Origin of the sequence: Nocardia sp. NPDC051570, from assembly GCF_044454005.1 — a bacterium.
Classification (GTDB): domain Bacteria; phylum Actinomycetota; class Actinomycetes; order Mycobacteriales; family Mycobacteriaceae; genus Nocardia.
The window spans coordinates 229487-285953 of the sequence record NZ_JBITDI010000004.1 but is presented as its reverse complement, the minus strand read 5'-3'; the positions used below and the strand labels follow the sequence as shown (position 1 = coordinate 285953).

The following is a 56467-nucleotide window of genomic DNA, read 5'->3' as shown; positions in this document are numbered from 1 at the left end:
ATTCTGCAGCGCCAGGGTCAGCGGCTGCATCAGATTGCCCAGGCCCAGGCCGGTGATCGCCATGAAGATCATCACCAGCCACAGGTGGCTGTCGGCGGTCACGAAATGCAGCAGGAACAGGCCCAGCGTCAGCAGCGCCGCACCGATCAGCGGGAACACCCGGTAGCGGCCGGTGCGCGAGATGGTCTGGCCCGCGATGATCGAGCCGGTCATCAGGCCCATCACCATCGGGAGCATCTGCAGACCCGCGACGGTCGGGCTCGAGCCACGCACCACCTGCAGATACTGCGGGATCAGGCTGATGCCGCCGAACATGGCCGCGCCGACCACGAACGAGATGACCACGCCCAGTGCGAAGGTCGAGTTCTTGAACATCCGCAGCGGGATCAGCGCCACATCGCCGAGTTTGGCCTCGACCGCGATGAAGCCGAGCACGCCCGCCACGCCGATCACGTAGCAGAGGATGGAATTCGCACTGCCCCAACCCCATTCGCGGCCCTGTTCGGCCACGACCAGCAGCGGCACGATGCCGACGGCCAGCATGAGCACGCCCCACCAGTCGATGCGCACGCCCGGATGCGGCCGCTTCGGCAGGCGCAGCACCTTGGTCACCACGGCCAGCGCGAGCATGCCGACCGGCACGTTCACCAGGAACACCCAGCGCCAGCCGGTGACGCCCAGCAGGTGGTCCTGACCGGCGAGCAGGCCGCCCAGCACCGGGCCGACCACGCTGGAGGTGCCGAACACGGCCAGGAAGTAGCCCTGGTAGCGGGCGCGTTCGCGAGGGCTGACGATATCGCCCATGATGGTCAGCGCCAGCGACATCAGGCCGCCCGCGCCCAGGCCCTGCAGCGCGCGGAAGGCGGCCAGCTCGTACATCGACTGCGCGAACGAGCAGGCCAGCGACCCGACCACGAAGATCGTGATGGCCGCGAGATAGAACGGCTTGCGCCCGTACATATCCGACAACTTGCCGTAGAGCGGGGTGGCGAGGGTCGCGGTGATGAGATAGGCGGTGGTCACCCAGGCCTGCAGGGAGTAGCCCTGCAGATCGTCGGCGATGGTGCGGATGGCGGTCGACACGATGGTCTGGTCGAGCGCGGCCAGCAGCATGCCGAGCATCAGGCCGCTCATGATCACCAGGATCTGGCGGTGGGTGAAGCCGGATGCCTCCGATCTGGGTTCTTCGATAGCTGTCGTCACTGATCTTTCTCCGTTGCAGAGGTTTTCGAAGTCGGGGGAGTGAGGATGGCCGGGCGGGCGGCCTCGTAGTCGTCGACGAATCGGCGCAGCAGACTCCCGAGCAGCTCGCGTTCGTCGTGGGTCCAGTCCGCCATCACCCGATCGAGGGTCTCGTTGCGGCGCTTGCGGATCTCCGCGGCCACCTCCCGGCCGGCCTCGGTGACGACCAGGACGCTGGCGCGCCCGTCGCCGGGATCGGCCCGGCGTTCGATCAGCCCCCGTTTCACCAGGCTCGCGACCTGGCGGCTGATCGTGGAGGCGTCGGAGAACAGGGCCTCGGCCAGCGTTCCGGACCGCATCGGGCCGTCGCAGAGCAGCCGGAAGATGATGCCGTAGGCCGCGATCTCGATCTCACCGCTGGTGTTGGCGGCGATCTGCGCCTGGGTGCGCTCCCGGAGGCGAGTCAGCCGGATCAGCTGCTGGGCGATCCGATCGATCACCGCGTCGCTGTCCATGGGTCTTTCGCCTCCCTGTTCGGATCAACTGCTTGTACGAAGCAATTGTTTGCATATGCCAACTAGTTGTACTCAGCAAGTATGGGGGCACGGTCCCGCCCGTGCAAGTTCTTTTCGTGTGAGATGGATCCTGCCTGGTCAGCCCTGGATCACCGGGGCGGTGACGGCCCGGGTGAGCCGGATCAGATCCACGGGCGCGACCTCGATCTCGAGGCCGCGGCGGCCCGCGCTGCACAGCATCCGGTCCCAGCGCAGCGCCGAGGCGTCGATCACGGTGGGCAGCAGGCGTTTCTGGCCCAATGGCGAGATACCGCCCAGGACATAGCCGGTGGTGCGCTCGGCCTTGGCCCGCTCGGCCATCGCGGCCTTGGGTGCGCCGAATGCGGCCGCGGCGGCCTTGAGCGACAACGTATTCGGCACCGGCAGCACGGCGACCGCGAGGCTACCGGTCGACAGCTCGAGCACCAGGGTCTTGAAGATCTGCTCGGCCACCACGCCCAGCTGTTCGGCCAGCGCGGCGACGGCCTCGGCGCCGAAGGATTCACTGCGCGGATCGTGGGTGTAGGAATGCACGCGATGCTCGGCCTTCGCCTGGGTCAGCACTCGGATCGCGGGGGTCGACGCGCCTGCCATGCCGGTCAGATTAAGCGGCGTGGGAACACAGCGAAGTCCCGGCATGTTGCATGCCATACATATACAGCAGCCCATCCCGCCCCGTGAGACCCCGAAGGAGATTGCCGGTGAGCGTTCTGGTCGATGAACGCCCGGTGGCCACCGTCACCGGATTCCTGCTGCCCACCTCCCGCGCGGTAGATTCGAAAGCTACGGCGATCGAAGGGATGGGCGTGACGAGCGACGACGATTTGGCGGCCGGCATCGGCGAGCCCGATGATCCGGCCATCGACGAATTCGCGGACGACGAACCGGGGGCCCGCAGCAACTCGAGCGAGACCGAACTGGCGGCGCGGTTCGAGCGCGACGCGCTCCCGCTGCTGGATCAGCTCTACGGCGCGGCCCTGCGGATGACCCGCAATCCGGCCGACGCCGAGGATCTGGTGCAGGAGACCTTCGCCAAGGCGTTCCAGGGCTTCCGGTCCTTCCGCGAGGGCACCAATCTGCGCGCCTGGCTGTACCGGATCCTGACCAACACCTACATCAACTCCTATCGGAAGAAGCAGCGCCAGCCCGCGCAGTATCCGACCGACGAGATCAGCGACTGGCAGCTGGCCGCCACGGCCGAGCACACCTCGACGGGTCTGCGCTCGGCGGAGATGGAGGCGCTCGAGGCGCTGCCCGACGACGACATCAAGGCCGCCCTGCAATCGCTTCCGGAGGAATTCCGGATGGCGGTGTACTACGCCGATGTGGAGGGCTTCCCTTACAAGGAGATCGCCGACATCATGGGAACCCCGATCGGTACGGTCATGTCCCGCCTGCACCGCGGCCGCAAGCAGCTCAAGACCCTGCTGGCCGATGTGGCGCACGAACGTGGATTCGATCGGAACCGAGCGGGCGAGGGCACGCGTCAGGAGGTAACCCAGTGAGCAGCGGCGAGAAGGATATGGAACTGGACTGCACGGCGGTGCTCGCCGACGTCTGGCTCATACTCGACGGTGAATGCGACGCCGCGACCCGCGAGCGCCTGCAGCATCACATGGACCACTGCTCGCCGTGCATCGACGCCTACGGCCTGGAGGAGAAGCTCAAGCGTCTGCTGCACACCAAGTGCGGCGGCGATCGCGCCCCCGACGCCCTGCGCGAGCGCCTGACGCTGGAGATCCGCAAGGCGGTCACCATCGTCGAGACGACGGAGACCCGCGAGGGCTAGCCAGCGCCCGGCCCGGTAATACAGCAAGAGCGGCACGCCGATGAAAAGGCGTGCCGCTCAGTGCTTTTCGGAGGCGCTGTACTCAGCGCCTGCCACTCAAGCGTTGGGACGCTTGCCGTGGTTGGCACCGTTCTTACGACGGCTGCGCTTCTTACGACCACGCTTACCCATGGTTATCTCCCTTCTGATCGGGGGTCATTCTTCCATGTGCGCCTGTCCGCGGACCGAGGAGGGCGATCGCGACGGAAGGCCCGGGTTACGGGCCGGTATCCCCCTTCTGATCGAGTGCCGTCCGGCTGTGTGTGATTGGCTGTACCGTCACCAGTGCCGATTGATCGAGAGGGTGTCATGGCTGAAGAAGTGCACGCCGAGATGGTGTCGACTGTCTTCCAGATCGTCGCGCAGGAGGGCGCGCCGATCCAGGAGGGGGACACCCTGGTGCTGCTCGAGTCGATGAAGATGGAGATCCCGGTGCTCGCCGAGCTGAGCGGCACGGTCACCTCGATCAATGTCAAGCCCGGTGACGTGCTGCAGAAGGGCGATCTGATCGCCGTCATCTCGTAACCCCGGCTGGCGTAACCTCTGATTTCGTAAGGACATGGGTAACTCGTCGGGTACGCCCAGAACTGGAGTGGCCGGTGGACCGCCGGCCCGCATCGTGAATCTCGAGGCACTTGCTGGTGCGCAGAGGTCGCGGAGAGGCGGACGAGCTTGTCGACTTTGAGCGATCTGCTGGCGGAACATACCGACCTGCCGGGTGCCGCCGTGGATCATCTGCAGCGGATGGTGGGTGATTGGCAACTGCTGTCGGATCTGTCGTTCGCGGATCTGCTGCTGTGGGTGGGTGCGGGCCCGGTCTCCGAGGGGGCCGATGTGGTCTGTGTCGCCCAGAGCCGGCCCACCACCGCCGCGACCGTCCATCCCCGGGATCTGGTCGGCTCGGTGGCCGCCAAGGAGGAGCACGCCCAGATCTTCGAGGCGCTGCTGAGCGGTGAGATCGTGCGGATCGACTCGGATGTCGAATCGACGGGGGTCTATCACCCCACACCCATGCACGCGATCCGCGAGGCGATCCCGGTGCGGGTGGGCTCGGATGTGATCGCGGTGCTCGGCCGCGATACCGAGGTGCAGCGGACGAAGGTGCGCGGGGGTCTCGAACAGTCCTATATGGCCTGTGCCGACGATCTGTGCCAGATGATCTCCGAGGGCACCTTCCCGACGCTCGAGGATCGCACCGGCTCGCATTCCAGCCCGCGCGCCGGGGACGGCTTCATCCGCATCGATACCGAGGGCGCTGTCGTCTACGCCAGCCCGAACGCGCTGTCGGCCTATCACCGCATGGGCCTGCAGAGCGATCTGGCCGGTCAGGATCTGGCCCAGACGACCCGGTCGCTGATCACCGATCCGTTCGACGCGCAGGAGGTCGTCAGCGATATCCAGGCCGCGCTGGCGGGTAAGTCGGGGCGGCGCATGGAGGTCGAGGCGCGCGGCGCGACCGTGCTGCTGCGGACCATCGTGCTGCGCCCACACGGCGAATTGGCCGGCGCCGCAGTGCTCGTCCGCGACGTCACCGAGGTGAAGCGCCGCGACCGCGCGCTGCTGTCCAAGGATGCGACCATTCGCGAGATCCACCATCGGGTCAAGAACAACCTCCAGACCGTCGCCGCGCTGCTGCGCCTGCAGGCCCGCCGCACCGAGAACGAGGAGGCGCGCCTGGCCCTGACCGAATCGGTGCGCAGGGTCACCTCGATCGCCTCGGTGCACGAGATGCTGTCGATGTCGGTGGACGAGGAGGTCGATCTCGACGAGGTCGTCGATCGGCTGTTGCCGATCATGGCCGATGTCGCGACCGTGCATACCGCGCGTATCAAGGTGCGCCGATCGGGATCGCTGGGAGTGTTCTCCGCCGAGCGGGCAACGCCTTTGGTGATGGTGCTCACCGAATTGGTGCAGAACGCTATCGAGCATGCGTTCGATGCGGGCGAAAACGGCACCGTGACAATTCGTTCCGAACGTTCGGCACGCTGGCTGGATGTGATCATCAGTGACGACGGCCGGGGATTGCCCGATGGTTTCAGTTTGGAAGGCTCCGACCGTTTGGGACTGCAGATCGTAAGAACCCTTGTCACAGCCGAATTGGGCGGTTCGATCGGATTGCATCCGGGCGCAGATGTCGGAACCGACGCGGTGTTGCGAGTTCCACTGGGGCGTAGATCTTCTCGCTAGGTCTCGGCCAAAAGCATGCCGAGACCCGTTATGGGGATTAGACAATGAAGCCCGGCACCCTCGGGTGCCGGGCTGGAAATGCGTTACGTACCGGGCTGTGCGACTATCGCGTGGCCGTAACGCCCAGTGCCGTACTAGACGACACTGCGGGTGCGGGTGCGCGCGTTACGACGCTTCAGCGCCCGACGCTCGTCTTCGCTCATACCACCCCAAACGCCAGCGTCCTGTCCCGACTTCAAGGCCCAGGACAGGCACTCGGCGGTCACAGGGCAGCGGGCGCAGACCAGCTTGGCATCGGCAATCTGCGCGAGCGCGGGACCACTGTTACCGACCGGGAAGAACAGCTCGGGGTCCTCGTCGCGACAGATGGCCTTGTGGCGCCAGTCCATTCCTCTGCTCCTTTGCATGGGCGCGCTAGGGCGCCTCGGGTTTGTAGTCCGTTCACTTGTGCGACTCGAATGTTTCCGCACGGTTGCTTGTGAATGCTTTCACGAACACCGTAGATGTCAATAGGTTTGTGGCGCACCGTGGGGAAGCTCACGCTGTAAGGCCCCTACATGGGAACCTGCGGAGTCCTTTGTACTCGCTCGCGCGGGTTTTCGCAGCACAACTGCGAGGTTTCTTCAGTTGTGTCGGCCCGAATCCGGTCGCGGGGCGACCACGTCGAGCACCTCCGGCACCGCCGTGAATTCCACCACGCTGCGGCGGCCGATGAAGTCGCCGTCAATTTGCAACCCGATCGGCTCGGCGGCCGTGATCCGCACCGACGGTACATCATCGGTGCGAAACAATCTGCGTGCCTTGGGGTTTCCCTCCGCGGACAGCAACTGACGAGCGACCCACAGTGTCGGCAGTACCCGCATGGTCCGCATGGCAAACACTCCGAGTCCGGATTCGAATCGGGTCCCGGGGTTGGTGCGTACGGGCCGGGAGTCCAGATAGGTCCACGGACTGGTGTTGGTGACGAAGGCGTAATGCACATCCGTGACCGGTTCGTGATCCGGGATGTGCAGGGTGAGTGACGGTTCGCGGCGCTTGGACCGGAAGAACTGCCGCACGGTCGTGCGCAGATAGCGGGCCGGGGTGGCCGAGTGGCCGTTGGCGCGGCTGTTATCGATCGCCTCGCACACATCGGCGTCGAGCCCGACGCCGGCGCTGAAGGTGAACCAGCGATCATCGGCGATGGCCAGGCCGATGCGCCGGTCGGTGCCCGTCGAGATCCCGCCCGCGTCCAGCGACAGCAGATCGATCAGCTGGTTGGTGGCCGCGACGGGATCGGGTGTGATGCCCAGCGATCGGGCGAACACGTTGGCCGAACCGCCGGGAATGATGCCGAGCCGGGGGATCCACGCCTGCCCGTCGGCGACCTGCGGCAGCGGCAGGAATCCGTTGATCGTCTCGTTGACCGTGCCGTCGCCGCCGTGTACGACGATCAGATCCATCTCGTTGGTGGCGGCCCACTGCGCCAGCTCGGCCGCGTGCCCGCGGTGCTGGGTGTGCGCGACGATCAGCTGGGTGCGGCTTTCCAGGGCGTGGGCGAGCAGATCGCGGGTGGCCGGTGTGGTCGAGGTGGCGTTCGGGTTCACGATCAACAGGGTCCGCACGTGAGCAGCGTACTGGCCCGGGCCGGAGACGAATTCGGGTGACTTAGGCTGGCCGGGTGGCGAACCAGGACAAGACACCCGCGACGGTGCGCGGCGCCGGGGCGGTCGCGGCCCTCGAGGGACTGACGGGCGTGATCATCGCGATCGTGCTGGTGGCGCAGGGCACCAAGGGTAGTGAGAGCGCGGCCCAGGCGTACGGCACCGCGGGGTACTTCGCGATCCTGGCGGGCGCGGTACTCGCGGCCGGTATCGCCCTGTACTTCGGGCGGCGCTGGGGCCGGGCCATCGTGGTGCTCACGCAGATCCTGCTGCTGCCGGTCGCGTGGTACATGTTCAGTTCGCACCGGCCCGAATTGGCCGTCCCGGTCGGCCTGGCCGCCCTGATCACCCTCGTCCTGATCTTCTCCCCGCCCTCGACCCGCTGGATGGCCAGCCTCTACGACTCGGTGGAGTGAGCGCGGGCCCCGAAATCCGGTGCCTCGTATTGCCCCCTGATCGGCCCGTGGGCGAGCTTTTGGTCAACTGTCCACTTCGGAGTACGGGAGCGAAGCCTCAGGACGCGCCGAGGCGTTTCAGCGCGTCGCCGGTGAGTCGGTAGCCGGTCCACTCGCTCTGCGACTCGGCGCCCAGGGCCTTGTAGAAGTCGATCGACGGGGTGTTCCAGTCCAGCACCGACCAGTCGACGCGCTCGTACCCTCGGGCCACGGCCTCGCGGGCGAGTTCGGCGAGCAGGGCCTTGCCCAGGCCCAGGCCGCGCGCCTCGGGCTTGACGTAGAGATCCTCCAGGAAGATGCCGTGGGTGCCGGTCCAGGTCGAGTAGTTCAGGAACCAGATCGCGCAGCCGAGCACCTCGCCGTCCGAATCGCGCTGTGCCACATGGGCGAATACGGCGGGGGTGGGACCGAACAGCGCGGCGTGCAGCTGTTCGGCGGTCAGCCGGCATTCCTGCAGCTCCCGCTCGTATTCGGCGAGGTCGTAGACCAGACCCACCAGTGCGGGTACGTCGGCGGGGGTGGCGCGGCGAATCATGAAGCGGCTCCGTCGAGTTCGGGGACGAGATTGTGAGCGAGCACCGTGCGGGCCTGATGCTCGTAGCCGAGCACGCTGATCGCGCCGGTGGACAGGAAGAAGCGGCGGCCCTCGCGCACCGGGAATTCGGCCCAGCGGGCGATCAGCGCGCGGGAGAAGTGGCCGTGGCCCACGAGGACGACATCGCGTTCGTCTAGGGCGGGCAGCACCGAGGCGAGTACCCGATCGGCGCGGTCCCGCACCTGATCGGCGGTCTCGCCGCCCGGGGCCGGATGGGTGAAGATCGTCCAGTCCGGCACGTTCTGCTGGATCTGTGTGGTGGTCAGGCCCTCGAAGTCGCCGTAGTCCCACTCCACCAGATCGTCGTCGAGGCGGGGATCGGGCAGGCCGGCCAGTTCCGCCGTCTGCACGGCACGCTGTTTGGGACTGGTCAGGACCAGCGGATCGCGCAGGCTCAGCCGGGCGATCACGCGCGCCGCGGCCCGCGCCTGTTCGCGGCCGAGCGGGGTGAGCGGCACATCGGTGCGCCCGGTGTGCTTGCGCGCCTTGGACCACTCGGTCTCACCGTGCCGGAGCAGGACCAGCCGGAATTCCGTTTCGCCCATATGCCGATCATGCCCGACGAGTCCTGTGTCGCGGACATCCGGGCGTCGGGTCGGTTACTGGCCGAGTCCGTACAGCTGCCCGCCGCGCTGCTCGAGCACGGCGGGGCCGACGGCCGCGAGGGAGATCGGCTCATTGTGGTAGTCGGTGCGCTGCAACGGAATTCGGCCGATCGCGGCGCCGGTCATCGGATCCAGTACGGCCAGGCCCGCGGGGGTCGGCATCAGCAGTCGGCCCGCCATCATGGTCGGGCTGCCGAGCGAGTCGGGGGCGGTCCAGACCGGATCCAGGGTGCTCGCGTTCAGGGCGATCAGGGAGTTGCCGGTGAAGACGAAGAAGGTCGAGCCGAGCCGGGTGGTCGTGGTCGTATCGGTCAGCGGCGCGGTGAGGCGGTGGACCGCGACGGCATTGGCGGCCTGATCGTAGACGGCCAATTCCGGTGCGGCGGTATCGGTTCCGGGCAGATACACCGCGATTCGGCTGTCCGCCACCGCGATCACGCGCGCCTTCTCCGAGACCGCGCCCGGATCGGTGAGGACGTGCGAGCCGTACTCCTCGGGCATCGTATTGTCCTTGGGCGACGGATTCATCACGGTCAGCCGGTCGGCGGCGTCGTCGGGACAGCGCTCGACCACCGCCACCCGTGAGGTGTTGGACGCCGCCGAGAGGAGTGTGCAGCCGCGGCGCGGCTGGGCCCCGTGGGTCACCGGCGCGTCGACGTGACCGTATTCGAGGGTGCGCACCAGATCCGGACGCCACAGCTCCATCCGGTCCGGGCCGAGCGCGAGCACGTAGGTGCCGTCGGCGGAGAGCCGGACCTGCCGGTCCATATAACTGCTGCGGGCGCCGCGGCGGAGGCCCGTATCGGCGGCCAGCAGCGTGGTCTGACTGCAGCCGCGCTGATCGCGATAGGTCGCGATGACCGTGCCGAGCTGACTCTCCACCCCGCACAGGGGTATATCGCGCTGGTACTTCCACACCTGCGCGCCCGTCACCGGATCGCGCCCGGTGACCGTGCCGTCGTCGCCGGTGACGGCGAGTCCGCCGCCGACCAGGGCACGGCCGGATATCGTGTCGGCGGCGTGCCACAGTTCGCGCAGCGAGGTCGGCAGATGATCCGCGGGCGTCACCGGGACGACCGGATGCGCGGCGGGCTCGGACACCGTCCCCCGCGCATCGCTGGTCGCCCACATGACGATCACCGCGATCACCACCACGACGGCGATCGCGGCTGCGGCGTAAAGGTCGGCGCGCGTCCGCCGTTCGGGTGCGAGCACGTCAGCGAGCGTAGTGCTTAGGCCGAGGCGACGGCCACCGGTGTGTCGGCATCCTCGGTCGCGGCCGGCTTGCGGCGGCGGCGGCGCCGGCGGGCCGGTTTGTCGGACGAGGACTCCTCGGCGTCCGCGGCGGGCTCATCGGACGACTCGACTTCGCCTGTGCTGCCATCGTTCTCGTTCTCTGCCTCGGCACCGGTATCGGATGCCGAGCGGCGACGGCGACGCCGGCGCGGGGCGGGCTTATCGGCCTCCGAATCGGATTCCGGCGCACCGCCTTCGGCGACCTCGTCGACCGGAGCCGTTGCCGCGGAATCGTTGTCGACGCTCTCGTCCTCGCGCCCCACGACCTCGCCCCGCACGGTGCGGCGGCGGTTGCGCTTGCGCGGGGCGCGCTTCTCGCGCTCCACCACGACCGCGTCCTCGTCCCGCTCGACGGGCTTGCGGTGCGGCGTGCCGTTGATGATCTCTTCGGAGATGCCGAGATCGGAATACAGGTGCGGCGAGCGCGAATACGTCTCCACCGGTTCCGGAATGCCCAGGCCGAGCGCGGAATTGATGGAGGCCCAGCGGTTCAGCTCATCCCAGTCGACCAGGGTGACCGCGACACCGGTGCGACCGGCGCGGCCGGTGCGGCCGATGCGGTGCACGTAGGTCTTCTCGTCCTCCGGGCACTGGTAGTTGATGACGTGGGTGACGTCGTCGATATCGATGCCGCGCGCGGCGACATCGGTCGCGACCAGGACGTCGATCTTGCCCTTGCGGAACTTGTCCAGCGCCTTCTCGCGCGCGATCTGACCCAGATCGCCGTGTACGGCCCCGACCGCGAAGCCGCGCTCGGCCAGCTCGTCGGCGACCTTCTGCGCGGTGCGCTTGGTGCGGGTGAAGATCATCGTGGCGCCGCGGCTCTCGGCCTGCAGGATGCGCGCGATGACCTCGGTCTTGTCCAGCGCGTGGGCCCGGTACACGAACTGCGCGGTGCGATCGTGCACCGCCGAATCGTGCGGCTCCTCGGCGCGGATATGGGTGGGCTTGTGCAGGAACGTGCGGGCCAGGGTGATGATCGGGCCCGGCATCGTGGCCGAGAACAGCATCGTCTGACGCTGGTCGGGAACCATGGTCAGAATGCGCTCGATATCGGGCAGGAAGCCCAGGTCGAGCATTTCGTCGGCCTCGTCGAGCACCAGCACGCCGACCTTGCCGAGGACCAGATGCTGCTGTTCGGCCAGATCCTGCAGGCGGCCGGGGGTGCCGACGACCACGTCGACACCGGAGCGCAGCGCGGAGATCTGCGATTCGTAGGGGCGGCCGCCGTAGATCGAGGCCACCCGCAGCGGGCCCTTGTGGTTCTTCAGGTACTTTCCGGCGTTCTCCAGATCCTGGGTGACCTGGATGCACAGTTCGCGCGTCGGCACGATGACCAGGGCGCGCGGGGTGCCGTCCAGGGCGGTGGTGCCGGAATCGGCGGTGGCGATTCGGTGCAGCAGCGGCACGCCGAAGCCGAAGGTCTTACCCATACCCGTGCGGGCCTGGCCGATCAGATCCTCGCCGGCGAGCGCCAGCGGCAGGGTCAGTTCTTGGATCGCGAAGGTGCGTTCGATACCGATCTCACCGAGGGCGCGCACGATTTCCGGGCGCACTCCCAATTCGGTGAATGTGGGCGCGGTGTGGTCGGAGTCGAGTTCGGCGGTCAGCAGGGTGTCCGTCAACCCCGGTTCCTGTTCGACGGTGATCTTGCTCAGGTTCTTACCTTTCCTCGTGTTATCGCATCTCGCGCGCACGAGGTGTGGGAAGGCCACATATCCGGCGGTGTGTCCACCTCGGCCACTGCGGGATGCCCGGTTGGGCATCTACCTGGCGCGGCGCAATGGTGTCGCGGATGGTGCGCGCACATTTTCCTGGGCTCGAAGATTTCCGTTGCCCATGGGGATTGTAGCGTGATAGCTTTCGCTGCTCGATTTCCGCCACCCGCAAATGCGATCGTCAGGACGGCGGAGTTCTTCCATACTTCATTCCTTCCGCTTCGCCGGTGTCTCGTCGTACGCTGCGGCACATGGCAATTCATCGGCGGCGGCCAATTCCGGCGTCCGTTCCGGAGGTCGGATCGATCGGCGCGACGGTGGCCAACGCCACATATGTGAGACATGATGTCACGGGATAGGTTCGATGCCGTGAGTCTGGCAGATTCGGTGGGCGTCGCGGCCCGCAATGCGTGGGCCCTGACCTTCGGCGAGGGCATCCAACCTCCCACCCCTACTCCCTCGACCGTGCTGTGGGACGAGCCGCACCGGCAACTGCGCCGCTTCGAGCGCACCGACGGCTCGACCGGCGGATCCGATCAGACCGCGGTCCTGCTGGTGCCGCCGCTGGCCGCCCCGGCCTTCTGCTTCGATCTGCGGCCCGATCAGAGCCTCGCGAGCTACCTGCTCGAGGCCGGACGGCATCCGTATCTGATCGACTACGGCGAGATCACCTTCGCCGATCGCCGCATGGGCTTCGAGGAGTGGATCGACGACATCCTGCCCACCGCCATCGGCCGGGTCTCGGCCGATCGGGACGGCGCGCCCGTGGATCTGGTCGGCTGGTCGCTGGGCGGGGTGCTCGCGCTGCTCACGGCGGCGGCCGATGCCGCGCTGCCGATCCGCTCGATCACCGCGATCGGCGCGCCACTGGACTACGACAAGATGATCGGCGTGCCCCAGCTGCGGGCGGTCGCGCGATTCACCCGCGGCCTGGCCACCTCCACGCTGGTCCGCGCGGCCGGCGGTGTACCCGCGCAGCTGACCCGGCTCGGCTATCGGGCCACCTCCTGGGAGCGGGAGCTGCGCCGCCCGCTGTTCATCGCGGCCAACCTCACCGATTCGGCGACGCTGGCCCGGATGGAGACCGTCGATCGGTTCCAGGCCCAGCTGCCCGGCTATCCGGGACGGCTGTACAACCAGCTGTGGAGCCGGTTCATGCTGGCCAACGACATCGGCAAGGGTGTGGTGCGGCTGGGGGAGCGGCATATCGCGCTGGCCGATGTGATCGCGCCGGTACTGCTGGTCGGCGGTCCCGACGACGTGATCACCACGGCCGCGGCGGTCGAGCACGGGAGGACCACGCTCACCGGCGCACCCGAGGTTCGCTACGAGACCGCGCCGGGCAGCCATCTGGGCATCCTCACCGGGCCGAAGGCCAGGGAAACGACGTGGACCTACCTCGAGAAGTTTCTGCGAGATCGGGCGTGACCGGGTACGGGGCGGTCGGCGCCGCGACTAGGGTGGACGCCATGGGAGTCAACCCGTCTGCCGCGCTGGGCGTTTCGACCGAGCCCAATTCGCGTATCCCCGCCGATCATCCCGGCGTGACCGACCTGTTCGCGGTGCTCGCCTATGGCGAGATTTCCGCGTTCTACCGGCTCGCCGAGGAGGCGAAGCTGTCGCCGACGCTGCGCGGCAAGGTCGCCGTGGCCAAGATGGGGGCCGCGGAGGTGGAGCATTTCGCGACCCTCGAGCAGGCGCTCTCGCAGCGCGGCGTCGATGTGTTCGACGCGATGGCGCCGTTCGTGCGCGCCCTGGACGCCTATCACGACTCCACCGATCCCTCGACCTGGCTCGAGTCGATGGTGAAGTTCTACGTCGGCGACGGCATCGCCGCCGATTTCTACACCGTGCTCGCCGACGCGCTGGCCCCCGAGGTGGCCGCGGTCGTGCGCGATGTGCTCGCCGAGACCAGCCACTCCGAATTCGTCATCGAGGAGGTCCGCCGCGCGGTCGCCGAGAACCGGTCCGAGCGCGACCGGCTCACCCTCTGGGGCCGCCGCCTGCTCGGCGAGGCGATCACCCAGGCGCAGTACGTCATGGCCCAGCGTGACGAGCTGACCGAACTCGTACTCGCCGCCACGGGCGATCTCACCGGCATCGCCGTGTTGTTCGAGCGGATGCAGGCCAGTCACGCCGAGCGCATGCGGGTTCTCGGCCTCGGTTGAGGCTGTTCGCCTACAGCGCACCTCGTCTCGTCACCCACTCGTCCTGCATTAGCCTGAGCAGGACAGCAGCATCTGGACTTAGGAGGTTGGCCGTGGAGGTCAAGATCGGTATTTCGGATAGCCCGCGCGAGCTCGTGATCACCAGTTCGCAGACCCCGGAAGAGGTCGAGGCGCTGGTGTCCGGTGCGCTGGCGGGCGGCGGCGGCGTGGTCACGCTGACCGACGAGAAGGGCCGCAAGTACCTGATCCAGGCCGCCAAGGTCGCCTACGTGGAGATCGGCACCTCGACCAGCGGCCGCGTCGGCTTCGCCGCTGTGTGACCCAGAAACGCGAAAACGCGGCGGAGCACTTGCTCCGCCGCGTTTGCTTTGTCCGAATCAGCCCTGGGGGTGCAGCGGGACGCGCGAGAGGCCACCCCAGCACAGCTGAACCGTCGTATCGACGGCCTCCTCCTTGGGGATCGGCCGGTCGGCCTCGAGCCAGTAGCGGGCGGTGATCTGGCTCGCGCCCACCAGCCCGACGGCGAGGATGCGGGCCCGGTAGGGATCCAGCCCGGAGTCGTGGGCGACCAGATCGAAGACCGCGTCCACGCACGCCTCGGTGGCCTGTTCCACCCGGCGCTGGACCTGCGGCTCGCTGGTCAGATCGGATTCGAAGACCAGGCGGAAGCCCTGGGTCTCGTGATCGACGAAATCGAAGTACGCCTGCACGGCCGCGCGCACGCGCTGACGGTTGTCGGTGGTGGAGCGCAGCGCCTGCCGCACGCTCGACACCAGGACATCGATGTAGTTCTGCAGCACCGCGACATATAGCTCGAGCTTGCTCGAGAAGTGCTGGTACAGCACGGGTTTGGAGACACCGGCGCATTGCGAGATCTCATCCATGCCTGCGGCGTGGTATCCGCGTAGCACGAAGACCTCACTGGCCGCGGCGAGCAGTTGCGCGCGACGAGCGTCGCGGGGCAGGCGCGTTCCGCGCTTGCTCGGCATGGCCTCGGACGACGCTCTAGGCGACGTCATCCGGTCCACGAGGTCTGTCATTTCGGCTCTCCCAATCGAATCCCGGCTCGGAAATGGGTATGCGCGGGTATCCCACGAACGATACTCGCATGCGGGTCCGCGTGCTGATCCCTGTTCGCACACTATTGCGGTCGTCCAACTACAAGCGACCGATAACCTTTCACTCTATTGGCAACCGGTCAGTAACCGGCCGCCGTGAGAAATCTCGCACAGTGGTGAGAAATCTCGCAACCCCTCGAGCTCGGGTCACGTCCGTCGGTGCGGCAGCGCGGGTTGTGAGACGCTGAATGTCGTGACCGACCAACGGGGCAGATCGACCGGCGGGCGCGATTCGCGCCGCCCCGTGGACGCTGTCGCCGCGCGAGCGAGTGCCCTCGGCTCGAGACGTAAGAGTAAGCCACAGCCGGAGATCTACGACCCACTCGGGTTGTATACCGATCTGGACGAGCAGTCCGAGCAGCTCACTCACCGCATCGATCGCTCACATCAGCCGCTGCGGGCCCGATGGGATCCCACCGCGCCGGACGATTCCCGCGCCCGGCCGCGGCCGGATCGTGAGGCGCCGCCGCAGAGCGCGCTCGGCCGGTTCGTATCCGCCTACGGCTGGCGTGCGTACGCGCTGCCCGTGCTGTTCGTCATCACGGTGCTGGTCGTCCTCGATGCCGTCAAGGGGGGTGGCACCACACACGGTGCGTCCGGTCCGGGACGGCTGAGCCAGCGTGCGCCGGGCATCTTCGGCGCGCCGCCCAAGGGGGACACCAAGTTCTCCGGCGATCTGCCGACCGGCACCCTGCCCGACGGTGGACAGTTCGCTGAAACCGCTGCGGGCACTTGGCATCTGGTGCCGGGTACCAGCGCCCAGGTCGGCGCGCCGCAGGCGCATGTGTTCACCTATACCGTCGAGGTCGAGGACGGTGCCGACACCACCGGATTCGGCGGCGACGCCGCGGTGGCCAAGATGGTCGACGCCACGCTGTCCAATCCCAAGAGCTGGATTCACGATCCGGCATTCGGCTTCCGCCGCATCGACTCCGGCACTCCCGACTTCCGGATCTCGCTGACCTCGCGCCAGACCACCAAGTCCGCCTGCGGTTTCGAGATCCCGATCGACTCCTCCTGCTACAACTCCGATCTCGATCGGGTGGTGCTGTCGGAGGTGCGCTGGGTGCGCGGTGCGGTGTCGTTCGAGGGCGATATCGGCTCGTATCGGCAATACCAGATCAACCACGAGGTCGGCCATGCGATCGGCTATCACGAACATCAGCCGTGCGAGACCGACGGCGCCCTGGCCCCGGTGATGATGCAGCAGACCTTCGGCACCCGCAACAACGACATCGCCGCCCTCGACCCGGAGGGCGTGGTCCCGATGGACGGTAAGAAGTGCCGCTTCAACCCCTGGCCCTATCCGATCGGATAGCTGTGTTGGATTGCGCCGCCTCCGGCGTCGCGGGTTTGCGGCGCCCGAAGGCTCGTCGTTCGACGGCCGCCGCTTGCTCCTTCGTCGCTTGCGCGGCGACCGCCGAACGACGAGCCGCGCCGCAAACCGTGCGAGGCGGTGCCGCCGGGCGCGTCCCGTTGTCCGCCCCGGGTGGCGGTTGGATATGGTCTGCGCGGGAAGAAGCGCTCGATGCGCCGCGTTGCAGGAGTGAGCGTGATCGGCGAATTCTATTCGAGGAGTCTGCGAACGTGTCATCACCACAGTCCCTGCCGCCACTGGTGGAGCCGGCAGCGGAGCTGACCCGCGACGAGGTCGCCCGCTACAGCCGCCATCTGATCATTCCCGATCTGGGCGTGGACGGGCAGAAGCGATTGAAGAACGCGAAGGTGCTGGTGATCGGCGCGGGCGGGCTGGGCTCGCCGGCGCTGCTGTATCTGGCCGCGGCCGGTGTCGGCACCCTCGGCATCGTCGAATTCGACGAGGTGGACGCCTCGAATCTGCAGCGGCAGATCATTCACGGCGAATCCGATATCGGGCGCCCGAAGGCCGATTCGGCCCGCGATTCCATTGCGGAGATCAACTCCGGAATCACCGTGGAGCTGCACAAGTTTCGGCTCGACAACGACAATGCGGTCGAGCTTTTCTCCCGCTACGACCTGATCGTCGACGGCACCGACAACTTCGCCACCCGCTATCTGGTCAACGATGCCGCGGTGCTGGCCGGTAAGCCCTATGTCTGGGGTTCGATCTACCGGTTCGAGGGTCAGGTATCGGTGTTCTGGGAGGACGCCCCCGAGGGCCGCGGCCTCAACTACCGCGACCTGTACCCCGAGGCCCCGCCGCCGGGCATGGTGCCCTCGTGCGCCGAGGGCGGCGTGCTGGGTGTGCTGTGCGCGTCCATCGGCTCGATCATGGTGACCGAGGCGATCAAGCTGATCACCGGCATCGGCGAACCGCTGCTGGGCCGGCTGATGGTCTACGACGCACTGGATATGAGCTACCGCACCATCAAGCTGCGCCGCGATCCGGAGCGGCAGCCCATCACCGAGCTGATCGACTACGACGCGTTCTGTGGCGTGGTGTCCGAGGAGGGGCAGGCCGCGGTCCTCGGCGCCACCGTCACCGCGCGCGAGCTGAAGGAGATGCTCGACGCGGGTAAGGATGTCGCGATCATCGATGTCCGGGAGCCGGTCGAATGGGATATCGTGCGGATCGACGGCGCGACGCTGGTTCCCAAGGACCGCATCCTGTCCGGTGAGGCGCTGGCCGAACTGCCGCAGAATCGTCCGATCGTGTTGCACTGCAAGACCGGTGTGCGTTCCGCCGAGGCATTGGCCGCGCTCAAGCGCGCCGGATTCTCCGACGCCACTCACCTGCAGGGCGGAATCATCGCCTGGGCCAAGCAGATCGATCCCTCACTGCCCGTGTATTAAGGCGCTGTGCCGCCTCCCCGCGTCTCAGGCCATACCAGTCGGGTGCCGCACGGGCCTGGCCACAGGTCCTGCGTCGGGTGCCTGGCTGGGCCTTGGGCGTGCCCGACGAGTTACCCATGTGCTTGCGAAATCAGTTGTTCCGTAAGTAGGAATTAACGACATACCACAGGCCGATCTCGAGGACTCGGCGCGGCAGTCTCGTTGGGTAAAGACCTGGGAGTACGGTACGGCCGTGACTTCTGTGGAACCGCCCGAGCACGTGCGTGCCACGTTCGGACTTCGCGAAGAAACCCCGATCGCACTGGGTGATTGGGACGGCGGCTGGCGCTGTGGCGATGTGGTGCTCAGCCCCGTGGCCGACCATGCGCGGGCCGCATGGTCGGCCAAGGTTCGCGAGACGATGAAGGTGGACGGACTGCGGTTGGCGCGCCCGGTGCGCGCGACCGACGGTCGGTACGTCGTATCCGGCTGGCGCGCGGACACTTATCTCGAGGGCACGCCCGAGCCGCGCCACGACGAGGTGGTGTCGGTATCGCTGCGCCTGCATCAGGTGACCGCGGCGCTGGATCGGCCGCGCTTTCTGGTGCAGCAGCCGATCGCGCCGTGGGTGGATGTCGATGTCTTCGTCGCCGCCGATCGGGCCGCGTGGGAGCCGGTTCCGTTGCGCAGCCTCAAGATCGGCGGCATGCTGCCGGTCACCTCGCCCGACGGGCAGCGCAGCCTGGAGATGCTCGCGCAGCTGGCCACCCTGCGCAGACCGGTGCAGACCCCGCCGCAGTTGGTGCACGGCGACCTGTTCGGCACGGTGTTGTTCGCCGGGCCGCATACTCCCGGCCTCACCGATATCACCCCGTATTGGCGGCCCGGGCCCTGGGCGGCGGGGGTCATCGTGGTCGACGCCCTGTCCTGGGGCGGCGCCGATGACGGCCTGCTGCAGCGCTGGTCGGATCTGCCCGAATGGCCGCAGATGGTGTTGCGCGCGGTCATGTTTCGGCTCGCGGTGCACGCATTACATCCGCGCTCGACGCCGGAGGCCTTCCCGGGCCTGGCCCGCACGGCGGATATGGTCCGCCTCGTCGTGTGAAAGACCCCGTGTCACAACAAAAAAGCCGTGCCGGGCAAAGTCGCTGCCCGGCACGGCTTTTCGGTATCAGATGTTCGCGTAGGCCAGCGACGGGGACCGGTCCACCGCGAACGACGAACGCAGATAGAACCACCAGGTCAGTCCGCCCATGATCAGGAACGCCACGGCGTAGGCCCAGAACGCGGGTGCCATGCTGCCGTGGAAGTGCAGCGCCGACTCGCGCAGCGCCTGCTGCACGACCCAGCCGCCGGCCGCGCCGACCGCGCCGACGACGCCGATCGCGGCGCCGGCCTGCCGCTTGGCCGCGATGACCGCCCCGGCCGGATCCTGTCCGGTCTCGCTGGCGCGCTGCTTGGCCGCCGCGGCGAAGATCGACGGAATCATCCGGTAGGTGGAGCCGTTACCGACGCCGGTCAGCACGAACAACAGCAGGAACGCGATCAGGTACAGCGGAAAGTTCTTGGCCGACAACGCCGCCATGATCAGCACGGTCGCCACCGCCATACCGCCGAAGACGTACAACGTGATCCGTGCGCCGGTGAGCCGGTCGGCGATCCAGCCGCCGAACGGACGGCTCATCGAACCCACGAACGCGCCCAGGAAGGCGAGGTTGCCCAGCGTGCCCATCCAGCCGATCTTGGCCAGCTCCGGGAAGTTCGACTTGATCAGCGTCGGGAAGGCGAAGGAGAATCCGATGAACGAGCCGAAGGTGCCGATGTAGAGCACCGCCATGATCCAGGTGTGCGGATTGACCAGTGCCAGTTTGTAGGAGCTGCCGTCGGCCTTGGCATGGGTGATCGAGTCCATGTACCGCAGGGCCCCGAACATGGCGATGAGCACGAAGGGAATCCACATCAGCGTGGCCAGCGTGATGCCGAACCGGTAGCCGCCCGCGTCCTTGGCCATGATGTGCGTGCCCAGCGTGATCACCAGTGGCACGAACAATTGTGTCTGTGCCACACCGAGATTGCCGCCCGCCGCGTTGATGCCCAGCGCCGTGCCCTTCTTACCCTCGGGGAAGAAGAAGTTGATATTGGCCATCGATGACGAGAAGTTACCGCCGCCGACACCGGCCACCGAGGCCAGAACCATGAAGACCCAGAACGGAGTTCCGGGCTGATTGACGAAATACGCCAGCCCCAGCGTCGGGATCAGCAGCATGACGGCGCTGAAGACGGTGAACGCCCGGCCGCCGAACCTCGGGATGGCGAAGGTGTACGGAATCCGCAGTGCCGCACCGACGAGCGTGGGCATCGAGGTCAGCAGCAGCGAATTGCTCAGTGCCACCGGATTTCCCTTGCCCAGTCCGTCCAGGAAGGCGAAACCGGCCGGGCCCATGGCGGTGACGACGCTGGCCCACAGCACCCAGACGCTGAAGCCCAGATTCTCGGCGAATACCGAGAAGAACAGATTCTTGCGTGCGGTCTGCTGTCCGCCGCTCTCCCAAAAGGTTTCGTTGTCCGGCTCCCAGCGGTCCAGCCAGCGGCCGCGGGCCTGATAGGTGAATGGCGGAGTGTCCGTGCCGGGCTTCGCTGCGGCGTCGGTGGTCATGGCTTCCTCTCGAGCTGAATGCGACCGCCCCTCATCGGGGTGCCCGGGCCGGAGGAGCACGTGGCCTGCGGGACCGGCGGGTGGGCTCTACCGTACGAAGGAGCCGTTACACCGGATTCACACTCGATGACGATCGGGCCAATTCTCACTCACCGCGGCGCAACCCGCTCGGTGACGAGTTGTTTACCTGTCCGGATACTCCGCGATGAGCGAGCCGAAGAAGCAGTTGGCCACGCGCGCGGCCCGTTCCGGATCGCCCTCGATGACCGATTCGACCAGTTCGGCGTGCTCGGCGTGATAGTCCTCGGTGGATCTGGCCGAGCTGGAACGGATTCCCTGTTCGATGACCGGCAGCAGCGAATCGTAGAACTCCAGATATACCGCGTTATGGCTGGCGACCACGATGGCGCGGTGCAGCTGCACATCGGCGTCGATGGCTTCCTGGGCCTCCTGCCCGGCCTCGTCCCAGGCCCGGATGCGCACGTCGAGCAGGCGGCGCAGATCGGCGATATCGTTATCGTCGCGGCGCTCGGCGGCCAGCCGCGCCGCCGTGGTGTCCAGGGCGCGGCGCAGCTCGAGGATGTCGCGGGTGACGGCGTCGGCGAAGTACTTGGTGAGCGTTCCGCCCAGGTCGGACGTCGCGATCACATAGGTCCCCGAGCCCTGGCGACGTTCGAGCATTCCCGCGTGTACGAGGGCCTGGACGGCCTCGCGCACGGTGTTACGACCGGTGCCGGTGAGCTCGGTGAGCTCCGGTTCGGTCGGGATACGGGAGCCGACAGGCCAACGGCCGGAACGGATTTCGGCACGCAGCTGCTCGGTGACCTGAGCGATGAGGCTGGTGCGACGAACGGGTTGCACGGACAACAGAGTACCCCGCATCACATTTGTTGCCGCATAACATCCAATCATCCTATGATTTCTCGGTGACAGTAACCGCCGAGCAGACGACCCAGCAGAGCCAGCGGCAGCGCCGCCGTTCCTTCGTCGAGGGTCGGTTGCTGGTCCTGGTCGCGATCATCGCCTCGGCATCGACCCTGCGTGTCGCGGTTACCGCCTTCAGCCCGCTGGCCGAACGGATCGGTCAGGACATCGGCTATTCGACAGCCGTGGTCGGCGTGTTCGGCATGATCCCGACGGCGATGTTCGCCTTCGCGGGCATTCTCACCCCTATTCTCGAGCGTCGCCTCGGACTCGAGCGCACCGCGCTGGTCGCGATGCTGGCCGTCGGCCTCGGTCAGGCCCTGCGGGCCGTCGTGCCCGATACCTGGGAGCTGCTGGTCTTCTCCGCGTTGGCCCTGGCCGGTATGGGCGTCGGCAATGTGGTGATCCCGCCGCTGGTCAAGCGGTACTTCTCGGATCGGGTCGGCACGCTGAGCTCGTTCTACATCGTGATGGTGCAGCTGGGCACCGTGGTGCCCGCGCTGATCACGGTGCCGGTGGCGAATGCGCACGGCTGGCGGGTGTCGCTGGGGATGTGGTCGGTGCTCGGCTTCGTCGCGGTGCTGCCGTGGCTGGGTGTGCTGCGCGCTCGGAGCGGGCGTGATCAGCAGGATCGGACCGCGCTGCCGCCGGAGCCGGGCGAGGCCGCGGGCAAGCCCTGGCGCTCGCCGTTGGCCTGGGGTATGGCCGGCATGTTCGGCATGACCTCGCTGACCACCTACGCCATGTTCGCCTGGCTGCCCAAGATCTTCTCCGACGCCGGCGCCAGTGAGGCATTCGGCGGCACGATGGTCGGCATCTTCTCGCTGATCGGCCTCGGCGCCGCGCTGTCCGCGCCGACGATCGCCGCGCGCATCCGCAATCCGTTCCCGATCGTGGCGGTCTGCGCGCTGTGCTTCTTCGGCGCCTTCGCCGGGCTGCTGATCGCGCCGATGAGCGTGCCGCTGCTGTGGGTGCTGCTGCTGGGTCTGGGCCCGAGCACCTTCCCGATCGCGCTGACCTTGATCAACCTGCGCACGCGTACCCAGGCCGGTTCGGCCGCGCTGTCGGGATTCACCCAGGGCGTCGGCTATGCCGTGGCCTGTGTGGGGCCGTTGCTGTTCGGTGTGCTGCACGACGTCACCGGCGGGTGGGGTGCACCGTTCGCGCTGCTGTGTGTCGCGGTGCTCGTGCTGGTTGCCGGAGCCTGGCAAGCCTGCAAGCCCCGGATGCTCGAAGACACCTGGCACGCCCCCGCCTCCCCGCGCCTTTAGGCCGCACCAGATCGTTTCTGCGCGAGTCGCTTTCACGGCTCATGGTCCTCGCCTTCGATGCGCTGCCGGATCTCGTGCACCGAGCGGCCCTTCGGAATCCGCTGCGGCCAGAAGATAACGACGAGGAAGACCGCGAGCGGGATTCCGATCACGATCACCAGGCCCCACTGCCAGCTCATGGTCGGTTCCGGTCGTTAGGGCGGCGGCCGTCGCGGCAATACCCGGCGGCAACGGCCGCGAGAACACCGAGGATGCCGAGTCCGAACGCGATGAACTCGTTCATCATCGGTCCCATGCTCGGATCTGCCACAGTGGCCTGGGTGGCACATTGCCGTCCGGGTCGTCGATGGGCTGGATCTCAACCTGGTAGTCGGGGTTCGAGATTCGAAGTGCGGCAAGGAATTTCAGGACGATATGTGGTGCGGCGGTGTATTCGAGCGTCGGCTGTCGACGCTTGTGGACGCACGCCTGGGGTCGTGGCAATCCGTTGGTTTCCATCGCCCCTGCCTCCCATGTGGATTGGTGAGGCACCCACCGCCGAGGCGTCGATAGGGCAACGGCATCGGTCCGGCGGCGGTGCTTGGTTCAAGCCTTGCCGCCCCACGGACCAGGCGGAACCGATACGCTGTTTCCCAGATCACACCCGAGAATCTGAAAACACTCAGGATTGATGAGCGTGACCCGTGAGACGGCACGATTGCCAGGGATGAACCCTGAACGCACAGGACGAACGCTGCGACAGCTGCGTCTACAACGTCAGCTCAGCCTGCGGGATCTTGCGAGCCTGCTGTACTGCGATTACTCGTGGGTGTGCAACATCGAAGCTGGACGCCGCTGGCCGAAGGATCGCGGATGGGTCGAACGCGCCGACCTCGCCCTCAACGCTGACGGCGTGCTGATCACCGCGTGGGACGCCGACCAATGCGAACAGGCTCGCGCCGCCGACACCATGCGCATGCTCGACCAGGCCCGCCGCGACTCCGAAGCTCTGATTGCCGCACCGGACGGCGTGCACCTGGACGACATCTACGACGACATCGTCCACGTGGCCCGAGTCTCCGGAATCGAGGCATACGACAAGACGATTCAGCACGCGCTCGATGTGCGAGCAGAGCTCATGCGCCGTCTTCGTGAGGGCGCACACCGGCCCGCCGCCATCCGGGATCTGTATATAGCACTCGGGAAGGTATCAGGCGTCCTGGCCTATCTGACCTTGGATCTCGGACGGTCCGACATGGCACGCACCTACGTTCGGGCAGCATTCCAGCTTGCTGATCGGGCTGAGCATGATCAACTACGGGCATGGTCGCGGGGGACTCAATCCCTTGCGTTCCGGTTCACCAAAGACTTCGAACTCGCCCGTGATGCCGCCATCGACGGACTCCGCTACGTAGGGGCATCCACAGGCACCGCCGAGCCGCGACTCCTCTGTGGTCTCGCCGCATCCACGGCCAACCTTGGTGACTCACAGCGGGCGGTCGAGCTTCTCGAAGAGGCAGACAGGGCCCGAGACAGGTGCGGACCGGATGAAATTCCTGGACCGCTATTCGGGTTCAGCCCTGCGAAACAGCTCTACTACCACGGCTTCTCACTGATGTGGGCCGACGATCCCGAAACCCTACGAAGGGCCGTGAAAGCCTCCCACGAGGCGATCGTGGCCTGGAAGGAACAGAACTCGCCAGGTGACGAGATGCTGACTCATATCTATCTCGCCACCGCATGCGTCCGCCTACACGATCTGGACGGCACCATGGAGGCAGTAGGTCCCATCCTCGAGCGCCCGGTAACAGCATCATTCTCATGGGTCAAGAAACGGCTGAACCAGTTGGACGGGCTGCTCGATGAGAACTTCCCTGATTCGCGGGTGGCTGCTGAGATGCGGGAGACGCTTCAGACGTACACGCATGCGGCGTGAGACGCGCAGGTAGGACCGTTCATCGGCCCGCTACACGCCCATCTCACGGGTGATCTCTCGTGGTAGTGAGCAACCGTTGATTCAGTAGTCATCTTGCGCAGCATCGGCGCAATACCGGTTTCCTACCTTGGGTTCATGCGCAGCTGCCAGATCGAGTATCGGGGTGCCGGGAACAGTGCTGTCCGGGTGCCGTGGTTCTCCTATGTCTCGGCCGGGTCCGTCGCCATCGTGTTCGGGTCCGGCACGGTCTGTTGTGCCCGCTTTGGCGACCTGCCGGTGGGGGCTGGAAAAGTCATGCCGCACAATGCATTTACCGCAGTCCCGTCCGGGGCGGACCGCAACCACAGGAGATTCGCATGGTAGTCAACCGGCGCAGGACCGTGGTGGTCGTCGGTCACGGCATGGTCGGACACCGCTTCGTCGAGGCCCTGCGCTCGCGCGATACCGGCGGGCAGTGGCAGGTCGTGGTGTTGAGCGAGGAGCCGCTGCCGGCCTACGACCGGGTCGGGCTGTCGTCCTACGTCGGCGCGTGGGACGCGGGCGCACTGGCACTGCCGGGTAACGAGTACGCCGGTGACGAGCTGGTGGATCTGCGACTGGGGGAGCGGGCCGAGGCGATCGACCGCGACGGACGCAAGGTGACCTCGTCCAGCGGTGCCGTGATCGGTTACGACGCACTGGTTCTCGCGACCGGATCGTATGCCTTCGTCCCGCCGGTGCCCGGCCACGATCGCCCGGAATGCTTCGTATACCGCACCATCGAGGATCTCGACGGTATCCGGTCCGCGGCCGAGGCGGCCGGGCCCGGCGCGGTCGGCGTGGTGGTCGGCGGCGGCCTGCTCGGCCTCGAGGCCGCGAATGCGTTGCGGCTGTTGGGCATGACGCCGCATGTGGTCGAGTTCGCGCCGCGGCTGATGCCGGTGCAGGTGGATGAGGGCGGTGGCGCGATCCTGGAGAGCCTGGTCACCGAGCTGGGCCTGCGGGTGCACACCGGGGTCGGCACCGCGGCCATCGAGCGCTCGGAAGACGGTGCGGGCCTGCGGGTCTCGCTGTCGGACTCCTCGACGATCGAGGCCTCGCTGGTGGTGTTCTCCGCCGGTATCCGCCCGCGCGATCAGCTCGCCCGCGACGCGGGCCTCGAGATCGGCTCGCGCGGCGGCGTGGTCACCGATCTCGGGCTGCGCACCGGCGATCCGGCCATCTATGCCATCGGCGAGGTCGCGGCCGTCGAGGGCGTCTGCTACGGCCTGGTCGCCCCCGGCTACACCACCGCGGAGATCGTCGCGGACCGATTACTCGGCGGCACAGGCGAATTCCCGGGCGCGGATCTGTCCACGAAGCTGAAGCTGCTCGGGGTGGACGTGGCCTCCTTCGGCGACGCGCACGCCACGACCGAGGGCGCGCTGTCGGTCGTGCTGCACGACGCGGCCAAGGGCACCTACGCCAAACTCGTTGTCTCCGATGATGCCAAGACGCTGCTGGGCGGCATCCTGGTCGGCGACGCGTCGGCGTATGCGGCGCTGCGCCCGCTGGTCGGCAGCGAGCTGCCCGCCGAACCCGCCGCGCTGATCTCTCCGGCCGGCGCCGAACTCGGCGCCGACGCGCTGCCCGACGATGCCCAGATCTGTTCCTGCAACAATGTTTCCAAGGGTGCGATCTGCGGCGCCATCGCCGAGGGAGCCTGCGATATCGCGGCCGTCAAGAGCTGCACCTCGGCTGGAACCTCCTGCGGCGGTTGCGTTCCCATGCTCAAGAAGCTGCTCGAGCAGTCCGGCGTCGAGATGTCCACGGCGCTGTGCGAACACTTCGGCCAGTCGCGTCAGGAGCTGTTCCATATCGTCGCCACCACCGGCATCCGCCGGTTCTCCGAGCTGATCGCCCGCTACGGCACCGGAATGGGTTGCGATATCTGCAAACCCGCGGTCGCCTCCATCCTGGCGTCCACCTCGAGCGATCACATCCTCGACGGCGAACAGGCCGCGCTGCAGGACACCAACGACCACTTCCTGGCGAATCTGCAGAAGAACGGCACCTATTCGGTCGTGCCGCGCATGCCCGGAGGGGAGGTCACCGCCGAGCAACTCATCGAAATCGGGCAGATCGCCAAGGATTTCGGTCTCTACGTGAAGGTGACCGGCGGTCAGCGCATCGACCTGTTCGGCGCGCGCGTGGAGCAGCTGCCCCCGATCTGGCAGCGGCTGGTCGATGTGGGCATGGAGTCCGGGCATGCCTACGGTAAATCGCTGCGCACGGTGAAGAGCTGCGTGGGCTCCACCTGGTGCCGCTACGGCCAGCAGGATTCGGTCGCCATGGCGGTGCTGCTGGAGAAGCGCTATCGCGGCCTGCGCTCGCCACACAAGCTCAAGCTGGGCGTGTCCGGATGTGCGCGCGAATGCGCCGAGGCGCGCGGTAAGGACGTCGGCGTCATCGCCACCGAGAACGGTTGGAACCTCTACGTCGGCGGCAACGGCGGCCTCACACCCAAACACGCGGTGCTGCTGGCCGGTGATCTCGACGACGAGACGCTCATCCGCTACATCGACCGGTATCTGATGCTCTACATCCGCACCGCCGACCGGCTGCAGCGCACCGCGCCCTGGCAGGAATCGCTCGAGGGCGGCATCGACTACGTGAAGCAGGTCGTCTGCGCCGACTCCCTCGGCATCGCCGCCGAACTCGAGGAGACGATGGCCCGCCACGTCGCGGGCTACCGGGACGAATGGGCCGCAGTGCTCGACGATCCGGAGAAACTCTCGCGGTTCGTCTCCTTCGTCAACGCGCCCGAGGAGGCCGATCGGACCATCACCTTCGACGACAGCGGGGAACGGAAGGTACCCGTACTCCTGGGCATGCCCAAGATCACAGCCGACGCCACGGACGAGCAATAAGCGCGTAATCGCGCGGAAACAGGGCGCCGGTACCAATAGGTAGGGGCGTTCAGAGGAGAGTTACCGATGACCGTGATCGAGACACCCGGCATTGCGCAGGTCACCACCACCGGATGGACCTCGGCCTGCCGCCTCGACTATCTGATTCCCGGCCGCGGGGTCGCGGTGTTGCTGAAGGATGGCTATCAGGCCGCACTGTTCCTGCTGCCCGACGGCACGCTCTACGCCCTGGGCAATATCGATCCGTTCGGGCGGGCCGCGGTCATGTCGCGGGGCCTGGTCGGTGACCGCGGCGGCGTGCCCGTGGTGGCCTCGCCGCTGCTCAAGCAGGCGTTCTCGCTGCTGGACGGGCGCTGCCTGGACGATCCGGCGATGGCGCTTCCGGTCTACGCCGTGCGGGTCGTCGACGGTCTGGTCGCGGTCTCGAACGAGCCGGTGGACCACCGCGGCGGTGACACCGCATGAACCCGGGGTCCGCCGTGCCCGAATGCCTCGCGGGTTTCACGGTCGGGATCACGGCCGCGCGCCGCGCCGACGAGTTGGCCACGCTGCTGACCCGTCGCGGCGCGACAATCATTGCCGCCCCGGCGATTCGCATCATCCCGCTCGCGGACGACACCGAATTGGAGCGGGTGACAAGGCAATTGGTGGCCGACCCGCCGAGTGTCACCGTGGCCACCACCGGCATCGGGTTCCGGGGCTGGATGGAGGCGGCCGAGGGCTGGGGCCTGGCCGAACAGCTGTGCGCCACCCTGGATTCCACGCGACTGTTCGCCCGCGGCCCGAAGGCCAAGGGCGCCATTCGCGCCGCCGAACTGCGGGAGGACTGGTCGCCCGCCTCGGAATCCTCCGCGGAGGTGCTCGACCATCTGCTCGCCGAGGGCGTGGAGGGTGTGCGGATCGCGGTGCAGCTGCACGGCGCGACCACCGAATGGGAGCCGGTGCCCGACTTCTGCGAGGTATTGCGGTGTGCGGGAGCCGATGTGGTGCCGGTGCCGGTGTACCGCTGGACGCCGCCGGAGGATCAGGCGCCGATGGATCGGCTGATCGAGGCGATCGTCACCTCGGCGCTGGACTGCGTCACCTTCACCAGCGCGCCCGCGGTGGCCTCGATGCTCATCCGCGCCAAGGAGACCGGGCTGTTGGATGGGCTGCTGCATGCCTTCCGCACCCGTGTGCTGCCGGTCTGTGTCGGCCCGATCACCGCCGCGCCGCTCGAGGAGCTCGGTGTGGCCACGACGATGCCCGGCCGGGCCCGGCTGGGTGCGCTGGCGCGTCATGTGGCCGAGGAACTTCCCCGGCGCGCCAATCGAATTCACGCGGCCGGACATACGCTCAGCGTGCGCGGCGTCTGCGTGGTGGTCGACGGCGAGGTGCGTCAGCTGGCGCCCGCGCCCATGGCGTTGATGCGGGCGCTGGCACGCCAACCCGGCCGCGTGGTGTCGCGCGAGGATCTGCTGGCCGCCCTGCCCGGGGCCGGTCACGATACCCATGCCGTCGAGACCGGCATCGCCCGCCTGCGCGCGGGACTCGGCACCCCCACGGCCATCCAGACGGTGGTCAAGCGGGGCTACCGCCTGGCCCTGGACCCGGCCGAATGCATCGATAACAATCCGCGTCCCACGCCCCTGACCTGGGTGTGATATCGCATGAAAGCCGTTGCGGACGTGTTGGTTTCGCCATGGGTGCGCAATCGGTAGGAGGTGTGTGATGACCGATCCGGCATTGGTTCTGGTCGCGCACGGCACGCGCAGTGCGCGGGGCGTCGCGATGGTCGCCCAGCTGGCGGAGGCCGTCGCGCGCGAGGTCGGCGGACTGGTCCGGACGGCATTCGTCGACGTTCTGGGCCCCTCGCCCGCCGAGGTGCTGCGGGATCTGGATTCGGTTCCGGCCGTGGTGGTTCCGGCATTCCTGGCCTCGGGCTATCACGTCTATCGAGACGTGCCGCGCGAGATCGCCGACAGCGGCCACCCCGCGGTCGCGGTGACGTCCGCTCTGGGACCGGATCCAGCCCTGGCTCGCATCATGCGCATCCGACTTCAGGCCGCGGGCTGGCGCCCCGGCGACGCCGTGGTCTTCGCGGCCGCCGGATCCTCCGATCCCCGTGCGCGCCAAGATATCCGCCGCTCCGCCACCCTGCTGGCCACCCGCCTGCACACCCCGGTCCATCCCGCCTACATCGCCACCGGCTCCCCCCGAGTCCCGGAAACGGTTGCCGCCCTCCGTGCTTCGGGTCACCCCCGAGTCTTCGTAGCCTCCTACCTGCTGGCCCACGGCCTGTTCCAGGAGCGCCTGCACGAGGCGGGCGCCGACGGCATAGCCGACCCCATCGGCGTCCATCCCGCGGTAGTCCGCCTCCTGGCCACCCGCTACCACACGGCCGCCCAAGCTCTCATCCACAGCGCCGCCTGACTCGTCCGGCTGAGCCTGCCTGCCTGAGGGCCCGCGCCTCACGCAGGCAGGCCCAACCCTTGCGCCAGCACCGGCCATGATCGCAGGAACGAATCGCGGAAGTAACCCCACGAGTGCGTCCCATCCAGGAAGTCGTAGGTGGCCGGAATGTCCAACTGCTCCAGGCGCTCTCGCATCGCGCGCGTGCACTGATCGGTCGCGAATTCGATGAGGCCACCCACCGCCACCTGAGCGGCCAGCCCCCCGGGCCCCGGCGCCATGAGGAACGGACTGCCGGCCACGTCGTGCGGCCCGGGAACACCGCTGCCGGTGGACAGGTACAGCGGCGTGCCCCGCAGCCGATCGGCGTGCACATACGGATCGTTGGCCGCCCACATCGGATCGTCCGGCGGCCCGTACATGTTCTCGGGATCGCCGCCGCCGACCCCGACCACGATCCGAACCATCTGCATACCCATCGAATCGCTGATCCGCGCGCATCCGCTGTACGCGGCCACCGCGCCGAACAGCCCGGGCGCCGCGATCGCGAGCTGTAGCACCGAGGTGGCCGACATCGACATGCCCGAGATGGCTTTGCGGCCGTCGGCCCCGAGCGCGGCATCCAGGACCGGCGGTAGTTCCGTGGTGAGGAAGGTGCGCCACTTGTTCACGCCCAGTACGGGATCCGGTGCGCGCCAATCGGTGTAGTAGGTGTCCCGTCCGCCCACCGGCGCGACGACATTGACGTTCTTGGTCGCGAGGAAGTCCAGCACATCGGTCCGCTTGCGCCAGGTCGCATCGTCCTCGCCGCCGCCACCGCCGTTGAGTAGATACAGCGTGGGCCGGGGCGTGGAGGTGTCGGCGGGGCGCAGCACATCGACGTCGATGGCGCGGCCCATCGCGGGCGAGTACACCCGGTACCGGATGTTTCGCGCGTCGACGGTCACGGTGTCGACGATGCGGGCCGTTTCGGACGCGGCGCGCACGACGGTCGCGGTCGAGCCGAAGACGAGGGCCGCGAGCGCGGCGAGGATCGGCAGGCGCGCAAGGACGGCCCGCAGTGTCGAGATCATGCGTGTGTTCCCAGCTTTCGATACCGAACGGGGCCGGGCGTTCCGGCGCACGCCGAAACGGGTTGATATACAGGGATTCCCTGACCATCGCGGCCGAGTTACTCAGGCCACGGTATCGATCGGATCGGCTCCAGCGAATCCGCCGCGTGGCGGACCCGGCCTACGGGCCTTCCCCTACCACCGAGTCGGTAGTCGCCCTACCACTACGAAGGTATTCGGATGAGCCGGTGGCGGATTTCCGGCTGGCGTGCGAGCGATCCTACCCTCGTCGAGATCGCTGATTCCGCTTTTGCGGCAACGGGTTTCAGCGCGCCTCGACCCGCAGATCGCCGAAGATGATATTGCGGGTCAGCTCGCGCTCCAGCATTTCGTGCGGGAAGCCGAGTTCGACCGCGCTCGCCGCGTTCAGTCGATCCAGCGCGGCCGCCTCGAATTCGACCTCGAGCGCCCCGAGGTTGTCCTCCAACTGCTCCGGGGTGCGAGCGCCGACGATCGGCGCGGTCACGCCGGGCGTGCGCAGTGTCCAGGCCAGCGCCACCTGTGACGGTGGCCGATGCAGTTCGGCCGCGACCTCTTTCACCACCTCCGCGATCGCCAGTCCGCGTTCGGTGAGCGCCCCGTTGGCCAGGGCGACACCCTTGCGGGTGCTCTGCGGCGAGCCGACGACCGCCTCGGCCAGATCGGCGCGGTTGTACTTGCCGGTGAGCACGCCGCCGCCCAGCGGTGACCACGGCACCACGCCGAGTCCCATCTCCCGGGCCATCGGGATCAGGTCGCGTTCCACCGTGCGCTCGATGAGGCTGTACTCGATCTGCAGGGCCACCAGCGGCGCCCAGCCGCGCAGGTCCGAGATGGCCTGCATACGCGCGACTTGCCACGCCGGGGTGTTGGAGATGCCGATGTAGAGCACCTTGCCCTGACGCACCAGATCGTCGAGCCCGCGCAGGATCTCCTCGACCGGCGTCCGGAAGTCCCACGCGTGCAGGTACAGCAGATCGATGTAATCGGTATTCAGTTGCCGCAGGCTGTTTTCCACCGAGGAGAACATGCTCTTGCGGTGATTGCCACCGGAGTTCGGATCCCCGGGACGGCGCAACATGGTGTATTTCGTTGCCAGCACCAGACTGTCGCGGTTGTCCCGGGTGAACTCGCCCAACAGCCGCTCCGATTCGCCCCCGGTGTACACGTTGGCGGTATCGATGAAGTTCCCGCCCCGCTCGACATAGAGGTCGAACAGCTTGCGGGCGTCGTCGGTATCCGCGCCCCAGCCCCACTGGGCGCCGAAGGTCATGGCTCCGAGCGCGAGCGGGGATACTCGTAGCCCGGAACGTCCCAGCAGCCGGTAGGTGTCGAGGGTGATCGACATCGGTCCTCCTTGTGGTCGTACTCGCTGTCGATATCGAGTCTGGTGCGGCCGTGATGCCGGGATAAGGGAAGGCTTTTCCTGGGAACGCTGATCCCACCCTGGTCGTACGATCGAACGATGACCAGTGGCACGGCGACTGCGACCCGGGAACTCGCTGCATTCCTGCGGACCCGGCGTGAGCGCCTGGATCCCCTCGACTTCGGGCTGCCGCCGCGCCGCGGGTCCCGTCGCACGCCGGGTCTGCGCCGCGAGGAGGTCGCCGACCTGGCCGGGGTGAGCACCGACTACATCGTCCGGCTGGAACAGGGCCGTGGGCTGCGGCCGTCGCCGGAGGTGCTCGAGGCGCTGGCCCGGGCGCTGCGGCTGGCCCCCGCCGAGCGGGGCTACCTGTTCGATCTGGCCCAGCAGCGGCCGCCGCATATCGAGAAGTCCGCGACGACCGCGGCCCCGGATCTGGCCCGATTGGTGGATGACCTCTCGCCGCTGCCGGTCATGCTGATCAACCATCGCTACGACATCCTGGCCTGGAACCCCGAGATGTCCCGATTGATGCTGGACCTCGATGCGCTGCCCGAATCGCAGCGCAACTGCATGTGGCTGTGCATGCTGCATCCACAGCGGCGCGATTTCTACGTCGATCGCGAACGGATCGTGCGCGAGGGCATCGCCGATCTGCGCGCGGCCTGGGCGGCTCATCCCGACGATACGGCGCTGGCCGATCTCATCACCGAATTCCGCACGGGCGATGAGGAATTCGCGCGGCTGTGGGCCATGCGCGATGTGCGGGTCACCGGGCGCGGAGTCAAGGCCATGTGCCATCCGGAGGTCGGCCGCGTCGCGGTACGGTTCGAGGTGCTGATACCGGCGCAGGATCCCGAGCAGCGGCTGGTGATCTATCGGGCCGCCGACGACGACAGCCAGGCGGCGCTCGACCGACTGTGTGTATGAACTCGCGAGAAGTTATCTCGCGAGATGTGTCGAACGGGCGCGCGCGGCTCCGACCCATGAGTGTCAGTCGGGACAACCGAACTCAGGAGCAGACCATGACCAGCGTCAACACCTTCCTCTGGTTCGACAGCGAGGCCGAGCAGGCCGCGGAGTTCTACGTCGCACTGCTGCCCGACGCGCGCATCGTCGAGGTCACCCGCAATCCGGACGGCTCGGCCTTCCTCGTCGCGCTCGAACTGGCCGGGCATGCGATCTCGCTGCTGAACGGCGGGCCGGGCCATCGGCTCACCGATGCCGCGTCGCTGCAGGTCATCGTCGAGGGCCAGGCGGAGGTCGATCGGCTGTGGGCGGCGCTCACCGCCGACGGCGGCGAGCCCGGCCCGTGCGGCTGGCTGACCGATCGCTACGGGCTGTCCTGGCAGATCGTCCCGTCGGAGCTGCCGAAGCTGATGAGCGGCGAGCGGGCCGCGGCGGTGGGGGCGGCCCTGCGCACGATGTCCAAGATCGATCTGCGGGCGCTGCGGGACGCGCACGACCACGGGTGACGTCATTGTCCGGGTAATTGCCGACCGCCCATTCCGTCGACGAACACGCCGCCGAGTTCGCCCGTGGCCGTTCGCATATGGTGCGATACTCGCAGCTATGCACCGGCCATCGCGCTGCCTGGCAGTCCTGTTCGCCACCTTTATTGCATTTGCCGGATTCTTGCCGGGGATCGCAACGGCGGCCGATCCGGGTGACGGCTCCTCGATCCTCGAGGTGCGTCCGCTGGGCGGGCGGCAATACTCGGTGACCGTCCAGTCCGCGGCGATGAACAAGCCCATCACGGTGTGGATTTCGCATCCGGACGGTCCCGCGCCCGCGCTGTATCTGCTCAACGCGGTCGACGGCGGGGAGGACGGTGGGCCGTGGACCAACCGCACCGATGTCGCGCAGTTCTTCGCCGATAAGCCGGTCAACGTGATCGTGCCGATGGGCGGTCGGGCCAGCTACTACACCGACTGGCTGACCGACGATCCGGTGCTGGGCCGAAACAAGTGGTCCACCTTCTTGATTCACGAACTGCCGACGCTGCTGCGGGACCGGTTCCAGCTCACCGGTCGCAATGCCGTTGCGGGGACGTCGATGTCGGCGACCTCGGCGCTGGACCTCGCGATCGAGGCGCCCGGCATGTACCAGGCGGTCGGCGCCTACAGCGGCTGCCCGCGCACCAGCGACCCGGCCGCTCGCGCCCTCGTGAACTCCCAGCTGAGCATATTCGGCGCCAACGCCGCCAACATGTGGGGCGCACCGGACAATCCCGCCTGGGCCGCCCACGACCCGATCGTCAACGCCGACCGCCTGCGCGGCCCCGCCCTCTACCTCTCCGCGGGCACCGGCTCCCCGGGCGCCCACGACACCCTGGCCGACCCGTCGATCCACGGCGACCCGATCGCCCTGACCAACCGGATCGCCGTGGGCGGACCGATGGAATCCTTCGTCAACGCCTGCACTCGGGTGCTCGTGGATCGCCTTGCGGGACTGGGTATTCCGGCTACCGTGGCCTCGCATGCGGGTACCCATGCCTGGCCGTACTGGCAGGACGATCTGCACGATTCGTGGCCGGTGTTCGCGGCCGCGCTGGGCGTCTAGACGCCCGGACCGCGCGCCGCGATGGCTTCGTCGGTCCGGGCATGCCCCCAGAGTCCCCGGACTACTTGCCGACCTGTCGACGGTAGGTGACCTTGTCGAACTCCCGGCCGTATTCATCCACCGCGACGACGTCCATCTCGCTCGAGAAGAAGCCCGGGCGGACGTCGACTCGGATGAAGGAGTAGTTGCGGAAGCGGACTCGCGACCAGGGGGCCACCTCGTCCTGTTTGGTGCCGTCGGGGGCCCAGACGTAGCTGTTGGGTACCGCGGTGTCGGGGACCTCGTGGCCGCGGTAGGTCTCCGGGGAGCCGGGCTGGAAGCCGTAGCGGGGGCGGCCGCCGCCGCCGACCGTGTAGTAGACCGTGCCGTCGTCCTTGCCGTAGACGATCGAGTTGTCGCCCGCGACCTTGGTCGGCTTGTTGTCCCGGATCGGATCGGTGCGCTCGAAGATGTGGTTGTGGCCCTGCAGGACCAGATCGACCTCGTAGCGGTCGAACAGCTCGCACCAGGCATCGCGCACGCCGCCGTCGCTGGCATGGGAATCGGTAGTCGAATACGCGCAGTGGTGGAAGAAACAGACGATGAAGTCGATATTCGAATTCGCCCGATACGACGCGAGCGTGCTGCCCACCCAACCCTGCTGGGCGCCACCGGAATAGCCCGTATTGGCCTTGATCTCGTAGGAGATGTCGTTGGCGTCCAGCGACAGCACCGCGACATTGCCGTAGGTGAACGAGTAGGCCGAGGGGCATCCGGCCGGGCCGTTGCCCGGAAGGTCCAGGCGCGCAAGGTGTCCGCCGTAGCCGTGGGTGTCGTAGGCGGCCTCCATATCGTGGTTGCCGGTGGCGAACATCCACGGGGTGTTCGACGCGCTGGCCTCGATGGCGCCGAAGTACACGTCCCATACATAGGGATTGAACTTGTCGAAGCCGGTGGCCGGATCGCCGCCGCCCGACGGGACGAACTGCGGCTTCAGCCCCGCGCCCGAGGGGTCGGCGTAGGCGATATCGCCGGCCAGGACATGGAAATCCGGTCGGCTGGCGGCGATCTGGTTCAGCACGTTGACCGTATGCGGCGCGGTCGGATCGTTATCGGGCTTGTAGTACCGATCGTCGTAGTCGCCGGGCGCCAGACCCGGTGGCTGCGTGGGCGTTTCGTCGGTGCCCTGATCGCCCATCATCGTGAATCGGAAGGGCAGCACCGCATTTCGCGCGGACGGCATGGCCGTCGACGCGTTGCGCACATCGCCGGCGAAACCGTCGGAGGTGCGCCAGCGGTAGAAGTGCGGCAGCCGTCCGGGCAGCCCGTCGACCGGGGCGTGCACATAGAACTGTTCGGCCGCGAGCACGCCGCCGTCGCTGCTGGGGATCTGAGTGACCAGGTTGCGCACCTCGGCCTCGATCGTCCCGCCCAGCGCGGGCGTCGGCCCGTGATCGAGGAAGACCTTGGCGCCCTGGGGGTTTCGCGACAGCTGCGCGGCGAATCGGAGCTGGCTCGCCGCATCGGCGCCGAAGCCCACATGCCGGCCCGCGACCGCCAGCTGGGCGTCCTCGGCGTAGGCGCGGGCCGCGAACGGGGAGGTGCCGACCGCCGCGACGGCCGCGGCCGCCGCCGATCCGCGCAGGAAGTTGCGCCGCGAGACCGCGTGCCGGCGTAAGTAGGAGCGATGCCACTCGTACTGCTCGGCCATGGTCATGGTGGCGGCAAGATGCTCCGGAATCCCGGTATCCGGAATATCACCGGCGGGGTTCAAGCGTTGGGACGGCATGAGGTTGGATGGTTGTCCAACCAGGCCCTCTCCGGCAACTCGAACTGCCGGGCCGGCCGGGAATTCTTGATGAACTTTAGGTGCGCGACCATGCATATGTGCCGGGGTCGCGGCCCACAATGCCCGGTATGGCGTACGACGAGCAGTTGGCCGACCGGATTCGCGACCTGCTGGGCCCGGCCCTGTCCGAGGTGGTCGAGAAGAGGATGTTCGGCGGCCTGGCCTTCCTGGTCGGCGGCAATATGGCCGTGGCGGCCGCGGGTAAGGGCGGCCTGATGGTCCGGGTCGCCCCCCGAGAGGCCGAGGCCCTCATCGACGGCGAATTCGTCACCCCGATGACCATGGGCGGCCGCGAAATGCAGAACTGGCTCCGCGTCGCCACCGAATCGGTGGCCGACGACGACGTCTTGTGCGAATGGATCGACCGTGGAATGCGCTACGCCCGCACCCTCCCATCCAAGTAACCCTTGCGCTAGGGGTTGCGCCATTCCCGCCCCTCGGTCGACATCGATCGCCCAGCGAGTGAAGAACCGTTCCCGCTGGGCGGCAAGCAATTCGATGCGCGGCCGGGCCGCTGCGATGCTTGTCCGAAGGCGACCTACGACGCGATCCGAGCGAGGATGACATGACCCAAGTCGTTGATACCACCGCGTTGACCGGACCCGGAGGCCGCTTCGAGATGTCCGTCGAACCGGTGCTGGGCGTGCCGATTCCGGTGTTCCGCCACCGCGTCCGCGCCCTGCTCGACCTGCTGGACGCCGCGCGCGCCTGGGGCGATAAGGACTTCCTGGTGACCGAGGATCGGCGCCTGAGCTTCGCCGAACACCACGACGCGGTCGAGGCGCTGGCGCATGCCCTGGCCGAGCGCTTCGGCATCGACAAGGGCGACCGCGTCGGCATTCTCGCGGCCAACACCCCGGAATGGGTGGTGACCTTCTGGGCGGCCCTGCGGCTGGGCGCGATCCCCGTCGGTTACAACGCCTGGTGGGCGCCGCCCGAAATCGCCTACGGCCTGGCCCATACCGCCCCGAAGGTGGTGATCGCGGACGCGAAACGCGCGGCGTTACTGCCGGATTCGACCCCCGCGCTCACCATGGAACGCGACCTGCCGGAGCTGATCGCCGCCCACCGGGGACGACCCGGACCCGCCCGCCCGGTCATCGCCGAGGACGATCCCGCGGTGATCCTCTACACCAGCGGCACCTCGGGCCGCGCCAAGGGTGTGGTGCATTCGCATCGAAATCTGCTGGCGGTCAGCGACTATCACCGATTCACCGACGCCGTCTCGGCCGCACTGCGCGGTCAGGCCGCCGGGGACGGGCCCAGCGATAAGCGCTTCCTGCTGACCTCACCGCTGTTCCACATCGCGAGCCTGCACAATCTGGTGGTGCCGCGGCTGGCGACCGGCGCCACCGTCGTGATCCACCAGGGCTCCTTCGAGGCCGACCGGGTCCTGCGGCTGCTGGAACGGGAGCGGATCTCCCATTGGGGCGCGGTGCCGACCCTGGCCGCCCGCCTGCTCGAACGCGATCCGTCCGACTACGATCTGTCCGCACTGACCGCCGTCTCGCTCAACGCCGCACCCTCCTCGCCCGCCTTCCACCGCCGCCTGCGCGAGCAGCTGCCCGCCGCGAGGATCGCGCTGGCCACCAGCTACGGCCTCACCGAAAGCGGCACCGCCGCAACGGTTGCCGCGCCCGCCGAACTGGCCGCGTATCCGGAGACGGTGGGGCGGCCCATCATCGGCGTCGCACTCGAGATCCGCGATCCCGACGGCGCACCCGTGCCGGACGGCGTCGAGGGCGAGATCTGCGTCCGCAGCCAGTACGTGATGCTCGGCTACTGGAACGACCGATCCGCCACGACCGCCGCCATCGACGCCGAGCGCTGGTTGCGGACAGGGGATTTCGGCACTGTCACCGACGGCCGGCTGCACCTGTCCGGCCGCCGCACCGATCTCATCCTGCGCGGTGGCGAGAACGTGTACCCCATCGAGATCGAGAACGTGCTGGACGAACATCCGGCCGTCGTCGAATCGGCGGTACTGGGCATCGCCCACAATGATCTGGGCCAGGAGGTGGCCGCGGTGGTGGTCGTCGCGGATCCGAATGCGGTGAGCGAGGCCGAACTCCGCGCCTTCACCGCCGCCCGCCTCGCCTACTTCAAGGTCCCCGCCCGCTGGTCGATCACCTCGAACCCCCTGCCGCGCAATGCCACCGGCAAAGTGATGCGGAGGAATATCGAGATCGGCTAGGTTGCTCGCCATGAGGTCACGCTGTGCTGCCGTATTCTCCGCCGTTGTCGTCTCGCTGTCCGGGCTGCTGGTCGGCGCGGGTGCGGCCGAGGCGAAACCACCGTTGGTGACCTGCGATTTCACCGCGACGCCGGAGAATCCCGCGGCCCGGCCGGTCCTGGCGCCGCCGCCGATCGCGCCGACCCTCGGCACCATCGACGTCACCTTCCGGTTCCGCCAGGGCCCGGTGACGGTGCGCCTCGACCGGGCGGGCGCGGCGCCCTGCGCGGTGCAGAATATGACCAGCCTTGTGCTGCAACACTTCTACGACCGCAGCCAATGCTGGCGGCTCACCGATAGCGAGCGCCTGGGCGTGCTGCAGTGCGGTGACATCGACGAGGTGGAGAAGGGCGGACCGGGCTACGCCTTCCCCGACGAGGTGGACGGCACCGAAACCTATGAGCGCGGCACCCTCGCCATGGGTAATCAGGGGCCCGGCACCAACGGCAGCGAATTCTTCCTCGTGCATTCCTTCGCGCACATTCCCGCGAACTACTCGGTGCTGGGTCGTGTGGTGAGCGGAATGGATGTGCTCGACGGCATGGTCGCCGCAGGGATCACCCCGACCGAACGCGGTCCGCGCGACGGCCTGCCCGCCGAGCCGGTGCTCATCGACGCCACTCAGCTGGGCTGAGCGAGCAGGCGCTCGCGGGCGGCCCGCAGGATGCGCTCCGACAGGTCGTCACCGGCGCTGGCCCGTGCCAGCATGAGCGCCCCGGCCATCAAGGACACCTCGACCAGAAGTTCGTCCTCGTCACCGGAGCGATCGCCGAGACCGCCGAGGTTATCGATCAGCTCGCGTAATCCGTCGAGATAGGCCTGCCGCAACGGACTTTCGGCCTCCGCGCGCGCCGCATCCCCGACGAGTGCGGCCAGGCCGCACCCCTGCCCGGGATGATCGCGGTGCGCGACCGACAGATACCGCTCGAGGAACAGCCTCCGCGCGGTCTCGGAATCCGGGCTGGCCTCGCGGATATCCGCGAGCTCCCGCGACTTCTCCGCGCAGGCGGCCGTGCAGGCCTGCGCCACCAGATCCTCCTTGGACCGGAAGTGGCGATAGAAGCCGCCGTGGGTCAGCCCCGCCGCGGCCATCAGCTGCGGCACGCTCATGCCGTGCGCGCCGTGCTCGCGGACCTGCGCGGCGGCCGCGTCGAGGACCTCCCGGCGGTGGGTCTCCGCCTGCGCCCGTGATGCTCGCGGCATATCGTTCCCCTTCGATCGAATCGGTCGTCGCAGTCTTGCGCATCGCTATAGATGATGAGCATAATCTAAACATGACCAGAATTGAAGGCGCGATCGCCCTGGTGACCGGCGGTCAGCGAGGATTGGGCCGAGCATTCACCGAGGAACTCCTGCGCCGCGGCGCGGACAAGGTGTACGTCACCGCACGCAACCCGATCGCGAGCGAGGATCCGCGCGTCGAATCGCTCGCACTCGAGGTGACGAATCCGGATTCGATTGCGGCCCTGGCCGATCGGACCAAGGATGTGAGCATCGTCGTCAACAACGCCGGGGTCCTGCACCCCGCGCCGCTGCTGCGGGCGGAGATGGCCGATGTGGTGGAGACCTTCGAGGTCAACGTCTTCGGTCCGTTGCGCATCGCCCGGGCCTTCGCGCCGATTCTCGCGGCCAACGGCGGTGGCGCGCTGATCGACATCCATTCGGTGCTGTCGTGGAGCGCCGGCGCGGCCGCCTACGGCGCGTCCAAGGCGGCGCTGTGGTCGCTCACGAACTCGCTGCGCCTGGAACTGGCCGGACAGCACACCCAGGTCGTCGGCGTCCATCTCGCCTTCGCCGATACCGATATGGCCCGGGGCTTCCCGGGCGACAAGCTCGGTCCGGAACAGGTCGCGCGGGCCGTCTTCGAGGGCGTCGAGCGGGGCGAGACCGAGGTCCTCGTCGACGAGTTCACCCGCGGGATCAAGGCGGCGCTGTCCGGACCCGTCGAGGGCCTGGCCCTGAGCATCTGATCGGAAGGAGTTCGTCCATGCCGCTGTGGCAGATCCACCACCCCGCCGGCGTCTACTCCGAGGCGGATAAGCGCGACTTCGCGGGCGACATCACCGCGAACTACACCGCCGTCGGCCTGCCCGCGTTCTACGTCGTCGTGCTGTTCCACGAGATCACCGCGTCGAATCTCTATGTCGGCGGGCAGCCCGCGGACGATGCCGTGCGGATCGTCGTCTCACATCTGGCCCGCCACCTCGACGATCCGGAACGCCGCAAGCAGATGACCGAGCGCCTCGACGCCACCCTGCACCCGTACACCCGGGATCGAGGCCTGCACTGGGAGTTCCACGTCGACGAATCCCCGCGCGATCTGTGGATGATCGCCGGTCTGTGGCCGCCCGGCCCGGGCACCGACGCCGAAAAGGCCTGGGCCGCAGCCAACAAGCCGCTCCCGTACTGACGACGAATCAGTCCGGCAGGGGCAGCAATTCGACCAGCGCGCCGTCGGGGGCATCGGGCGGGACGATCACCAGGCCGTCGCGATCGAGCAGGCCCGCGAGGTGGGCGGTGCGGATGGCGGGATCGCCGGACCAGCCGCCGTCGGACAGGGCGCGCGAGGGAACCATGCGGGCGACGGGCCCGGAGATGGTGGCGGCGTTGGCCAGGGGGACCAGCAAGGGCCGGGCCGGAGTGCGATCGGTGAGGCCGTCGACGAGTGCGGGAACCAGCGCCGCCAGGGTCGCGATCGCGGCATAGGGATTGCCGGGCAGACCGAGAACGACCGTGCCGGAAGAGGTTTCGGCCACGACGGTGGAGCCGCCGGGCCGCAGGCGCAGACGGTGAACCAGGACGCGGGCCGCCGTGCGATCGAGCGCGTCGCGGAGCTGATCGGCCGCACCGCCGCCGGTGGCGCCGATGATCACCAGTAGATCGCAATCCCCGGCGGCGGCCAGCACCTCGTCGAAGCCGTTCGGGGTATCGCGCAGATGTACGCGATCCACGGTGTGAATTCCATAGTGGGACAGCAGATCCGGCAGCACCGGGCCGATCGAGTCGCGGGTCTGCCCGGTATGCAGGGGGCCCTCGCCGCGAATCTCGTCGCCGGTCATGACGATTCGCGCCCGCACCGGCCCGCGCACCGAGACTGCGGTGACCTCGGCCGCGGTGGCTGCGGAGATCAGGGCATTGGACACCGGCGTCCCCGCCTCGGCGATGAGATCGCCGGGGTGCCAGTCCTCCCCGCGGCGGCGCACATCGTCGCGGACCGGGGCATCGGGCAGCCGGTGCAGCAGATCGCCCTCGCGGCGCACGAATTCGTCCCGCACGACCGTGCTCGTACCCTCCGGCACATGCGCTCCGGTCGCGATCCGCACCGCCTCCCCGGCCAGCAGGCCGACCGGCCGCTGCCCGCCCGCGAAGCCGATATCGTCGCGCAACCGCCACGGGCCGTCCCCGGCCACGGCATAGCCGTCCATCGCCGAGACGTCGAAACGCGGCAGCGCCTCGGCGGCCCGCAGCGGTGCGGCCAGCGCCGCGCCGCGCGCCGACCGCAGCGGCGACTGCCGGGTGGGCAGGCGAGAGAGGTTGTGGCGCAGGGAGGTTCGTGCCTCGTCGAGGGTCAGCGGTGCGGCCCGGGCGCGGGCCCGGCGCACCTCGTCGGCGGTATCGCAGTCGACGACGCCGGGCAGCGCCACCATGACCGTATCCACCGGCACCAATGCCTTCATCGGCTGATTGACCGGCGAGTCCAGCCGGTCCAGGCCCGCCAGCAGCGCCGTGCGTCGCCAGACCCCGACCAGATACTGCGGCCGACCGGTCTCATCGGCCGCGAATACCGCCGACGTCTCGGATTCCCTTGCGTGCCGGATCAATTCGTCGATCGCCTCGGCGGTCAGGAACGGCATATCGGCGGCCAGCACCGCGACCAGGTCGGCCGGGAAATCGCATTCGGCCAGCGCGCGCAGGCCCGCCGCGATCGCGGCGACCGGACCCGCGCCCGCGGGTACCTCCTGCACCTGCCGAATCGCCGGTGACAGTTCGGGCCGATGCGGGCCGACCACGACCGTGCGCACACACGACGCCACGGCCGCGAGCGCCGCATCCAGCATCGACCGGCCACCGACCATGATCGCGGGCTTGTCCACCCCGCCCATCCGCGTGGCCCGCCCGCCCGCGAGCACGATCGCGTCGACCGTGGTCACGAGCCGTCACCCCGCACGTTGATCATGGCGCCGATCGTAGGCGATCGGAGTCAATCGCCCCGAGGACGCAGCAGCTGGAATTCATAGGTCTCCGGATCGGCCAGCACCATCGATCGGGCGCGGCCCGCGCGGGAATCGTTGGGCCGCAACGTGATCGCGCCCGCCGCGCGCAACCGTTCGAGATCGGCATCCGGATCGCCGGCGGGATGGGACGTCAGATCCAGGCGCAGGCGGTCGCCGTCGCCCTCGGCCCGCAGGAACTCCAGCCAGGGACCCTGCCCGGTCGCCGCCCTGATTCCGCACAGCTCGTTGCCGTGGTGGGTCACCGGCCAGCCCGACGCCGCGGACCAGAACCGCGCGAGCCGCGCCGGGTCGCGGGTATCGACGACGATCGCGGCGACCGCACCGGTGTCGACGTACTGCTCTCGCGGCTCCAGCACACAGAATTCGTTGTCCTCGGGATCGGCCAGCACCTCCCACGGCACCGCGCCCTGACCGATATCGATCCGCCGCGCGCCCAGCGACAGCGCCCGATCCACCTGTACCCGTTGATGATCCAGCGAACGGCTGGCCAGATCCAGATGGATGCGGTTCTTCCCGGATTTGGGCCGCGCGGCGGAGCGGAAGGTCAGCGCCACATCGGGAGCGTCCGGATCGGGTGCGGCCACATCGACCTCGTCGGGGCGATCCACCGTCACATCCCACCCCAGCAGCTCGGCCCAGAACCGGGCCACGGACCGTGGTTGGTCGGCATCGAACACCACGCACGCCAGACGGGTGGACATGAGACCACCGTAATCGCCCGTCGCGGGATTAGAAGCGAAACCGGGCCGCCGCCAGGTCTACTCGGTCGCCGCGGATCGGGCACCCCTCCTCGGCCAGCTGCCGCAGTTGCCGCCCGACCAGATGCGGCGCGGGCGTGCCGTCGGCGCGGAGCACCCGATGCCAGGGCAGATCGGCGGAATCGGTGCGCATGATCCAGCCGACCGTGCGCGGCGTGGACAGTCCGGCCGCCGCGGCGATATCGCCGTAGGTGGCGACGCGGCCCGGCGGTATCGCGGCCACCAGTTCGCGGACCCGCTCGACCTGGGCGTCGGTGGTCGCCATCTCAGAGGACCGAACGCACGACGGCGGCCGTCTCGGCGGGGCGGGCCTGGGCGACCATATGATCGCAGTCGAATTCGTGGATCCGCAGCCGGTCGCCCAGATGGTCGGTGAGCGCGGCGCGCAGCTGCGGGGTGACGATCGGCGCCTTCATCGCATGCACCAGCACGGTCGGCAGGTCCCGCGGCGGCAGCACGATATCGCGGGCGAGCTGACCCCAATAGGAGACGATGGCGGGCAGGCTGATTCGCCAGGTCAGTCGGCCCGCCTCGGTAAGCGTCAGATGTTCGGCCAGTTCGGCCTCGAGCAGCCCCGGTTCGACATCGGCCCAGGCGGTCTCCAGCTTGTCGAGCCGGGCCGCCTCGCGATCCGGGAAGTCGGGATGGGCCAGCGTGCTGTCGGCGACCTGCCGCAGGAATTCGGGATCCAGTCCCATGGCCGGATCGAGCAGCACCAGGGCGCGGACCAGTTCGGGATGCCGATGGGCGAGATGGATCGCCGTCGCCCCGCCGAACGAATGCCCCACCACCACAGCCGATTCGCCGTCGAGCAGCTCGGCCACATCCTCGACCACGGCCTCGAAGGTCCACGGCGGCAGGGCGGAGGAGCGGCCGTGGCCGCGCAGATCGGGTGCGACGATCCGCAGATCGGGCAGGTGTTCGGCGGCCAGCGCCGCCCAGCGCCGGCCGTGGCCGGTCAATCCGTGCAGGGCGAGGACGAGCGGCCCGTCGGCCGGGCCGAAACGATGGACGTTGAGATCGGTCACCCGCCCATTGTGCCGAGGCGCGGCGAGATCGCGCGGTCGTCGGCGGAAATCTGCCTGCGCGGTGCCGCTGACCTCAGGCGTCTCCGATGACGGTGCGCACGGTGGCCCGGACCACGCTCTCCGTCGCCTCGGCGGCGTCGAGGTAGCCGCCGACGAGGATGCCGTCCCGCAGGAACACCAGTTGTTGCGCCGCGAGGTCCGGTTCGGGATGGCCGGTGGCAGTGAGGAATTCGGACAGCGTGGCGTGCAACCACGCGCGGTGGGTGGCGGCGGCCCGGCGCACCGGATGGTCCGGATTCGGATATTCGCTGGCGGCGTTGATGAAGGGGCAGCCGCGGAAGCCCGGACCGCAGGAGTGCGCGGTGATGGCGGTGAACAGCGCGTAGAGCCCGTCCCGCGGCGGCAGATCACCGGCCGCGCCGAGCAGCGCTGTCCGGGTGCCCTGATCCTTGCGCCCGAGATAGGCGACCACCAGATCGTCCTTGGACGGGTAGTGGCGATAGAACGTGGCCTTGGTGACGCCCGCCTCGGCGATGAGGCGTTCCACCCCGACGGCCTGGATCCCCTCGGTGTAGAAGAGGTGGCTCGCGGTCTCGAGTAGCCGCTGAGCTGGGGGTATGTCGATCTTGCTCGCCATGTGGCGACAGTAGCAGACCGGTCTTTCTCTCTTGAAGTTGACAGAGAGAGACCGGTCTGTCTACATTCATCCTCGTCGGCGAGAGAGACCGGTCCTTCTACCGGTATGAGAGAGGTCGAATCATGAACAGCGACAACAGGTTCCGCGACACACTTCGCCGAGGCGCGGCACTGGCCGGCGCGGTGGCGGTGACCGCGGGCGTCGCCGCCGCTGCGAATACGGCCACCGCTGCGCCGCCGTCCACCGGATCGGCCGGAGATCAGAAGCCGACGGTGGTTCTGGTCCACGGCGCCTTCGCCGATTCCAGTAGCTGGAACGGGGTGATCACCGACCTGTCCAGGGACGGCTATCGGGTTGTCGCGGCGGCCGATCCGCTGCGCGATCTGGACAGCGACTCGAATTATGTTGCGAGCGTGGTCAACAGCATTCCCGGGCCGGTGGTGCTGGTCGGCCACTCCTACGGTGGTTCGATCATTACCAATGCGGCCCGCCAGGCGGGCAATGTGAAGAGCCTGGTCTACATCGCCGCCGCGGCGCCCGACGCGGGCGAATCCACCCTCACCGCCGGTGGTGCGGACCTCCCGCACACCGATGTCGGCAAGAAGCTGTGCCCGCACCCGATTCCGGACGGTGTCGATCTCTACCTCGAACCCGACCAGTTCCACGACACCTTCGCGCAGGATGTGCCCGCCGACCAGGCGGCGCTGATGGCCGCCACCCAAAGGCCGGTCAAGGCCGGCGCATTCGACGCCGTCTCCGGCGAGCCCGCGTGGAAGGCCCTGCCCTCCTACTATCTGGTCTCCACCGAGGACCATGTCATCCACCCCGACGCGCAACGCGCCATGGCCAAGCGCATCGGGGCCAAGGAGACCGTCGAGGTCCACAGCTCACACGCCGCGGCCGTCTCCCATCCCCACGAAACCGCGGATCTCATCCGCGACGCCAGTCGGTAGGCCGATAGCCGGACGGGGTGGTCACCCCGTCCGGCCCATATCGAATAGATGTTCGAATTTCATTGCTGGGGGCGGCTTATGCCCTTATCAATGGCATTGGGCTCCCTGTCACAGATCGGTCGCCTTTGGTGTGAGCGACACAGTTCGGGGTCGGGAATGCATTTCTGTCGGGGGTGTCTGTTGAAATAGCCGCCGTGATGCGATCGGATAGCTCGGTGCGACTGGTGCGCCGGGGCGAGACGACTCCCCGCCTGCGGGAGTGGGGCGCCGATGTCCGGACGCTGTTCGTGGGTGGGGGTGCGGATCCGGGCTGGCGGCCGTGGCAGGTGCTGGGCGGGCCCGGTACGGGGAAGACGTCGCTGTTGATCGATGTCGCCGCGGATCGGATCGCCGAGGGTGCGGATCCGGAATCGGTGCTGGTGCTGACCCATTCGAAGGGGGCGGCGCTGCGGGTGCGCAATGCGATCGGCCGGCAATTGGAGGGTGTTCCGGGCGCGACGCGAGAGCCGTTGGTGCGCACCGTGCATTCGTACGCCTTCGCGATTCTGCGCAGCCATGCCGCCGCACACGGCAATCCGCCGCCGCGATTGTTGACCGGCGCCGAACAGGATGTGGTGCTGCGCGAGATGCTGCGCGGTGAGTTGGAGGACATCGCGAACGGCGCCGAGGAGCTGTGGCCACAGCGGCTGCAGCCGGCGTTGGGCACGCTCGGATTCGCGGAGCAATTGCGGGATCTGATGTTGCGCGCGACCGAACGCGGTCTGGGTCCGGAGGATCTGGTCGAATTGGGCCGGCTGCACGATCGGCCGGAATGGGAAGCGGCGGGCCGCTTTCTGGAGCGATACGAACAGGCCATGCTGCTGCGCTGGTCGGTGGGAATCGAGGCGCCCGAGGCCACCGCGCCCGCGCTGGACGCCGCGGAACTGGTCGGCGCGGCGCTGGACGGGCTGGCCCTGGATCCGCGCTTGCTCGACGCCGAGCGCCAGCGCATCCGCTGCCTGCTCGTCGACGATGCGCAGCATCTGGATCCGCTGGCGGCGCAGCTGGTTCGGGCCGTCGGCAGCGGGTCGGCCGTGACCGTGGTGGCGGGCGATCCGGACCAGGCGGTGTTCACCTTCCGGGGCGCCGAGCCGCGTTTCCTCGCCGATCTGGACACGCCCGCGGATCGCCGAATCATCCTGCGCGACAACCGGAGATCCGCGGTGGACGTGCACGATGCCGTGGCCCGTATCGCCGCGCGCATGTCCGGCAGCGCACCGCATCGGTTCGATCCGCGTGAGGCGGCCGAATCGGCGGACGGTCCGGGTGATGTGCGGGTGCGGGTGCTCACCACGCCCGCCAAGGAGGCGGCCATGATCGCCGACCACCTGCGCCGCGCCCATCTCACCGACGGTGTGCCCTGGTCGCGCATGGCCGTGGTCGTCCGCTCGGTCCCGCTCTCGCTGGCTCCCCTGCGCCGCGCCCTGCTCGCCGCCGGAGTCCCTGTCCTGCAACCCAAACCGGACGTCCCCCTGGCCCGCCGCCGCGGCGCCACCTGGATGCTCCTGTCCCTGCGCGCCCTGCTCTCCGGCGACCGCAACCCCGACCTGTTCACCGCCGACGACGCCCTCGACCTGCTCACCGGCCCCCTCGGCGGCGCCGACCAGATCAGCCTCCGCCGCCTCCGCCGCGGCATCCGTCGCACCCTCCTGGAACGTGCCCGCTACAACTCGGAGGACCCCCGCGTCTTCGGCGGCGGGGGACAAGTGGAGGAGCTGCGTGGGGGGCAAGTGGAGGAGCTGCGCCGGGGTCAGGAGGAGGAACTGCGCGAGGGGCAGGAGGAGCGTGGGGGACAGGAGCAGTCTGGGGGACAAGAGGAGCAGCGCGAAGGGCGAGAAGAGAAGCTGCGCGGGGGGCGAGACGGGCGGCGTGAGGGCGATGGGAGTCCCGCTGTCGGTGGTTCGGGCGATGGTCGGGCGCCAGGGTCCGAGGGGGAGGTGACCCGACGGCGGCAGGGGGGAGTGGTGGATGAGGAGTTCGGGTGGGAGGGAGTCGAATGGGCTGGGGATTTGGATCGGTCTTCGGCGGAGGTTTTGCGGGAATTGGTTGTGGGGGTGGGGGATTACTCGATTGTGGAGCGGTTGAGTGAGGTGGAGGGGGCGCCGTTGCGGCGGGTGTTGAAGACCGTGGGGCGGGGGCGGAAGGCGCTGCGGCGCGGGGCGGGGGTGGAGGATGTGCTGTGGGGGGTGTGGACCGGGTCGAATCTCGAGAAGCGGTGGGTGGGGCAGTCCGAGCGCGGGGGTGCGGTCGGGATGCAGGCCGATCGGGATCTGGATGCGGCCGTGGGGCTGTTCGACGCGGCCGCGGCGTATGTGGACCGGCTGCCGGGCGCGACCATCGAGGGGTTCGTGGAATACCTGGAACAGCAGGAGATTCCGCAGGATTCGGCCCCGCTGACCGATCCGGGCGAGGCCGTGGCCATCGTGAGCGCGCATGCGGCGGCGGGACGCGAATGGGATGTGGTCGCGGTCGCCGGTGTGCAGGAGGGCATCTGGCCCAACCTGCGGCCGCGCGGCACCCTGCTCGGCATCGAGGATCTGGTGGATCTCGTTGCGGGCGTGGCGGATTCGGGTGAGCGCGTCAGCCGCGCGGCGCCCATTCTCGCCGAGGAGCGCCGCCTGCTGCTGCTCGCCTGCGGCCGGGCCCGGCGCTCGCTGCTGGTGACCGCGGTCGAATCGGTCAGCGGCGACCGCGATCTCGTGCCGTCGCGATTCCTCGCCGAACTCGATCCGGACGCCACCCCCGGCGAGGCCGGTCGTATCCCGGCCCCGGTCGATCCGGGGCGCGCCCTGGTCATGCAGGCACTCATCGCCGAATTGCGCAGCGTCGCATGCGATCCGGAGGAGATCCCGGACCGCCGCGAGCGCGCCGCGCGGCAGCTGGCCCGGCTGGCCCGCGCCGGAGTCCGCGGCGCACACCCCGACCACTGGTACGGCACCGCGGAGATGAGCTCCCAACTCCCGCTGTGGGACGACGAACAGGGTCCGGTCGCGCTGTCGCCCTCGACCGTGGAACTGCTGAAGACCTGCCCGCTACGCTGGGCGCTGGAACGCCACGGCGGCAGTGACGGCGACAATCCACATGCGGTGAAGGGCAATCTGGTGCACACCCTGGTCCAGGCGCTCGCGGGTCAGGTGACCGAGGTCCAGGTCAAGGCCGCGCTGGTGCGGGCCTGGAAGGCGATCGACCCGACCTCGACCGATACCGGCCCGCACAGCTGGCATTCCCGCCAGGAGCTGCGCCGCACCGAATCCATGCTCGACACCTTCCTGGCCTGGCTGCGCAACACCCGCGACGAACTCACCCAGATGGGCGTGGAGGTGCCGGTGGACTGCGTCCTCCCGGCCCGCGGCCCGGACGAACATCCGGTGCGCATCCGCGGCCGCGTCGACCGGGTCGAACGAGACGCCTTGGGCCGCTTCGTGATCGTCGATGTCAAGACCGGTAAGACCCCCATCTCCAAACAGGCCGCCCAGGACCACGCGCAGCTGGCCACCTATCAGGTCGCGGCCGCGGCCGGCGCCCTCGACGACGGTTCCGCCGATGCCCCGCCGGGCGGCGCGCGCCTGGTGTACGTCGCGAAGCCGAGTGGCAAGGAGGGCGCCGCCCAGCGCCTGCAGTCCCCGCTCGACGACGACGGAATCGAGCAGTGGCGCACCACCATTCACGATGCGGCCGCGGCCACCCGCGGCCCGAGCTATCTGGCCATGCGCAACGACGGCTGCCGCCACTGCACGGTATCGGGCAGCTGCCCCGTTCAGGACACCGGTCGCCAAGTGACCGATACGTGAGCGGCGCATGAGGGTCACGCCGTGGCAACTGGCGGAGGCCTTGGGCCTGCCGCCGCCGACCGGCGAGCAGGCCGCCGTCATTGCCGCGCCACCGGGTCCGACGCTGGTGGTCGCGGGTGCGGGCGCGGGCAAGACCGAGACGATGGCCGCGCGCGTGGTGTGGATGGTGGCCAACGGGCTGGTCGCGCCCGACGAGGTGCTGGGCCTGACGTTCACGCGAAAAGCGGCGCAGCAGTTGACCACTCGCATCCGCACCCGGCTCGCGCGGCTGGCCGGGGCCCCGCTGGTGCGCGAGCTCGATCCGAGCGGGCGGCTGCGCGGCCTGCTGACCGGCTCCGAACCGGAGATCAGCACCTATCACTCCTATGCGGGCCGCCTGCTGTCCGAACACGGCCTGCTGCTGCCGGTCGAGCCCAACGCGACCCTGCTCACCGAGACCCAGCTGTGGCAGCTCACCCACCGCGTGGTCACCGCCTGGGACGGCGATCTGGACACCGAGCGCACCCCGGTGTCGGTGACCGAAGCCGTGCTCGCGTTATCGGGACAGCTGGCCGAACATCTGGTGGAACCCGAACAGCTGGCCGAGGCGCATACCGAACTCGAGAAGCTGGTCTTCACCCTGCCCGCCGGACCACGCCAGCGCGGCGGCCCCAATCAGGAACTGCAGAATATCGTTGCCGCACAACGCGAACGCGTCGCCCTGCTGCCCCTGGTCCAGCGCCTGGCCGAGGAGCTGCGCCGCCGCGGCGCCCTGGACTTCGGCTCCCAGATGTCGCTGGCCGCCCGCCTGGCGGCCGAACACGCCGAGGTCGGCCGCGCCGAACGCACCCGCTTCAGCCTCGTCCTGCTCGATGAGTACCAGGACACCGGCCACGCGCAGCGCATCCTGCTGGCCGCGCTGTTCGGCGACCTGGGCAGTGCCACGGGCGGAGCGAATGCCCCTGCGCGGGAGCATGATTCGCCCGGAGAATCGAGTTCGGACGCGATTATCGCTCGACCGCGCCCCGACTCCTCCGCGCCGGGACGGGACGTAGCGGCGGCCGGGGCGGCCGACGTGAGCTCGAGCCGGGCGGCCGATGCGGATGCGAATCGGGACGGCGCTGCCGATAGTGCGTTGGGACAAGGGATTCCGCGAGACGGCGCTGACCTCGGGTGGAGGACCGCCGATGGCGAGGAGACGGACCGCGACCAGGAGGGGATGGACCAGCAGCGCCTCGCGGTGACCGCGGTCGGTGACCCGATGCAGTCCATCTACGGCTGGCGCGGCGCCTCCGCGGCCAATCTGCCCCGCTTCGCGACCGACTTCCCTACTGCCCCAGGGATTCCCGCACCCATCCTGCCGCTGCTGACCAGCTGGCGGAATCCGCCCGAGGCCCTGGATCTGGCGAATCTGGTGGCCGAACCCTTGCGGCACACCGAGGGTGCGGTGAGCGTCGACGCGCTGCGCCCGCGCCCGGATGCCGCCGCGGGCACGGTCGCGCTGGCACTGGCCGAAACCGTTGCCGGAGAACGGGAATGGGTCGCCGAGCGGATCGCCGCCGAATGGGAGGCGCACGCCGACGCGGGCCTGGCCCCGCCGACCTCCGCAGTGCTGGTGCGCCGCAATGCCGATGCCGCCCCGCTGGCCGAGGCGCTGCGCGAGCGCGGCCTGCCGGTGGAGATCGTCGGCCTCGGCGGGCTGCTGGCCACGCCCGAGGTGGCCGATGTCGTCGCCACGTTGCGCCTGATCGCCGATCCGGCCGCGGGCAGTGCGGCCGTACGCATCCTCACCGGCGCGCGCTGGCGCATCGGCGTCACCGATCTGGCCGCCCTGGCCCGCCGCGCGCGCGAGCTGTCGATCGTGAAACCGCCCGATCAGACCGACGCCATCACCGACGGCGCGGCCCTGGCCGCGGCGCTGCGGTCGGTCGCCCCGGAACCGGCCGAACAGGCGGGCCTGGTCGATGCGATCGCCGATCCCGGTGCGCCGGACCGCTATTCGCACGCCGGATATCAACGCATCGTCGAGCTGGGCCGGGAGCTGACCGCCCTGCGCGAACGCGGTGGCCAATCGCTGACCGAGCTGGTCGCCGATGTCGAGCGCACCATCGGCGTCGGCGTGGAGACCCAGGCCCGGCGCGCGGCCGCCCGCGGCGGGGCGGGCCGCGAACATCTCGACGCCTTCAGCGAGGTCGTCGCCGGATTCGCCGCCGACCAACGCGCGACACTGCCGGGCCTGCTGACCTTCCTGGCCGCGGCCGAGGAGGTGGAGAACGGTCTGGAGCCGGGCGAGGTCGAGGTCGCCCGCGATCGCGTGCAGATCCTGACCGTGCACGCCGCCAAGGGCCTGGAATGGGAGGTGGTGGCCGTCCCGCATGTGGTGCGCGGCGTATTCCCGTCCGGCACCGCCGCGGGCACCTGGCTCGGCGCGCTCGCCGAACTGCCGACCGTGCTGCGCGGAGATCGTCAGCGCGAGGACGCCCGCGACGGCGTCCCGGTCCTGGAGCTGTCCGAACTCTACGACCGCACCGATCTCGAACAGGCGATCAAACAGCATAAGGACGCGCTCGGCCGCCGCCGCGTCGACGAGGAGCGCCGCCTGTTCTACGTCGCGCTCACCAGAACCGAACGCGCCCTGTTCGTCTCGGCACACCACTGGGCCGAAACCGGCGCTTCCCCCAAGGGTCCGTCGGACTTCCTGCTGGAACTCAAACATGCCGTGGAGGTCCCGGGATCGGCCGCGGGCAGTGCGGTGCGCATCGATCACTGGTCCGATCCGCCCGCTACCGACGCGGTCAACCCGTTCACCGACAACCCCGCCTCCGCGCAGTGGCCCCGCGATCCGCTCGGCAAACGCCGCGCCGCCGTCGAGGAGGGCGCCGCGTTCGTCCGCGCCCAGATCTCCGAACTGCCTGCCGAAGGCATCGAATCAGCCACGCCCGGAGAGCAATTGGCCCTGTTCGCCGACGAGGACGCCGAGGATTCCGGCGATCCGGAGGGCTGGGCCGCCGATGTCGACGCCCTGCTCGCCGAACATCTCGCCGCCGCCGACGGCGTGCGCGAAGTACAACTGCCCGAACAACTTCCGGCGACCGCGCTGGTGGATCTGCGGGCCGATCCGGCGCGCCTGGCCGCCCGGTTACGCCGCCCGCTGCCGTATCCGCCCAGCCCGTTCACGCGGCGCGGCACGGCATTCCACGCCTGGTTGCAGCGCTGGTTCGGCGCGACCCAGCTGCTGGAATTCGACGAATTGCCCAGCGGCCAGGACATCTCCGCCGCCGACGCCGAGCTGACCCGGCTGCAGGAGGCGTTCCTGTCCTCGCCGTGGGCCAACCGCAATCCGGTCGAGGTGGAGGTCGCCTTCGAAACCTCGTTGGCGGGCACGCTGATTCGCGGCCGCATGGACGCGGTCTTCTCCGAACCCGGCGGCCGCTGGCTGGTGGTGGACTGGAAGACCGGCGCCGAACCGACCCGCGCCGAGGAACGGGCGGTGGCCGTGCAGCTGGCCGTCTACCGCCTGGCCTGGGCCCGGCTGATGGCCGCCCGCACCGGCGCCGACGAGGCGCGGATGCTCGACCGGGTCGGCGCCGCATTCCATTACGTGCGTACCGGCCGCACCATCGCCCCGCAGGAACTGCCGGGCCCCGACGAGCTCGCGAATCTGATCGAGACCGCCGCCCCTGCCGGGTCATCCGGATCCGGGGAGTACGTTGAGGCACACGAGCAGGAGGGGCAGTGAGAGCAACCGACGATTACGGCCTGTTGGTCGCGGTGGCAACGGTTTTCGACCGCCGGGCCGCCGAGGCCGTCCGCCTCATGTTGCGGGCCGAGGGCATTCGCGCCACCTCCGCCCCGACGACACCCGGCCCGGTCCAGCGCGCCCTGCGCCGGACCGTGGGGCTGTGCATTCTGGTCTTTCCCGAGGACGCCGACCGCGCCCGCGACATCCTGTGCCGCCACACGATCTGACGGCGCCGCCGATCAGGACCGGGCGGCCTCGCGGCTCACCCGCAGCGACTGCGTCACCAGTGGAATCTGCAGCGGCAACCGCAGCACCGAGCCGATCTTCATCGGCAGCGACAGCTTCGGATTGCGCGACCAGTCGACGGCCATCTGCACATTGGCCGGGAATACGGCGATGAACAGCAGCGCCGCCAGCCGCCCGCCCAGTCGGCGCGTGCGCGGAATCGTCAGCGCGGCGCCCACACCGAGTTCGATCACCCCGGACGCGTAGGTATAGGTGCGCGCCCGGCCGGGCAGCGCCCGCGGCACGGTCGCGTCGTAGAGCGCGGGCGAGGCGAAGTGCAGCGCACCCGAGCCCAGGAGCAGGGCCGCGAGCAGCTGCGCGCGCCGCGGGTTCGGGGAAGTGACGGCAGTCATGCCGACACCTTGTCACTCGCGCGCCGCCGCGTCGAGCCCGGGATCGCCCGGTACGCTGCGGGCGTGTTCGATGATCGGCTCCACGGACGGCGGCGATTGACCGAGCGCCCCGATTACGCCCTCGTCGGAATTCTGCGGATCCCGGAAATCCAGATCAGCCCATGGGTTTCGCTGGCGCGGCGCGTGGTGTTCGCGATCGCGCTGCTGGTGGGCGCCACCGCGGTCGTGTATCTCGGCCGCTCCGGCTATCACGACAACCGCGGCGGCGAGCTGACCCTGCTCGACGCCGCCTACTACTCCACGGTGTCGCTGTCGACCACCGGTTACGGCGATATCATCCCGGTCACCGAGCAGGCGCGGCTGGTCAACACGATCGTCATCACGCCGCTGCGGGTCCTCTTCCTGATCGTCCTGGTCGGCACCACGCTGCAGGTGCTCACCGAGCGGTCCCGGCAGGTATTCAAGATTCAGCGATGGAGGAACAGGGTGCGCAATCACACCGTGGTCGTCGGATACGGCACCAAGGGCCGCACCGCCGTCGACGCGATGCTCGGTGATGGGGTGCAGCCGGCCGATATCGTCGTCGTCGACACCGATCCGGCCGTACTCGAGGCGGCCGGTAACGCGGGACTGGTGACCGTGCACGGCTCGGCGACCCAGTCCGATGTGCAGCGGCTGGCCGGTGTGCAGCATGCGATGGCGGTGGTGGTCGCCGCCAATCGTGACGACACCGCGGTGCTGGTCACGCTCACCGCGCGCGAGATCAATCCGAAGGCCAAGATCGTCGCCTCGATCCGGGAGGCGGAGAACACCCATCTGCTGCGGCAATCCGGCGCCGATTCGGTGGTGGTGTCCTCGGAGACCGCGGGCCGGCTGCTCGGCATCGCGACCACCACCCCGAGCGTGGTCGACATGATCGAGGATCTGCTCACTCCCGAGGCCGGTTTCGCGATCGCCGAACGGGAGGTGGACTCCGACGAGGTGGGCGGCTCACCGCGGCATCTGCGCGATATCGTGCTCGGCGTGGTGCGCGGCGGGACGCTGGTCCGGGTGGACGAGCCCGAGGTAGACGCGCTCGAGGTCGGCGACAAGCTGCTCTACATCCGCCGCGTGCACAAATGAGCCGGGCGGATACGCTCGGTGGCGTGTCTGGATTTCAGCTGCAACACGTTCCGCTGCTGTCGCGTTCCGCGCTCGATCGCGCCGAGGAGCTGCGCTCGGACGAGCAGGCGTTGAAGGAGGGCTGGTCCAGCGCGAAGGTGGTGCGGATGAACCGGCGCGGTCAGGTCCGCATCGACGGCGATGCGATCGTCCTCGATGCGGCCGTCGACCTGTCGCCCGAGCCGGTCGACGAGGCGGTATTCCTCGGCGTCGACGGCGGTACGCAGCTGTGGGCCGTTCGCGACAACGCCATCGACGGCACGCTGATGGATCTGCGCGCG

At 68.5% G+C, this 56467-nt stretch carries 55 protein-coding genes (2 of these 55 cut by a window edge); 31 read left to right on the top strand and 24 right to left on the bottom strand.

The genetic code is table 11. From position 1 onward, the window contains the following. The 3 genes from ACIA76_RS11505 to ybaK all read right to left on the bottom strand — a co-directional run. Positions 1-1203: the 5' portion of an MDR family MFS transporter gene (locus tag ACIA76_RS11505; protein ID WP_397151223.1), read on the bottom strand. Its footprint begins 489 nt before the window's first position; 1203 of the gene's 1692 nt are visible here — the first part of the coding sequence; its start codon is at positions 1201-1203; its stop codon lies off the left edge, out of view. Continuing rightward, complete coding sequence (locus ACIA76_RS11500) at positions 1200-1697, bottom strand: MarR family winged helix-turn-helix transcriptional regulator (protein WP_397151221.1); 498 nt, start codon at positions 1695-1697, stop codon at positions 1200-1202. The genes ACIA76_RS11505 and ACIA76_RS11500 overlap by 4 nt, the downstream gene beginning before the upstream one ends. A 138-nt stretch (positions 1698-1835) precedes the next feature. Then, positions 1836-2330, bottom strand: coding sequence for a Cys-tRNA(Pro) deacylase (gene ybaK, locus ACIA76_RS11495; RefSeq protein WP_397151219.1), 495 nt, complete (start codon positions 2328-2330; stop codon positions 1836-1838). Positions 2331-2437: 107 nt separating this feature from the next. Between ybaK and ACIA76_RS11490 the strand changes: the two genes are divergently transcribed. Both ACIA76_RS11490 and rsrA read left to right on the top strand, forming a co-directional pair. Next, the gene (locus ACIA76_RS11490) at positions 2438-3241 is read left to right on the top strand and encodes a sigma-70 family RNA polymerase sigma factor (RefSeq protein WP_397151217.1); all 804 of its coding nucleotides are present in this window, start codon (positions 2438-2440) and stop codon (positions 3239-3241) included. Beyond that, positions 3238-3525, top strand: coding sequence for a mycothiol system anti-sigma-R factor (gene rsrA, locus ACIA76_RS11485; protein ID WP_397151215.1), 288 nt, complete (start codon positions 3238-3240; stop codon positions 3523-3525). Before ACIA76_RS11490 ends, rsrA begins: the two co-directional genes overlap by 4 nt. A gap of 96 nt (positions 3526-3621) precedes the next feature. Here the strand turns inward: rsrA and ACIA76_RS11480 are convergent, their stop codons facing one another. Next, positions 3622-3696, bottom strand: coding sequence for a 50S ribosomal protein bL37 (locus ACIA76_RS11480; protein ID WP_115061593.1), 75 nt, complete (start codon positions 3694-3696; stop codon positions 3622-3624). A gap of 177 nt (positions 3697-3873) precedes the next feature. On the opposite strand from ACIA76_RS11480, the gene ACIA76_RS11475 reads away from it, so the two are divergent. Together ACIA76_RS11475 and ACIA76_RS11470 are read left to right on the top strand one after the other, a co-directional pair. After that, positions 3874-4089, top strand: a complete 216-nt coding sequence (locus ACIA76_RS11475; RefSeq protein ID WP_397151213.1) for a biotin/lipoyl-binding carrier protein — start codon at positions 3874-3876, stop codon at positions 4087-4089. Between the two features lie 147 nt (positions 4090-4236). Further along, on the top strand, positions 4237-5751 hold the full coding sequence (locus ACIA76_RS11470) for a sensor histidine kinase (protein ID WP_397151211.1): 1515 nt from the start codon (positions 4237-4239) through the stop codon (positions 5749-5751). A gap of 134 nt (positions 5752-5885) precedes the next feature. Here ACIA76_RS11470 and ACIA76_RS11465 read toward each other — a convergent pair whose 3' ends face one another. Together ACIA76_RS11465 and ACIA76_RS11460 are read right to left on the bottom strand one after the other, a co-directional pair. Next, positions 5886-6140, bottom strand: coding sequence for a WhiB family transcriptional regulator (locus ACIA76_RS11465; RefSeq protein WP_062507827.1), 255 nt, complete (start codon positions 6138-6140; stop codon positions 5886-5888). A 234-nt stretch (positions 6141-6374) separates the two neighbouring features. Further along, positions 6375-7355, bottom strand: coding sequence for a diacylglycerol/lipid kinase family protein (locus tag ACIA76_RS11460; RefSeq protein ID WP_397151208.1), 981 nt, complete (start codon positions 7353-7355; stop codon positions 6375-6377). Positions 7356-7411: 56 nt separating this feature from the next. On the opposite strand from ACIA76_RS11460, the gene ACIA76_RS11455 reads away from it, so the two are divergent. Next, complete coding sequence (locus ACIA76_RS11455; RefSeq protein ID WP_397151206.1) at positions 7412-7810, top strand: hypothetical protein; 399 nt, start codon at positions 7412-7414, stop codon at positions 7808-7810. Between the two features lie 97 nt (positions 7811-7907). On the opposite strand, the gene ACIA76_RS11450 is transcribed toward ACIA76_RS11455, so the two are convergent. The 4 genes from ACIA76_RS11450 to ACIA76_RS11435 are packed head-to-tail and all read right to left on the bottom strand — an operon-like array spanning position 7908 to position 11970. Further along, positions 7908-8384 (bottom strand): GNAT family N-acetyltransferase, encoded by a 477-nt coding sequence (locus ACIA76_RS11450; RefSeq protein WP_397151204.1) that lies wholly within the window; start codon positions 8382-8384, stop codon positions 7908-7910. Beyond that, the gene (locus ACIA76_RS11445) at positions 8381-8989 is read right to left on the bottom strand and encodes an acid phosphatase (RefSeq protein ID WP_397151202.1); all 609 of its coding nucleotides are present in this window, start codon (positions 8987-8989) and stop codon (positions 8381-8383) included. Before ACIA76_RS11445 ends, ACIA76_RS11450 begins: the two co-directional genes overlap by 4 nt. Before the next feature lie 54 nt (positions 8990-9043). Further along, positions 9044-10264 (bottom strand): PQQ-binding-like beta-propeller repeat protein, encoded by a 1221-nt coding sequence (locus tag ACIA76_RS11440; protein WP_397151200.1) that lies wholly within the window; start codon positions 10262-10264, stop codon positions 9044-9046. A gap of 17 nt (positions 10265-10281) precedes the next feature. Next, positions 10282-11970 carry a DEAD/DEAH box helicase gene (locus ACIA76_RS11435; protein WP_397151198.1) on the bottom strand — a complete coding sequence of 563 codons (1689 nt, stop codon included), beginning with the start codon at positions 11968-11970 and terminating at the stop codon, positions 10282-10284. A 462-nt stretch (positions 11971-12432) separates the two neighbouring features. Between ACIA76_RS11435 and ACIA76_RS11430 the strand changes: the two genes are divergently transcribed. The 3 genes from ACIA76_RS11430 to ACIA76_RS11420 all read left to right on the top strand — a co-directional run bounded on the left by ACIA76_RS11430 (position 12433) and on the right by ACIA76_RS11420 (position 14551). Continuing rightward, the gene (locus tag ACIA76_RS11430) at positions 12433-13491 is read left to right on the top strand and encodes an alpha/beta hydrolase (protein ID WP_397151196.1); all 1059 of its coding nucleotides are present in this window, start codon (positions 12433-12435) and stop codon (positions 13489-13491) included. A gap of 41 nt (positions 13492-13532) precedes the next feature. After that, positions 13533-14231: a ferritin-like fold-containing protein gene (locus ACIA76_RS11425; protein ID WP_397151194.1), complete on the top strand. Its 699-nt coding sequence runs from the start codon at positions 13533-13535 to the stop codon at positions 14229-14231. A gap of 92 nt (positions 14232-14323) precedes the next feature. Then, positions 14324-14551 (top strand): DUF3107 domain-containing protein, encoded by a 228-nt coding sequence (locus ACIA76_RS11420; protein ID WP_397151192.1) that lies wholly within the window; start codon positions 14324-14326, stop codon positions 14549-14551. A 57-nt stretch (positions 14552-14608) separates the two neighbouring features. Here ACIA76_RS11420 and ACIA76_RS11415 read toward each other — a convergent pair whose 3' ends face one another. After that, positions 14609-15271 carry a TetR/AcrR family transcriptional regulator gene (locus ACIA76_RS11415; protein ID WP_397151190.1) on the bottom strand — a complete coding sequence of 221 codons (663 nt, stop codon included), beginning with the start codon at positions 15269-15271 and terminating at the stop codon, positions 14609-14611. Positions 15272-15542: 271 nt separating this feature from the next. On the opposite strand from ACIA76_RS11415, the gene ACIA76_RS11410 reads away from it, so the two are divergent. From ACIA76_RS11410 to ACIA76_RS11400, 3 genes are all read left to right on the top strand, one after another. Then, the gene (locus ACIA76_RS11410; protein ID WP_397151188.1) at positions 15543-16667 is read left to right on the top strand and encodes a DUF3152 domain-containing protein; all 1125 of its coding nucleotides are present in this window, start codon (positions 15543-15545) and stop codon (positions 16665-16667) included. Between the two features lie 269 nt (positions 16668-16936). Then, a complete protein-coding gene (moeZ, locus tag ACIA76_RS11405; RefSeq protein WP_397151186.1) occupies positions 16937-18121 on the top strand; it encodes an adenylyltransferase/sulfurtransferase MoeZ in 1185 nt (394 codons plus the stop codon). 232 nt (positions 18122-18353) lie between these two features. Further along, positions 18354-19205 carry a TIGR02569 family protein gene (locus tag ACIA76_RS11400; protein ID WP_397151184.1) on the top strand — a complete coding sequence of 284 codons (852 nt, stop codon included), beginning with the start codon at positions 18354-18356 and terminating at the stop codon, positions 19203-19205. A gap of 66 nt (positions 19206-19271) precedes the next feature. Here ACIA76_RS11400 and ACIA76_RS11395 read toward each other — a convergent pair whose 3' ends face one another. Together ACIA76_RS11395 and ACIA76_RS11390 are read right to left on the bottom strand one after the other, a co-directional pair. After that, positions 19272-20756, bottom strand: a complete 1485-nt coding sequence (locus ACIA76_RS11395) for an MFS transporter (RefSeq protein ID WP_397151182.1) — start codon at positions 20754-20756, stop codon at positions 19272-19274. A 183-nt stretch (positions 20757-20939) separates the two neighbouring features. Continuing rightward, complete coding sequence (locus ACIA76_RS11390; RefSeq protein ID WP_397151180.1) at positions 20940-21617, bottom strand: FadR/GntR family transcriptional regulator; 678 nt, start codon at positions 21615-21617, stop codon at positions 20940-20942. A gap of 137 nt (positions 21618-21754) precedes the next feature. On the opposite strand from ACIA76_RS11390, the gene ACIA76_RS11385 reads away from it, so the two are divergent. After that, positions 21755-22951, top strand: coding sequence for an MFS transporter (locus ACIA76_RS11385; RefSeq protein ID WP_397151926.1), 1197 nt, complete (start codon positions 21755-21757; stop codon positions 22949-22951). A gap of 32 nt (positions 22952-22983) precedes the next feature. Here the strand turns inward: ACIA76_RS11385 and ACIA76_RS11380 are convergent, their stop codons facing one another. Then, positions 22984-23130, bottom strand: coding sequence for a hypothetical protein (locus ACIA76_RS11380; protein ID WP_397151178.1), 147 nt, complete (start codon positions 23128-23130; stop codon positions 22984-22986). Positions 23131-23621: 491 nt separating this feature from the next. Here ACIA76_RS11380 and ACIA76_RS11375 point away from each other — a divergent pair, with 491 nt between their 5' ends. The 5 genes from ACIA76_RS11375 (at position 23622) to ACIA76_RS11355 (ending at position 30166) form a co-directional block, all read left to right on the top strand. Beyond that, a complete protein-coding gene (locus tag ACIA76_RS11375; RefSeq protein WP_397151176.1) occupies positions 23622-24866 on the top strand; it encodes a helix-turn-helix domain-containing protein in 1245 nt (414 codons plus the stop codon). 356 nt (positions 24867-25222) lie between these two features. Then, on the top strand, positions 25223-27754 hold the full coding sequence (gene nirB, locus ACIA76_RS11370) for a nitrite reductase large subunit NirB (RefSeq protein WP_397151174.1): 2532 nt from the start codon (positions 25223-25225) through the stop codon (positions 27752-27754). Between the two features lie 66 nt (positions 27755-27820). Further along, positions 27821-28219, top strand: coding sequence for a nitrite reductase small subunit NirD (gene nirD / locus ACIA76_RS11365; RefSeq protein ID WP_397151172.1), 399 nt, complete (start codon positions 27821-27823; stop codon positions 28217-28219). After that, a complete protein-coding gene (locus ACIA76_RS11360; protein WP_397151170.1) occupies positions 28216-29397 on the top strand; it encodes a uroporphyrinogen-III synthase in 1182 nt (393 codons plus the stop codon). Before nirD ends, ACIA76_RS11360 begins: the two co-directional genes overlap by 4 nt. A gap of 67 nt (positions 29398-29464) precedes the next feature. After that, positions 29465-30166, top strand: a complete 702-nt coding sequence (locus tag ACIA76_RS11355) for a sirohydrochlorin chelatase (RefSeq protein ID WP_397151168.1) — start codon at positions 29465-29467, stop codon at positions 30164-30166. 38 nt (positions 30167-30204) lie between these two features. Here the strand turns inward: ACIA76_RS11355 and ACIA76_RS11350 are convergent, their stop codons facing one another. Beyond that, entirely contained in the window at positions 30205-31218 is a 1014-nt protein-coding gene (locus tag ACIA76_RS11350) for an alpha/beta hydrolase (protein WP_397151166.1), read from the bottom strand. Between the two features lie 304 nt (positions 31219-31522). Continuing rightward, on the bottom strand, positions 31523-32584 hold the full coding sequence (locus ACIA76_RS11345) for an aldo/keto reductase (RefSeq protein WP_397151164.1): 1062 nt from the start codon (positions 32582-32584) through the stop codon (positions 31523-31525). Positions 32585-32701: 117 nt separating this feature from the next. Between ACIA76_RS11345 and ACIA76_RS11340 the strand changes: the two genes are divergently transcribed. From ACIA76_RS11340 to ACIA76_RS11330, 3 genes are all read left to right on the top strand, one after another. After that, positions 32702-33532: a helix-turn-helix transcriptional regulator gene (locus ACIA76_RS11340; protein WP_397151162.1), complete on the top strand. Its 831-nt coding sequence runs from the start codon at positions 32702-32704 to the stop codon at positions 33530-33532. Between the two features lie 95 nt (positions 33533-33627). Then, positions 33628-34077: a VOC family protein gene (locus ACIA76_RS11335; RefSeq protein ID WP_397151160.1), complete on the top strand. Its 450-nt coding sequence runs from the start codon at positions 33628-33630 to the stop codon at positions 34075-34077. Positions 34078-34174: 97 nt separating this feature from the next. After that, positions 34175-35164 carry an alpha/beta hydrolase gene (locus ACIA76_RS11330; protein WP_397151158.1) on the top strand — a complete coding sequence of 330 codons (990 nt, stop codon included), beginning with the start codon at positions 34175-34177 and terminating at the stop codon, positions 35162-35164. Positions 35165-35225: 61 nt separating this feature from the next. On the opposite strand, the gene ACIA76_RS11325 is transcribed toward ACIA76_RS11330, so the two are convergent. Then, positions 35226-36932, bottom strand: coding sequence for a metallophosphoesterase (locus ACIA76_RS11325; protein WP_397151156.1), 1707 nt, complete (start codon positions 36930-36932; stop codon positions 35226-35228). Positions 36933-37060: 128 nt separating this feature from the next. Here ACIA76_RS11325 and ACIA76_RS11320 point away from each other — a divergent pair, with 128 nt between their 5' ends. From ACIA76_RS11320 to ACIA76_RS11310, 3 genes are all read left to right on the top strand, one after another. Further along, the gene (locus tag ACIA76_RS11320; protein ID WP_397151154.1) at positions 37061-37396 is read left to right on the top strand and encodes a TfoX/Sxy family protein; all 336 of its coding nucleotides are present in this window, start codon (positions 37061-37063) and stop codon (positions 37394-37396) included. Positions 37397-37557: 161 nt separating this feature from the next. Then, complete coding sequence (locus ACIA76_RS11315) at positions 37558-39186, top strand: class I adenylate-forming enzyme family protein (protein WP_397151152.1); 1629 nt, start codon at positions 37558-37560, stop codon at positions 39184-39186. Positions 39187-39196: 10 nt separating this feature from the next. Continuing rightward, positions 39197-39859: a peptidylprolyl isomerase gene (locus tag ACIA76_RS11310; RefSeq protein ID WP_397151150.1), complete on the top strand. Its 663-nt coding sequence runs from the start codon at positions 39197-39199 to the stop codon at positions 39857-39859. Here the strand turns inward: ACIA76_RS11310 and ACIA76_RS11305 are convergent. Further along, positions 39847-40428 carry a TetR/AcrR family transcriptional regulator gene (locus tag ACIA76_RS11305; RefSeq protein WP_397151148.1) on the bottom strand — a complete coding sequence of 194 codons (582 nt, stop codon included), beginning with the start codon at positions 40426-40428 and terminating at the stop codon, positions 39847-39849. The two genes, ACIA76_RS11310 and ACIA76_RS11305, sit on opposite strands and share 13 nt — an antisense overlap. Positions 40429-40499: 71 nt before the next feature. Here ACIA76_RS11305 and ACIA76_RS11300 point away from each other — a divergent pair, with 71 nt between their 5' ends. Beyond that, complete coding sequence (locus ACIA76_RS11300) at positions 40500-41195, top strand: SDR family oxidoreductase (RefSeq protein ID WP_397151146.1); 696 nt, start codon at positions 40500-40502, stop codon at positions 41193-41195. A gap of 17 nt (positions 41196-41212) precedes the next feature. Next, a complete protein-coding gene (locus ACIA76_RS11295) occupies positions 41213-41635 on the top strand; it encodes a tautomerase family protein (RefSeq protein WP_397151144.1) in 423 nt (140 codons plus the stop codon). Positions 41636-41642: 7 nt separating this feature from the next. Here the strand turns inward: ACIA76_RS11295 and ACIA76_RS11290 are convergent, their stop codons facing one another. From ACIA76_RS11290 to ACIA76_RS11270, 5 genes are all read right to left on the bottom strand, one after another. Continuing rightward, complete coding sequence (locus ACIA76_RS11290; protein WP_397151142.1) at positions 41643-43376, bottom strand: NTP transferase domain-containing protein; 1734 nt, start codon at positions 43374-43376, stop codon at positions 41643-41645. Between the two features lie 50 nt (positions 43377-43426). Continuing rightward, positions 43427-44161, bottom strand: coding sequence for a VOC family protein (locus ACIA76_RS11285; protein WP_397151140.1), 735 nt, complete (start codon positions 44159-44161; stop codon positions 43427-43429). 28 nt (positions 44162-44189) lie between these two features. Next, positions 44190-44483, bottom strand: coding sequence for an MGMT family protein (locus ACIA76_RS11280; RefSeq protein ID WP_397151138.1), 294 nt, complete (start codon positions 44481-44483; stop codon positions 44190-44192). A gap of 1 nt (position 44484) precedes the next feature. Beyond that, complete coding sequence (locus ACIA76_RS11275; RefSeq protein ID WP_397151136.1) at positions 44485-45246, bottom strand: alpha/beta fold hydrolase; 762 nt, start codon at positions 45244-45246, stop codon at positions 44485-44487. A gap of 73 nt (positions 45247-45319) precedes the next feature. Then, the gene (locus ACIA76_RS11270; RefSeq protein ID WP_397151134.1) at positions 45320-45883 is read right to left on the bottom strand and encodes a TetR/AcrR family transcriptional regulator; all 564 of its coding nucleotides are present in this window, start codon (positions 45881-45883) and stop codon (positions 45320-45322) included. Positions 45884-46005: 122 nt separating this feature from the next. Between ACIA76_RS11270 and ACIA76_RS11265 the strand changes: the two genes are divergently transcribed. From ACIA76_RS11265 to ACIA76_RS11250, 4 genes are all read left to right on the top strand, one after another. Continuing rightward, positions 46006-46836 carry an alpha/beta fold hydrolase gene (locus ACIA76_RS11265; protein ID WP_397151132.1) on the top strand — a complete coding sequence of 277 codons (831 nt, stop codon included), beginning with the start codon at positions 46006-46008 and terminating at the stop codon, positions 46834-46836. A 197-nt stretch (positions 46837-47033) separates the two neighbouring features. After that, positions 47034-50666: an ATP-dependent helicase gene (locus tag ACIA76_RS11260; protein ID WP_397151924.1), complete on the top strand. Its 3633-nt coding sequence runs from the start codon at positions 47034-47036 to the stop codon at positions 50664-50666. A 7-nt stretch (positions 50667-50673) separates the two neighbouring features. Further along, positions 50674-54384, top strand: coding sequence for an ATP-dependent helicase (locus ACIA76_RS11255; RefSeq protein ID WP_397151130.1), 3711 nt, complete (start codon positions 50674-50676; stop codon positions 54382-54384). Further along, a complete protein-coding gene (locus ACIA76_RS11250) occupies positions 54381-54614 on the top strand; it encodes a hypothetical protein (protein WP_397151128.1) in 234 nt (77 codons plus the stop codon). Before ACIA76_RS11255 ends, ACIA76_RS11250 begins: the two co-directional genes overlap by 4 nt. Before the next feature lie 12 nt (positions 54615-54626). On the opposite strand, the gene ACIA76_RS11245 is transcribed toward ACIA76_RS11250, so the two are convergent. Next, positions 54627-55025, bottom strand: a complete 399-nt coding sequence (locus tag ACIA76_RS11245; protein ID WP_397151126.1) for a hypothetical protein — start codon at positions 55023-55025, stop codon at positions 54627-54629. 63 nt (positions 55026-55088) lie between these two features. Here ACIA76_RS11245 and ACIA76_RS11240 point away from each other — a divergent pair, with 63 nt between their 5' ends. Both ACIA76_RS11240 and nudC read left to right on the top strand, forming a co-directional pair. Then, positions 55089-56147 (top strand): potassium channel family protein, encoded by a 1059-nt coding sequence (locus ACIA76_RS11240; RefSeq protein ID WP_397151124.1) that lies wholly within the window; start codon positions 55089-55091, stop codon positions 56145-56147. Between the two features lie 23 nt (positions 56148-56170). After that, on the top strand, positions 56171-56467 hold the start of the coding sequence (nudC, locus tag ACIA76_RS11235; protein ID WP_397151122.1) for an NAD(+) diphosphatase. The gene runs 615 nt beyond the window's last position; the window shows 297 of its 912 coding nt (coding positions 1-297); its start codon is at positions 56171-56173; the stop codon falls past the right edge of the window.

What these genes read in the sequence shown, in the direction of transcription:
- ACIA76_RS11500 (WP_397151221.1), bottom strand. Translation starts at nt 1,697, where the DNA reads ATGGACAGCGACGCGGTGATCGATCGGATCGCCCAGCAGCTGATCCGG.
- ybaK (WP_397151219.1), bottom strand. Translation starts at nt 2,330, where the DNA reads ATGGCAGGCGCGTCGACCCCCGCGATCCGAGTGCTGACCCAGGCGAAG.
- ACIA76_RS11475 (WP_397151213.1), top strand. Translation starts at nt 3,874, where the DNA reads ATGGCTGAAGAAGTGCACGCCGAGATGGTGTCGACTGTCTTCCAGATC.
- ACIA76_RS11465 (WP_062507827.1), bottom strand. Translation starts at nt 6,140, where the DNA reads ATGGACTGGCGCCACAAGGCCATCTGTCGCGACGAGGACCCCGAGCTG.
- ACIA76_RS11450 (WP_397151204.1), bottom strand. Translation starts at nt 8,384, where the DNA reads ATGATTCGCCGCGCCACCCCCGCCGACGTACCCGCACTGGTGGGTCTG.
- ACIA76_RS11445 (WP_397151202.1), bottom strand. Translation starts at nt 8,989, where the DNA reads ATGGGCGAAACGGAATTCCGGCTGGTCCTGCTCCGGCACGGTGAGACC.
- ACIA76_RS11425 (WP_397151194.1), top strand. Translation starts at nt 13,533, where the DNA reads ATGGGAGTCAACCCGTCTGCCGCGCTGGGCGTTTCGACCGAGCCCAAT.
- ACIA76_RS11415 (WP_397151190.1), bottom strand. Translation starts at nt 15,271, where the DNA reads ATGACAGACCTCGTGGACCGGATGACGTCGCCTAGAGCGTCGTCCGAG.
- ACIA76_RS11395 (WP_397151182.1), bottom strand. Translation starts at nt 20,756, where the DNA reads ATGACCACCGACGCCGCAGCGAAGCCCGGCACGGACACTCCGCCATTC.
- ACIA76_RS11380 (WP_397151178.1), bottom strand. Translation starts at nt 23,130, where the DNA reads ATGAGCTGGCAGTGGGGCCTGGTGATCGTGATCGGAATCCCGCTCGCG.
- ACIA76_RS11375 (WP_397151176.1), top strand. Translation starts at nt 23,622, where the DNA reads ATGAGCGTGACCCGTGAGACGGCACGATTGCCAGGGATGAACCCTGAA.
- nirB (WP_397151174.1), top strand. Translation starts at nt 25,223, where the DNA reads ATGGTAGTCAACCGGCGCAGGACCGTGGTGGTCGTCGGTCACGGCATG.
- nirD (WP_397151172.1), top strand. Translation starts at nt 27,821, where the DNA reads ATGACCGTGATCGAGACACCCGGCATTGCGCAGGTCACCACCACCGGA.
- ACIA76_RS11360 (WP_397151170.1), top strand. Translation starts at nt 28,216, where the DNA reads ATGAACCCGGGGTCCGCCGTGCCCGAATGCCTCGCGGGTTTCACGGTC.
- ACIA76_RS11355 (WP_397151168.1), top strand. Translation starts at nt 29,465, where the DNA reads ATGACCGATCCGGCATTGGTTCTGGTCGCGCACGGCACGCGCAGTGCG.
- ACIA76_RS11350 (WP_397151166.1), bottom strand. Translation starts at nt 31,218, where the DNA reads ATGATCTCGACACTGCGGGCCGTCCTTGCGCGCCTGCCGATCCTCGCC.
- ACIA76_RS11345 (WP_397151164.1), bottom strand. Translation starts at nt 32,584, where the DNA reads ATGTCGATCACCCTCGACACCTACCGGCTGCTGGGACGTTCCGGGCTA.
- ACIA76_RS11340 (WP_397151162.1), top strand. Translation starts at nt 32,702, where the DNA reads ATGACCAGTGGCACGGCGACTGCGACCCGGGAACTCGCTGCATTCCTG.
- ACIA76_RS11335 (WP_397151160.1), top strand. Translation starts at nt 33,628, where the DNA reads ATGACCAGCGTCAACACCTTCCTCTGGTTCGACAGCGAGGCCGAGCAG.
- ACIA76_RS11330 (WP_397151158.1), top strand. Translation starts at nt 34,175, where the DNA reads ATGCACCGGCCATCGCGCTGCCTGGCAGTCCTGTTCGCCACCTTTATT.
- ACIA76_RS11325 (WP_397151156.1), bottom strand. Translation starts at nt 36,932, where the DNA reads ATGCCGTCCCAACGCTTGAACCCCGCCGGTGATATTCCGGATACCGGG.
- ACIA76_RS11320 (WP_397151154.1), top strand. Translation starts at nt 37,061, where the DNA reads ATGGCGTACGACGAGCAGTTGGCCGACCGGATTCGCGACCTGCTGGGC.
- ACIA76_RS11315 (WP_397151152.1), top strand. Translation starts at nt 37,558, where the DNA reads ATGACCCAAGTCGTTGATACCACCGCGTTGACCGGACCCGGAGGCCGC.
- ACIA76_RS11310 (WP_397151150.1), top strand. Translation starts at nt 39,197, where the DNA reads ATGAGGTCACGCTGTGCTGCCGTATTCTCCGCCGTTGTCGTCTCGCTG.
- ACIA76_RS11305 (WP_397151148.1), bottom strand. Translation starts at nt 40,428, where the DNA reads ATGCCGCGAGCATCACGGGCGCAGGCGGAGACCCACCGCCGGGAGGTC.
- ACIA76_RS11300 (WP_397151146.1), top strand. Translation starts at nt 40,500, where the DNA reads ATGACCAGAATTGAAGGCGCGATCGCCCTGGTGACCGGCGGTCAGCGA.
- ACIA76_RS11295 (WP_397151144.1), top strand. Translation starts at nt 41,213, where the DNA reads ATGCCGCTGTGGCAGATCCACCACCCCGCCGGCGTCTACTCCGAGGCG.
- ACIA76_RS11285 (WP_397151140.1), bottom strand. Translation starts at nt 44,161, where the DNA reads ATGTCCACCCGTCTGGCGTGCGTGGTGTTCGATGCCGACCAACCACGG.
- ACIA76_RS11280 (WP_397151138.1), bottom strand. Translation starts at nt 44,483, where the DNA reads ATGGCGACCACCGACGCCCAGGTCGAGCGGGTCCGCGAACTGGTGGCC.
- ACIA76_RS11270 (WP_397151134.1), bottom strand. Translation starts at nt 45,883, where the DNA reads ATGGCGAGCAAGATCGACATACCCCCAGCTCAGCGGCTACTCGAGACC.
- ACIA76_RS11265 (WP_397151132.1), top strand. Translation starts at nt 46,006, where the DNA reads ATGAACAGCGACAACAGGTTCCGCGACACACTTCGCCGAGGCGCGGCA.
- ACIA76_RS11260 (WP_397151924.1), top strand. Translation starts at nt 47,034, where the DNA reads ATGCGATCGGATAGCTCGGTGCGACTGGTGCGCCGGGGCGAGACGACT.
- ACIA76_RS11255 (WP_397151130.1), top strand. Translation starts at nt 50,674, where the DNA reads ATGAGGGTCACGCCGTGGCAACTGGCGGAGGCCTTGGGCCTGCCGCCG.
- ACIA76_RS11245 (WP_397151126.1), bottom strand. Translation starts at nt 55,025, where the DNA reads ATGACTGCCGTCACTTCCCCGAACCCGCGGCGCGCGCAGCTGCTCGCG.